Origin of the sequence: Microbispora rosea (assembly GCF_900156315.1) — a bacterium.
Classification (GTDB): domain Bacteria; phylum Actinomycetota; class Actinomycetes; order Streptosporangiales; family Streptosporangiaceae; genus Microbispora; species Microbispora rosea.
Genome location: NZ_FTNI01000035.1, coordinates 1 through 55,223, shown reverse-complemented (window position 1 = coordinate 55,223; position 55,223 = coordinate 1). Strand labels below are relative to the sequence as shown.

The window sequence follows — 55,223 nt, the reverse complement described above, 5'->3', positions numbered from 1 at the left end:
GACTCCCTGGCGCACGGCATAGCGGTGAAAACCGGCCCTTGAGTCTCCACCCGGTGGAGAGACCAGACTCGGAGTCATGGACGACGAGGGGCTGTTCACCATCGGATGGCTCTCCCGCCGCACCGGGATGCCGGTGCGCACGATCCGATACTGGTCGGACGTCGGCGCGCTGCCGCCTGCGGAGCGGAGCGAGGGAGGCTACCGGCTCTACGACGCCGGCGCCGTGGCCCGGCTGGAGCTCATCAGGACGCTGCGGGATCTCGGTCTCGGCCTGGACGACGTACGGCGGGTGCTGGAGCGGAAGGTCACCCTGGCCGACGTCGCCGCCGTCCATGTGGACGCACTGGACGCGCAGATCCGCACCCTGCGGCTCAGGCGCGCGGTGCTCAGCACCGTCGCGAGGCGGCGGTCCGGCACGGAGGAGACGAAGCTGTTGAACGAGCTGGCACGGCTGTCCGCCGAGGAGCGGCGGCGCATCATCGAGAACTTCGTGGACGAGGTCTTCGGCGGCCTGGACGCCGACCCGGAGCTCAGGAACCGGCTGCGGCACACCGAGATCGGCCTGCCCGACGACCCCACGCCCGAGCAGGTGGACGCCTGGGTGGAGCTCGCCGAGCTCGTGCAGGATCCCGGCTTCCGGCGGCGGATGCGCGACATGGTGCAGCACAACGCGCGCAACCGCGGGGAGCAGGGGCCGGGAGGCTTCATGTGGTTCGCGAAGAAGGTCGCCTGGCAGGTGGGTGAGGCGCGGGAGAACGGGGTGCGCCCCGACTCGCCTGAGGCCGTCGAGGTCGTCGGCCGCCTGCTCGGCGGCATGGACGCCGACGGCCGGGCGGCCGTCGTGCAGCGTCTGGAGGCGGGGCTGTTCGCCGAGGCCGAGCGCTATCGGCACCTCATGGCCGTGATCAACGGCCGGGAGCCGAAACCGTCCCACGCGGACGACTTCGCCTGGCTCCTCACCGCCCTGCGCGCCCACCCCTGACGTCCGGGGCGGGCGGCGCGGGAGCCAGCAGGCCGATCCGTTCGAGTACGGCCTGCTGGAAGTGCGCGCAGCCGGTGACGTCGTCGTGGTCGCAGCCCAGTGCGCACTCGACCACCTCCAGGGCCGCCCGGGCCTGTTCTATGCGTCGCAGGAGCTCGGCCCGCCGCTGCCGGAGGATCTCCCGCCGCTCGGACGCGGCGCGGGCGGCGATCATCTCGCGGATCTCGTCGAGGCCGAGCCCGGCCTCCTTCGCCCGCAGGATCACGGCCACCCGGAAGAGGTCGCCGGGGCCGTAACGGCGCCGGTCGCCCGCGACCCGGGCGGGCGTCAGCAGCCCCAGCGACTCCCAGTGCCGCAGGACGTGCGTCGCGAGGCCGAACCGGGCGGCCGCCTCGCCGATGCCGATGGTCGCGCTTGACTTCATGTCGACATTAAGTCCGACGCTGTCCTCCATCAGAACCTCGGCAGGGGACCGTCGTCTTCCGACGATGGGGGGATGCCGTCCCTGGCTGATTTTCTCTCTGGGCTTATCGCGGATTCCCTTCTCAGGAACATAGATGTACGGCGCTGTCAAGATGATCGTGTGACTCGTCAGGTGCGCACCTCCCCCGGCGTGGCGTATGACCTCGGATACCACGTGGTGTGGTGCCCGAAGAACCGCCGCCCGGTTCTGGGCGGTCGCGTCAAGACGCGCCTTGAGAAGCTGATCCGCGCCAAGGCCGGCGAACACGGGGAGGGAGATCGTGGCGCTTGAGGTGATGCCCGACCAGGTGCATCTGTTCGTCAAGCCCCACCCGAAGAACTCACCGTCGTACGTGGCCGACCAGTTCAGGGGCTTCACCTCCCACCACCTGCGCGCCGAGTTCGGTCACCTGCGCTCGCGGTTGCCCACGCTGTGGCCGCGACCCTACTTCGTGGCCACCGTTGGCGTGGTGTCGGACCAGATGGTGCAGCGTTACATCGAGACGCAGTACGAGCGCGCCCCCACAGGGGGTGGCCCTGCGTAGGTCGTACAAGTTCCTGATCCGCCCCACATCCAAGCAGGATGCCGCGCTGTCGGCCTGTTTGGAGGATCACCGGCAGCTCTACAACGCCGCTCTTGAGCACCGCCGCACCGCCTACGCCAAGGCCAGGGTGAGCATCCGCTACGGCGATCAGTCCGGTGAGTTGAAGCACGTCCGCGCCGATGACCCCGGTGGTCAGGGCCGGTGGTCGTTCTCCTCCCAGCAGGCCACCCTGCGCCGCCTCGATAAGGCGTTCCGCGCCTTCTTCGACCGCCTCAAGGCCGGGCGCACACCGGGGTTCCCCCGGTTCAAGGGGCGCGGCTGGTTCGACACGGTGACCTGGCCCAAGGACGGTGACGGCTGCCGGTGGGACTCCCAGCCCGAACACCCCACCGCCACCTACGTGCGGCTCCAGGGTGTCGGGCACGTACGCGTGCACCAGCACCGGGCCGTGCGCGGCCAGGTCAAGACGATCAGCGTCAAGCGCGAGGGCTCCCGCTGGTTCGTGGTGTTGTCGTGCGATGAGGTTCCCGCCGAACCGCTGCCCGCGACCAGTGCGGTCGTCGGTCTGGACGTGGGTGTGGCCTCGCTGGTCACCACCTCCGACGGGGAGCACCTGGCCAACCCGCGTCACCTGCAATCGTCGGCTGATCGTCTTAGGGCGGCACAGCAGGATCTCGCCCGGAAGAAGCGTGGGTCCAAGCGTCGCCGTAAGGCGGTCGCGCGGGTCGCAGCCCTGCATGCCAAGGTGCGGCGGCAGCGCTTGGACGGTGCGCACAAGACCGCCCTCGCCCTGGTCCGCGCCTACGACGTGATCGCGCACGAGGACCTGCGGATCGCGAACATGACCCGCAGCGCGTCCGGCACGATCGAGGCCCCCGGCCGGAACGTCGCCCAGAAGTGCGGGCTCAACCGTTCGATTCTCGACGCGGGTTGGGGGGTGTTCCTGACGGTCCTCGCGCACAAGGCTGAAAGCGCTGGTCGTGAGCTGATCGCAGTCGAGCCCCGCAACACTTCCCGCACGTGTGCCCGGTGCGGGCACTGCGCTGCGGACAACCGCCTCACCCGGGCCGAGTTCCGGTGTGTGTCGTGCGGGCACGCCGCACACGCTGATGTGAACGCGGCCAAGAACATTCTCAGGGCAGGGCTTGCCCTTCGCGACGCTGCGGAAGCGGCCTAGCGAGAAGCCGCTCCCTTCAGGGAGCGGAGGAGTCACGTCGAATCACACTCTCATCGCCCTTCTCGACCGCGTGGACAGGCATCCCGGCCAGGTGGCACTGCGTACGCGCTCCTACGAGCTTCTCGGTCCGGCCGCCGGGAGCCGCGTGGTGGACGTCGGCTGCGGCGCCGGACTGGCCGTCGCGGAGATGGCCGCCCTGGGCGCGGAACCGATCGGCCTGGACGTGGACGCCCAGATGATCGAGGTCGCCCGGTCCCGGCACCCGGGCCTGGAGTTCCGCCGGGCCGACGCCCGCGACCTGCCGTTCGGGGACGGCGAACTGACCGGTTATCGGGCCGACAAGGTCTACCACGCCCTGGATGATCCGGCGCGGGCGACGGCCGAGGCATGGCGGGTGCTCGCCCCGGGCGGGCGGATCGTGCTGGTGGGGCAGGACTGGGACACCTTCGTGATCGACTCGGACGACCCCGCTCTCACCCGGGTCATGGTGCACGCGAGGGCGGAGGCCGTGCCCAGCCCGCACGCGGCCCGCCGTCACCGCAACCTCCTGCTCGACGCGGGCTTCGCGGACGTCACCGCCGAGGTCCGTACGGGTGTCTTCACGGACGGGTCGTTCCTGCCGATCGCCACCGGCCTCGCCGAGGGGGCGTACGCGGCGGGCGCGGTCACCCGGCGGCAGGCCGACGACTGGATCGCGGAACAGCTCGGCCGCGCGCGGCGGGGCAGGCTGTTCCTCGCCGTGCCCATGTTCCTGGCCGCCGCCCGCCGTCCGTGAGTGAGCGCCGTCCGTGAGTGAGCGCTGTCCGTGAGCATCGTGCGTGAGCACCGCCGGGGAGGTAGCCCGTCCGCTGGGGGCACGACGGCGTCGGCCGGAATGTCGGTGGCCGGGGCTATGGTGCGTCCGTGACGACGTTCGATCTTTCATCGCCGGCCGCGGTGGGGGCCGTCCGAGCCGAGGACGGCCTCTGATGGTCACGGCCGACGACGTGCGGCGGGTCGCGCTGAGGCTGCCCCGCACCGAGGAAGCGCTGGTGCGCGACCACGTGAAGTTCCGGGTCAGGGGCATCGTGTACGTCTCCATCTCCCCGGACGAGACCCTGATGGGCTTCGCGTTCCCCAAGGAGGAGCGGGAAGCCCTCGTGGCCTCCGAGCCGGAGAAGTTCGTCATGCCCCTGCCCTCGGACGAGCGCTATCAATGGGTCCGGGTCAGGATGGCGGCCATCGACGAGACCGAGATGCGGGAGCTCGTCGTCGACGCCTGGCGCATGGTCGTGCCCAAACGAGTGGCCGCCGCCTACGACGCGACCTGATCTGCCGGGAACCGGCACGACGCCGCAGGCAGGCGGAATGAGCGGCGCGTGATCCATAAGCGCGGTCAATGGATCGCGGGAGCCGGACGCGGGGCCGGAACGCCGCGGCCGAATCCGGTGGCCGGATCCGGCCGGCAGGCCCTGGACACCGCAGGGGAGGCGTCGGCTGGCCCGGACATCGCATGGGTGGAGCCCGCTGGCAGGCCCGGCACCGCAGGGGAAGATCTCCGCCCCTGCTCAGACTCGGGCGCCGCCGTCGACCCGCAGGACGGCGCCGGTCACGAAGGAGGCACGGTCGCTCAGCAGCCAGGCGGCGGCCTCGGCGATCTCGGCCGGGTCGGCCCCGCGGCGCAGCGGTGTCCAGGCCGTGAGCCGCTCCTGGAGACCCGGGGACTCCGCCTCCCAGGCGCGGATCATCTCGGTGAGCGTGTTGCCGGGGGCGATGGCGTTGACCCGGATGCCTTCGGGGCCGTAGGTGACGGCGGCCGACTCGGTGAGGCTGTTGACCGCCCGTTTCATCGCACCGTAGGCCGGCAGCTCCGGGTTGCCTCCCCAGCTGCCGACGGACGAGTTGTTGACGATGGCGCCCGTGCCCGCGGTGGCCCGGATCGCCTCCACCTCGGCGACCATGGCCAGCCAGACGCCCTTGAGGTTCACGGTGTAGACGAGGTCGAAGTCGGCCTCCTGCATCCGGTCCAACGGGCCGGGCGGCTGGCCGATCGCCCCGTTGTTGAAAGCGACGTCGAGCCGGCCGTACAGGTCCACCACGCGGTTCACGGCGGCCCGCACGCTCTCCGTGTCGGCCAGGTCGCACACCACGTAGTCGGCGGTGCCGCCCGTCGCCCGGATCTCCTCGGTCACCGTCTTCAGCTGGGCCTCCGTGCGGGCCGCGAGCAGCACTCGTGCGCCCTCCCGGGCGAACAGCCGCGCCGCCGCGGCTCCGATGCCGCGTCCGGCGCCGCTGACGAAGGCGACCTTGCCGTCGAGCAGGCCGGGAGCGCCGGGCGGGGTGGGGATGGTCGTGCCTGTTGTCGGTGTGTTGTCCATGCCAGTGAGCCTGCGCCGACGGGCGCCGCTCCATCCAGGCATCGGCAGTACCTGGATCGCCCGCGCGCTGCGCGCACACTGGAGGTGTGAACCGACGAGAACTGGCCGACTTCCTGCGCAGCAGGCGCGAGCGGATCAGCCCTGCCGACGTGGGGCTGCCCGTGGGGCCCAGGCGCCGCACCCCGGGGCTGCGGCGTGAGGAGGCGGCGCAGCTGGCCTTCATCTCGACCGAGTACTACACGCGGCTGGAGCAGGCCCGCGGTCCGCACCCGTCGCGCGAGGTGCTGGCCGGGCTGGCCCGGGCCCTGCGCCTGTCGGACGCCGAGCGCGCCCACCTCCACAACCTCGCCGGCGTCTCGCCCGCCCCGCCGCCGGGGCCCCCGCGGGAGGTGCGGCAGAGCATCCTGGACCTGCTGGCGAGGCTGCCGCAGGCCGCCGCGTTCGTGACGTCCGCCACGCTCGAGGTGCTCGCCTGGAACGAGTTGGCGGCCGCCCTCATGGAGGACTTCTCGGCCCTGTCCCGGCGCGACCGCAACCTGGTGCGCCGCGTGTTCATCGGCCCGCACCGCGAGGGACGGCGGTTGTACGGGGTCTCCGACGCCGACGACTTCGCCCGGCACGCGGCCCGGCGCCTGCGTGCCGCCGCCGCCCGCTACCCGGACGCGCCGGAGGTCACCGGGCTGGTGGACGAACTCCTCGCGAAGAGCCCGGAGTTCGCACGCCTGTGGGCTTCCCACGACGTCACGGACGGGCCCACGCTGTGCAAGACCTTCCAGCACGCGATGGTCGGCCCGGTCACCGTCAACTGCGACGTCCTCGACATCGCCGACCGCGATCAGCAGGTGGTGATCTACACCGCCGTACCCGGTTCGCCGTCGGAAGAGGCGCTACGGCTGCTGTCGGTCATCGGCACGCAGCGCATGGACGCCCCCCGCTGACCAGCCCGGGTGACCTGCCGAACTGATCCATAAGCGTGCTCGATAGATCCGCCGGGGCGGGACGGGACGAGGAGAGGATGCGGGGCGTCCTGTTCGACGTATGAGGAGTGGTGATGACGTCGTCTTTCCCCGCATCGACCGTGCTGGGATATCCGCGGATCGGGCCGGATCGGGAGTTGAAGCGGGCGCTGGAGTCCTACTGGGAGGGGCGTTCCAGCCGGGCGGACCTGGAGGAGACCGCACGGCGGTTGCGGGAGGACACCTGGCGGCGGCTCGCCGCGCTCGGGCTGGAGGGCCTGCCGTCGAACACGTTCTCCTATTACGACCAGGTGCTCGACACGGCGGTGCTGCTGGGCGCGGTGCCCGCGCGCTACCGGCACGACGACGACCTGGAGACCTACTTCGCGATGGCCCGGGGCGCCGAGGGGATCGCCCCGCTGCGCATGACCAAGTGGTTCGACACCAACTACCACTACATCGTTCCCGAGATCGGCCCGGACACGGTCTTCTCGCTCGACGCCGCCAAGCCGCTGGCCGAGGTGCGCGAGGCCCTCGCTCTGGGACTGGAGACCCGGCCGGTGCTGGTGGGGCCGGTGACGTTCCTGCTGCTGTCGCAGGCCGCGCCGGACAGCCCAGAGGGCTTCGCCCCGCTCGACCGGCTGGACGACGTGGCCGAGGTGTACGCCCGCCTGCTGGCCGAACTGGCCGCGGAGGGCGTCGGCTGGGTGCAGCTGGACGAGCCCGCCCTGGTCGCCGACCGCACCCCCGCCGAGCTGGCCGCGGCCGAGGCGGCGTACGGCCGGCTGGGACGGCTGGAGAACCGGCCCGCGCTGCTGGTCGCCTCCTATTTCGGCGATCTCGGCGACGCGCTGCCCGTGCTGGCCGGAGCGCCGGTCGAGGCCGTCGGCCTGGACCTCGTCCGGGGCTCGGCCCACGGTGTGGACGCCCTGGGTGTGGAGGCGCTGGCCGGCAAGACCGTCGTCGCCGGCGTGGTCTCGGGACGCGACGTGTGGCGCACCGACCGCGACCGCGCGCTGGCCACGCTGCTCGCCGTGCGGGAGCGCGCCGGGCGGGTCGTGGTGAGCACGTCGTGCTCGCTCCTCCACGTGCCCTACGACGTGGGGCGCGAGACCGGCCTCGACCCCGCGCTGCGGGAGCGGCTGGCGTTCGCCGAGCAGAAGGTCGCCGAGGTGGCCGAGCTGGCGGCCCTGCTCGCGGTCACACCCGGGCATCACCTGCCCGGACAGCCCGCCGCACAGGAGCGCCCGCGCACCTTCCCGGCCCGGACGGCGGAGGGCCGCGCCCCCTACCCTGTACGGGCGGCGGCGCAGGCCGAGCACCTGAAGCTGCCGCTTCTCCCGGTCACCACGATCGGCTCCTTCCCCCAGACGGGCGAGCTGCGCCGGGCCCGGGCGGCTCTCGCGGCCGGGGAGATCGGGGAGGCGGCCTACGAGAACATGGTCCGCGCGGAGATCGAGCAGGTGATCGCGCTGCAGGAGCGGCTGGGGCTGGACGTCCTCGTGCACGGCGAGCCCGAGCGCAACGACATGGTGCAGTATTTCGCCGAGCACCTCGACGGCTTCGCCGTCACCCGGCACGGCTGGGTCCAGTCGTACGGCTCGCGCTGCACCCGCCCGCCCATCCTGCACGGCGACGTGCGGCGGCCGGGGCCGATCACGGTGAGGTGGGCGCAATACGCGCAGTCGCTGACGAGCACGCCGGTCAAGGGCATGCTCACCGGCCCGGTGACGATCGTGGCCTGGTCGTTCGTCCGCGACGACCTGCCGCTGCGCGAGGTGGTGTTCCAGGTCGCCGACGCCGTACGGGAGGAGGTGGGCGACCTGGAGGAGGCGGGCATCCGCGTCATCCAGGTCGACGAGCCCGCGCTGCGCGAGCTGGTGCCGCTGCGGCGTGCCGAGCAGGGCGCCTACCTGGAGTGGGCCGTCGCCGCCTACCGATGGGCCACCTCGGGCGTGAGTGAGCACACGCAGATCCACACGCATCTGTGCTACTCGGACGCCGACCAGATCCTCGCGGCGATCGACGCGCTCGACGCCGACGTCACGAGCATCGAGTCGGCCCGATCGCGGGGACGCGTGCTGGGCGTGGTCGGCGGCTTCTCCCGTGGGCTCGGACCCGGTGTGTACGACATCCACTCGCCGCGCGTGCCGGGCGCCGACGAGGTGGAGCACCTGCTCACGGAGGCGCTGCGGACGGTGCCCGCCGAACGGTTGTGGGTCAACCCCGACTGCGGGCTGAAGACCCGCTCGTACGAGCAGGTCGAGGCGGCGCTCGCCAACGTGGTCGAGGCGGCGGCCCGCCTGCGCGAGCGCCGCTCCTGAGCGGTGGGCCTGAGCACCGCCCCCGGGCGCGCCATGCCTGAGCGGTGGGAGGTGCAGGCCGCGAGCGAGAGCAGGGCGAGACCGCGGCCACGGGCGTACGCAGACGTGTGGAGGTTATCGGAGAGACCCCGCAGTCCGCGTCCCCGGGGCCGGACGGACGGTTCAGCGGGGCTTGGCGGACCCCCGGGGGACCACCAGGCCGGACTCGTAGGCGAAGACGACGAGCTGCGCCCGGTCCCGCGCGCCGAGCTTGGTCATCGCCCTGCTCACATGGGTCTTGGCGGTGAACGGGCTGATCACCATGTGCGCGGCGATCTCCTCGTTGGTGAGGCCGTGCGCGACCAGGGCGACGACCTCCCGTTCGCGGTTGGTGAGCTGCTCCAGGGCGGCCGTCGGCAGGGCGTCCGGCGGGCGGGAGACGTACTCGCTGATGAGCGTCCGGGTGACCGCCGGGGACAGCAGGGCGTCGCCGCGCGCCGCGACCCTGATCGCCTGGACGAGCTCCGCCGGGTCGGTGTCCTTGAGCAGGAAGCCGCTCGCGCCCGCCCGCAGCGCGTCGAACACGTAGCGGTCGAGCCCGTAGTTGGTCAGGATCACCACCCGGGTGGCGGCCAGACGGGGATCGGCGGCGATGCGGCGAGTGGCCTCGATGCCGTCCATGACCGGCATCTGGATGTCCACGAGCGCGACGTCGGGGAGGTGCCGCTCGGCCAGCGCCAGGCCCTGGCTGCCGTCGCCCGCCTCGCCGACCACCTCCACGCCGTCCTCGGCGTCGAGCAGCGCCTTGAAGCCGGCCCGGATGAGCGCCTGGTCGTCCACCAGCAGCACCCTGATCACGCCGCTCCCTCCGTGACCGGGAGGGGCAGCTCGGCGTGGACCGTGAAACCGCCGTCCGCTCCCGGACCGGTCCGGAGCCGCCCGCCCAGCCCGGACACCCGCTCGCGCATGCCGGTGAGCCCGACGCCCACCCGAACCGCTTCGGGCCCGATCTCGGTGCCCGTTCCGGACGGCTCGTCCGTTCCGCGCTCCTGTGTCTCGGCGCCCCTGCCGTCGTCCTCGACGAGTACGACGAGGGCGTCGGGCAGATAGCGGACGTACACGGACGCCGAGGCGGGGCCCGCGTGCCGCGCCACGTTGGTGAGCGCCTCCTGCACGATCCGGTAGGCGGTCAGGTCGACCTCGGGCGGCAGGGCGCGGGGCATGCCGCTGATCGCGAGCGTGGCCGGCACGCCCGCCGACCGCGCCCGATCGACCAGCTCGCCGATCCTGTCGGCCCGGGCCGCACCGGGCGCGTCGTCGGGGCCGGGTTCGCGCAGCACCTCCAGCGTCGCGCGCAGCTCCCGCATGGCGTCCGCACTCGCGTCCTGGATCGCCAGCAGCGCGGGCGGCACGTCGTCGCCCCGCTTGCGCGCGAGATGGACGGCCACTCCCGCCTGCACCTTGATGATCGAAATGCTGTGGGTGAGCGAGTCGTGCAGTTCCCTGGCGATGCGCAGCCGCTCCTCGCCGGCCCGGCGCAGCGCGACCTCCTCGCGGGTGCGCTCCGCCTCGACGGCGCGCTGCTCGGCCTGGCGCAGGTACGCCCGCCGTTGCCGGGTGACGACCCCCGCCACGTTGGCGGCGACGAACCAGCCGACCAGCAGGCCGACCCGGTCCACCACGTCGCGCGGGGTCCGTGCGCCGAGGTCCGACAGCTGCTCCAGCAGGACACCGGCGAGGTAGGCGGCGCTGACCGACGCCGCCCACACGCGCCGGCCCACGGTGGCCGCCGAGAACACCGTGAGCAGGAGGGGGAACGCGGTCGCGGTCTCGGGCTGCACCAGCAGGGCGTAGGCCAGCATGCAGGCCCCGGAGACGACGAGCGCCGTCACCGGCGCCGCCCGCCGGGCGGCGAGGGCGAAGGACCCGCCCACCAGGAGCAGGTAGCCCACCACCCCCAGCTGCGCGGGCCCGCTCGGCGCGCCGGGAACCAGGGTGCCGCCCGCGAGCAGCACCGCCACGACAGCCGCGAGCGCGGCGTCCGACCCGTAGAACCGGGGAAGGCGGCGACGGCCGGCCCCCGCCCGGTCGTCCCCGAGGGCCGGCTCGTCCGTGAGGGCTAATCGGTCCGGGAGGGCCGGTCCGTCCGGGAGGGCCGGTCCGTCCGTGAGGGCCGGTCCGTCCGGGAGGGGTGGTCCGTCCGAGCGGGCCGCTTCGTCCTTGAAGGGCGGTTTGCCGGGGAGTCCCGGCAGGTCCGCGAACGCCCGTGGGCCGGGCGACGCCGGCTCGTCCACGGTCACCGGTGAGCGAGACTCCCGTGGGCTGGGGGACGCCTGCCGTCCGCGATCGCCGTCCATGTCTGAAGGGTAAACCGAGGCCGATTCGGCCCGCCTCCTCCCGGCGGACCCATCCGGCGCTACTCCCGCGGGAGTACGGCCGCCATCCTGCAGCCGCGCCGGGAGCGGCCGGGAACGCATTCCGCCGTACGACGACGGGGGCGACGGCGCTCGGCAGGATCGGTTCGCATGACAGCACGACCGATGAGGAGGCGGAGATGCCGACGCCCTACCGCTATGTGACGCCGGTGCCCACGGAGGCGGCGGCCGGCCTGATCGCCCAGGTCTACGCGCAGATCGCCCGTGATTTCGGCATGGCCCGCATGCCGCTGTTCCTGACGTTGTCCCCGGCTCCCGAGGTGCTCGCCGCCACCTGGGCGATGCTGCGTGAGTCGCTGGTCGCCGGGCAGGCCCCGAGGGCGGCCAAGGAGGTCGTCGCCACCGGGGTCTCCCTCGCCAACAAGTGCCCCTTCTGCGTGGACGCCCACACTGTGCTCCTGCACGCGACGGGTGAGCACGAGCTGGCCGAGACCGTCGCACGCGGGGGGAAGCCGTCCGATCCTGAGCACGCCCGGCTGTTCGCCTGGGCCACCGGCACGGCCACGTCCGGGCAGGCGCCGCCGTGCCCGGAGGGTCACGCGGCCGAGCACATCGGCACGGCCCTCGCCTTCCATTTCATCAACAGGATGGTGTCGTCGCTGCTGACCGACGACCTCCTGCCGGCCGGGCTGCAACGCTCCCGGCTGGTACGCGGCCTGGGCGGCAGGGCCCTCGCCAAGACGGTACGCCGCAGGCTGCCGCAGGGCGAGGCGCTGCCCCTGCTGCACGGGCTGCCCTCGGGCCCCGCCCCGGCCTGGGCGGCGGGTGCCCCGGCCGGGACCGCGTTCGCCGCGCTGCGGGCCGTGGCGGGGGAGGGAGATCATCTGCTGGGCGACTCGGCCAGGGAGGCGGTCGTGGAGGCCGTCGCGGCCTGGGACGGCGAACACCCTCCGCTGTCCGGCTGGCCGTCCGGTCCGCTGGCGGACGTCGCGCCCGCACAGCGCCCGGCGGCCAAGCTCGCCCTGCTGGCCGCCCTCGCGCCGTATCGGGTGGCCGACGCGGACGTGGCCGCCTGGCGGGAGGCCGGGGGCGGCCGGTCCGACGCCGACCTCGTGCGGCTGCTGGCGTTCGGGGCGATCACCGCCGTCCGGCGGATCGAGGCCGCACTCGCGGTGCCCGCCTGAGGTCAGACCTCCAGTTCGCCGGACCAGATGGTCACGGCGTGCCCGGCGAGTTCGACGCGTTCGCCGCGCAGGGTCGTGCGCACGGTCCCGCCGCGCCGCGACACCTGCTCCCCGACGAGCGCGTCCCGGCCGAGCCTGGCCGACCAGTGCGGCGCGAGCACGCAGTGGGCCGACCCGGTGACCGGGTCCTCGGGCACGCCCACCCGGGGGCCGAAGAACCGGGAGACGTAGTCGGCGGAGGTGCCCTCGCCGGACGCCGTCACGATGACGCCGCGGGCCTCGACCTCGGCGAGCCGCGCCATGTCGGGCTCGGCGGCCCGGACCTCATCGGCCGACCCGACCTCGACCAGCAGGTCGAACTCGCTGCGGCCGGTCCACACCGGCGTGACGCCGAGTGCCTCGACGAGGCCGTCCGGCGGCGGGCACGGCGCGGCCTGCTTCGCCGGGAAGTCCATCGCGATCAGCCCGCCGTCCGCCTGCTCGGTCGCGAGCACGCCGCTCTTCGTGTCGAACTCCAGCCGCCCGGACTCCCCAAGGGAGTAGAGGACGTGCGCGGTGGCCAGGGTGGCGTGCCCGCACAGCGCGACCTCGACCGCGGGGGTGAACCAGCGCAGCGAGCACGGCCCCTCGGCCTGCCCGAGAACGAAGGCCGTCTCCGAATGGCGCATCTCGGCGGCCACCGCCTGCATCCACTCGTCCGGCACGGTGTCGTCGAGGAGGCAGACCGCGGCGGGATTGCCCCGGAACGGCCGGTCGGTGAAGGAGTCCACGGTGAAGATGCGCATGTCTGCGGATTCTACGGCCGCCCGCTTCCACCACCGGGCCGGCCGAGCGCGGCGAGGGTCTCCCGGGCGACCTGGAGCTCCTCGCGGGGCCGTACGACGAGGACCGGCAGGCGGGCGCCCGGCGGGCTGACGACGCCGTCCCGGTCCACGTCGGTCACGGCGGGCGGCTCGACGCCGAGCAGCGACAGCCGGCCGCACACCGCCTCGCGCACCTCGGGCTGGTCCCAGCCGATCTCGCCGGTGAACACGAGCGCGTCGAGCCGGTCGAGAGCGGCGGCCGAGGCGGCGATCTCCCGGCTCACCCGGTAGGCGAACACGTCGAGCGCCAAGGCGGCGGCCTCCTCGGGCGAGGCGACCAGGTCGCGGGTGTCGCCCGACAGGCCGTCGGACAGCCCCAGCAGGCCGGAGCCGTGCTCCAGCCCGTCGCTCAGCTCCTCCAGCGTGAGGCGCGAGCCGGACAGCAGCCACAGGAGCATGCCGGGATCGACGCTGCCGGAGCGCTTGCTCATGGGCACACCCTCCAACGGAGTGAACCCCATCGAGGTGTCCACGCTCCGGCCGTCCCGCACGGCGCAGACCGAGCATCCGCCGCCGAGATGGGTGAGGACCAGGCTGACCTCCCCGGCCGGGCGCCCGAGCAGCTCGGCCGCACGCCGGGTCGCCCACGCGTACGACAGCCCGTGGAAGCCGTAGCGGCGCAGGCCCCAGCGCCGCCGCCACTCGGCGGGCAGGGCGTAGGTCGCGGCGGCGGCGGGAAGCCCGGCGTGGAAGGCGGTGTCGGGACACAGCACGTGCGGCACGGACGGCAGCACCCGCCGGGCCGCCTCGACCAGCGCGAGCGCGGGCGGCACGTGCAGCGGCGCGAGGTCGGCGTATCCGCGTACGGCCTCCACCACGTCGTCGTCGGCGACCGTCGGAGCGCGCACGGCCTCGCCGCCGTGGACGAGCCGATGACCGACGGCGGTCACCTCGGTGTCCGCCCCGGACAGGAAGTCCGACAGCGTACGCTCCGCCGCGGCGGGGTCCGGGCTGTGCTCGCTGTGCTCGGTCCGCACCACGCGGCCGTCCCGCACCAGATGCAGCTGCAGGCTGCTGGAGCCCGCGTTGACGGTGAGCACGGTCGGTGTCATGGCGTTCGTCTATCCGGCGGCCCGGCGGGCAAACCCCGGCGGCCGCCGGAAAGAACGGCCGGAAGAACGGCTGGAAAGAACGGCCGGGGAGACTACGGACGCACGGCGCAGAGCAGGCGGTTGTCGCCGCGCTGCCACAGCGTCCCGATCTCGGCGAAGCCCGCCGCGCGGAGGGCCTCGACATGGGTGGACAGGTGGAGCGACTCCGAGCCGTGGTGCGCCGCGGTGGCCGGCCGGGGCGCCGCGACACCGGCGAGGTCGGGGTCGGCGGCGATCGCGTCCCACCACTGGCGCCAGTCCTCCGGACGGCCGCCGGCGAAGCGCCGCCGCTCCTCGCTCTCGTGCACGGCCCGCTCCAGCCGCGCCAGCTCGGGAGTGGTGTCCTCGGAGCTGAAGTGGTCGCCGTTGAGGAACAGCCCACCCGGGCGCAGCACGGTCGCGAGCTCGGCGTACACGGCGCGCAGATGGGGCTCGGCCAGCCAGTGCAACGCGGTCGTGCTCACCGCCACGTCCGCCGGGCGGTCGAGGCCGAGCGCCCGGCTCCACCCCGGCTCGCGCAGGTCCAGGTCGGCGAGGCGCAGGCCGTCACGGTCGCCGTACGCCGCCCGGGCGAGCGACAGCAGGAGGGGATCGGCGTCGACCGCCACGACCGTGGCCCCGGGAAGACGGTCCAGCAGGCGGGCCGAGAGCGAGCCGGGGCCGCAGCCGAGGTCGATCACCAGGGGGTCCGGACGGCCCACGCCCGCCTCGACGGCGTCGATCAGCGCGGTGAAGCGCTCCTCCCGGTCGGGGAGATAGCCCTCCTGCTGGCGGTCCCAACGGTCGATCCACCTGGTGGCCACGTCGATCGTGAGCATGCCGACTCCTTGTAACTGGCGTGTATGCTTTCGGCAGTTACAACGTAGAACGCAAGGGCGTAACTGGTCAAGTGAACTTCAACAGTCACACCGATGCTGTGGTGTCGATCGCGGTCGGCCTGGTCAACGCGCTGACCGAGGGTGAGGCTCGGGGCCGGCCGTACGCGCCGCCGACGGGTGAGGCGCGGGCCGCCGCGGTCGGCGACGTCCTCGCGGCCGGCGACAGCCGGGCGCCCGAGGTCGCCGAGGAGGAGGTGGACGCGCTCGCGGAGGTCGCGGGGCGGCTGCGCGGCGTGTTCGAGGCGGTGACGCGTGGCGACGTGGACGCGGCGGCGCTCGCCCTGAACGGACTGCTGGCCGAGACGGACGCCCGCCCGCACCTCGACCGGCACGACGGGGAGCCCTGGCACCTGCACTTCCACGGCGCGGGCGGCACCCTGGCCGGCAACTACGCGGCCGGTTGCGCGACCGGCCTCGCCGTGGTGCTCGGCAGCGAGTTGCACGACCGGCTCGGCGTGTGCACCGCGCCGCACTGCGACCGCGTGTACGTGGACACCTCCCGCAACGGCACCCGCCGCTTCTGCTCCACGGCCTGCCAGAACCGGGTCAAGACCGCCGCCTTCCGGGCGCGCGGCGCCTGACCGCTCTGTCGCCTGTCTCTCGGGCCCGACGGTCGGAACGCGAGGTCCGATCGCCGCCGGACCTCCCCGCGGCGCTGCCGCCATGCTCGACACCATGAACGAGATCGACGACATGAACGGCAAGACGGCCCTGGTCACCGGGGGTGGCCGGGGGATCGGCGCGGCGGTCGCACTCAAGCTGGCCGAGCGCGGCGCGGACGTGGCGCTGACCTACGAGCGCGACGGGGACAGCGCGGCCGCCGTGGCCGAGAAGGTGAAGGGGATGGGCCGGCGGGCGCTGGTCATCCGGGCCGACAACGGCGACGCGGCGGCGGTCACCGCCGCCGTGGACGAGGCGGCCGCGGAGTTCGGCCAGCTCGACGTCCTCGTGAACAACGCGGCGGTCTTCCACGTCGCGCCGATCGAGGACCTGGGGCCGGAGGAGGTCGACCGCACGCTCGCGGCCAACGTGCGCGGGCCGTTCCTGGCCGCGCGGGCGGCGGCGGCCCACATGACCGAGGGCGGCCGGATCATCACCATCGGAAGCAACATGGCCGAGCGGGCCGTCTTCCCGGGCTTCGCCCTGTACGCGATGAGCAAGACGGCCATGACCGGAATGACCAAGGGGCTCGCCCGCGACCTCGGGCCGCGCGGCATCACGGTCAACCTCGTCAACCCCGGCCCGACCGACACCGCCTCGAACCCGGCGGACAGCCCCATGGCGGACACGATCCGGGGGCTGACGGTCCTCGGCCGCTACGCGGAGCCGGGCGACATCGCCGAGACCGTGGCCCACCTGGCGGGTGACGGCGGGCGTTACGTCACCGGAGCGACGATCAACGTGGACGGCGGCTGGGCCGTCTGACGTCCGTCCGGGCACACCGCCCGGGCGCGGCCCCGGCCTCGGGCGCTGTCCGGCTGCGCCCCGCTGCCGGCTGCGGGGTCCTCCGACGGCCGTGGGACGGGGCGGGTCTCAGGCGTCGGCGGCTTCGACGTCGGCGACCACGCACGAGATGTTGTCGGGTCCGCCGCCCTCGTTGGCCAGCTCGATGAGCCGGCTGACCGCCTCCTGCGGATCGGCCACGGTGGTGAGCACGTGGTGCATCGCCTCGGGTTCGAGCACGGCGGAGAGCCCGTCGGAGCACAGCAGATAGCGGTCGCCCGGGTGCACCTCGCGCAGCGAGAGGTCCGGCTCGGCCAGGCCGCTCGTCTCCAGCGCCCGCAGCAGCAGGGACCGGCGCGGATGGCGGGCGGCCTGGTCGGGGCTCATGCGGCCGTCGTCCACCAGCGACTGCACCAGCGTGTGGTCGCGGGTGATCTGGTAGAGCGCGCCGTCACGCAGCATGTACGCCCGCGAGTCGCCCACGTGGGCCAGGGCGAACTTCCCCTGGCCGTCCCACAGCATCGCGGTGACCGTGGTGCCCATCCGCTCGAGTGCCGGGTCCTGGGCGGCGAGGTCGCCCAGGCACTGCCCCGCCTCCCGTACGGCGTCCGCGAGGGCGGCGGCGACGTCGGCGGGAGCCGGACCGTCCTCCAGCCTGGCCAGTGTGGAGATGACGGCCGCGCTTGCGACCTCGCCGTGTCCGTGTCCGCCCATCCCGTCGGCGATGGCGAGCAGGCGCTCGCCGGCGTGCACCGAATCCTCGTTGTTGGCACGCGAGCGCCCGACGTCCGACCCCGCGGCGTACCGAATACGGTTGTGCGTCATGGTTTTGAGTAAACCATTGGTTGAGTCACTTCACAAGCACAGTGCTAGGCTCGTGTTCATGAGCCACGACGCCCAGGCGGACAACTCGGCGGACACGACCGCGCGCCCGGCCGCCGCGAGCCCGCTCGAGGCCGCCGTCGAGGCGGCGGTCGAAGCGACCGTGAACGCGGGCGACATCGCCCGGCTCGCCGACGTCGGCAGGGCCGCGGTCAGCAACTGGCGCCGCCGCTACGAGGACTTCCCCCAGCCGGTCGGAGGTACCGCCTCCAGCCCCCTTTTCTCGCTTCCCGAAGTGGAGGCGTGGCTGCGCAGGAACGGCAAGTCGTTCGAGGTGTCCCAGGGCGACCGTGTCTGGCAGCGGCTGCGCGCGTCGGCGGACGACCTGCGCCTCGGCGAGGTGCTGGGGGAGGTGGGGGCGTTCCTGCTCTACACGCTCCGCGACCCCGACGGCTGGAAGCGGCTGTCCGCCGCCTCCGACCTCGCCGTACGGCTCCCGCGTGCGGTGGCGGAGGCGACCGCCGACCTGCCCCCGCGCGCGGGGGACGCGACGCAGGTCGAGCCCGGCCTGCTCCGGCTGGTCGCCGGGATGGCCGAGCGGAGCGGCGCGGCCGGCACGTTCGAGTTCCTCTGCGAGCGGTACGCCGAGGCGCACAGCCGCAGGCTGGCGCTGACCCGGCCCGACCTGGTCGCCCTGATGACCCGGCTGGCCTGTTCGGGGGCGCGGACGGTGCTCGACCCGGCGTGCGGCATGGGCACACTCCTGCTGGGCGCCGCCGGGGCCGCCGGGGCGGGGGACGACGTGCGACTGCTCGGCCAGGACGCCAACGAGACGGTCGCGATGCTCGCGGCGTTGCGGCTGCTGCTGCGCGGACGGGACGCCCGGGTCGTCCCGGGGGACGCGCTGCGGCACGACGCGTTCCCGCCGGACCGGCCGTCGGACGGCGCGCTCGCGGACGCGGTCGTGTGCGACCCGCCCTTCAACGAGCGGGCGTGGGGCCACGAGGACCTCGTCGGCGATCCGCGCTGGCAGTACGGCATGCCTCCGCGGGGCGAGTCGGAGCTGGCCTGGGTGCAGCACTGCCTCGCCCACGTGCGGCCCGGCGGGCTGGTGGCCATCCTGATGCCGGGTGTCGCGGCGAGCCGCCGCCCGGGACGCCGCATCCGGGCGAACCTGCTGCGGACGGGCGCGCTGCGCGCGGTCTTCACGCTGGTGCCCGGGGGCCCCGACCTGTGGCTGCTGCGCCGTCCCGAGCCCGGGGAACGGCAGCCCGGCGCGATCCTCGTGGCCGACGCGGGAGACGACCCGGCCTCCGTAGAAGCGGCCTGGCGGGCCCACCTCGCGAAGACCGAGCTTCCGCCCGGCGGCCGCACGGTCAGGATCATCGACATCCTCGACGACGAGGTGGATGTGAGCCCGGCGCGGCACCTGTCCCCCCGGGTCGACATGCGGGGTTTTCCCGCGGCCGGTGAGCGCTTCAGGGAGGCGCTCGCGGCGCTGGCCGGCGACATGCCCGACCTGGAGGTGCTCACCGGCGGCGCGGCGGGCTGGGACGTGTCGTGGGCGACCGTGGCCGAGATGGCGAGATCCGGGCTGGTCACCATCAGGCACTCGACGCTGCGGGCGCTGCCCGCCGATGTCCCCGGCAGCGAGATGTCCGAGAGCGAGGTTTCCGGCAGCGAGGTGGCCGAGGGGGGAGTGGCCGTGCTGACGGCCGACGACGTCGCGGCCGGAACGACGCCGTCGAGGTGGATCCCGCGCGCCCCCGGCCTGCTCGCCGTACGACGGGGAGACGTCGTCGCGTCGGCCGTGACCGCCCGGGTGGTCGCGGGGGAGGGGGCGGTCCTGGGCCCCCATCTCAGCCTTTTCCGCGTCGATCCCGGCAAGGTGGATCCCGAGTTCCTGGCCGGGTTCCTGCGCTACGCCGCGGGCGGCGGGCGGCCGCACCTGGGCAGCAGCCGCGTGGAGGCCCGCCGGGCCCGCGTGCCCCAGCTTCCCCTGGCCGTCCAGCGGACGTACGGCACGGCCTTCCGGCGGCTGCTCGCGCTGGAGGACGGCCTGCGCGAGGTGGCCGCGGCGGGTGAGGCGCTCGCGCGGCTCGGCGTCGAGGGGCTGATCGACGGACGCCTCCGCCCCCGTGGGTGACGCGGCCGGCGGCTCCCCAGCTGAGAGAGTCCTGTCCACCCTGCCGCCGAGCCCGAGCATCGCGGACGAATCCGGTAGCTTTTTCCCCGATAGGCCGACGGGAGGGGCGCATGGTCATCGGCGACCGGTATGACCTGGACGACCTCCCCCTGGGGCAGGGCGGCATGGGCGCCGTATACGGCGGGCACGACCGGCGGCTCGACCGCAAGGTGGCGGTGAAGTTCCTGCGGCTGCCCGACGGCCCGGACGAGGAGTTGCAGCGCCGCTTCATTCGCGAGGCGCGCATCCTCGCGAAGCTCGACCATCCGGGCGCGCCCGTGCTCTACGACTTCGGCACCTACGAGCAGCGGCTCTTCCAGGTCATGCAGTTCATCGAGGGCGTGACGGTCGCCGACCTGCTGAGCGAGCACGGCCCGCTGCCGGTGCCGTGGGCCGCGGCCATCGCCGCGCAGGCGTGCGCCGTGCTGACCGCCGCCCACGAGCTGTCGATCTGCCACCGGGACCTCAAGCCGACCAACCTCATGCTCTGCCCGGACGGCAGCGTGAAGCTGCTCGACTTCGGGCTCGCCATGCTGCGTGAGACGGACGTCGCGGGGAGGACGGCGCAGTTCACCCGGATCGGGCAGATTCTCGGCACCCCGGCGTACATGTCCCCCGAGCAGATCCAGCGGGGTGTCGCCGGGCCGAAGAGCGACCTGTACTCCCTCGGCTGCGTGCTGCACGAGATGCTGACCGGCAACCAGCTGTTCACCGGGCCCACGGAGTACGCCGTGTTCGACAAGCAGGTGAAGGAACAGCCGCCGCGGGTGCCGGGGGTCCCCGCCGCGCTCGACCGTCTCATCGCCGAACTGCTGGAGAAGGAGCCGGACAACCGGCCGCCCGACGCGCACACGCTGTTCGAGCGGCTGCAGCCGTTCGCGGTTGACCTGCCCCCGCTGCCCGGCTTCCTCAACCCGTCGTCGGTCCCCAGCCCCGGGCGCATGTACGCCCAGATGGTCGGCCGGGTCCGCTGACGGGGCCGCTGAAGGGGCACTGAAGGGCCGGCCGGAGGGTCCGCCGGAAGCGGGCGCTCACGCCCGCCAGGCCGTCAGGACCTCCTCGACCCGGGGGCGGATCCGCTCGCGGGCCGTCATCCGCGGCGCCCCGCCCATCAGCAGCGCGTCGTAGTCGGTGTCCAGATGGCGCACGCTCGCGATCACGGCGAGCGTGATGGCGTTCTCGTCCAGCACCCGGGCGGCGGCGGTGCGGCCCACCCGCCCGCTGCCGCGTACGGCGGCGTGCGCGGCGATGGCCTCGGCCCGCTCGGCCGGGCAGTGGGGGAACAGGCGGCGGATCTGCGCAGCCATCCTCGTCTGGAACTCGGCGTCCTCGCCGGCCCGGCGCTCGCGGTCGCGTTCGCGGCGGCGCAGCCGTGCCTCCTCGTCGGCCAGGCACTGCTCCTCGGCCCGCGTCAGCGCCTCCTCCTCGACCAGCACGCCGAGCCGCTCGTATCTCTTGCGCCGCCGGTTGAAGCGGACCACCACCGCAGACAGCCCGCTCTCCTTCTTGGCGCGGCGGCTCAGCGCCGCGTTCCCCGCCGGAAGGAAGCACAGGTGATCCATGTCGGCGCAGGTCAGGCAGTGCGGCCGATCGTCCTCCATGATCAGATAAGGCCCGGTGTCCCCGCACCCGGCACACGTCCACGCGTCCAGCGGCGCCACGGCCACGAGGTCGGGGGCCTTGCTGTGCCGTTCGGCGATCTGCCGCCGCCGTGTCTCGCTCAGCTCGGGCGACAGCCAGTGGACGCGGAAGGCACGCTCCAGGTCCTCGTCGCCCGCCGCCGTGAAGCGCAGCGGCCGCCGGTCGCGGGTGCCCGCCGTGTAGGCCGCCTCGCTCTCCAGCAGGTCGCGGGACATGGCCCACGCGCGCAGATGCGACAGGGCCTCGGCCATCCGGCCGGCGTCCACGGCGGCCAGCCGTTCCAGGCTGTCGGCGCGCCCCTGCCGCCAGGTCTCCACGTGGCGGTCGTGCAGCCACCGCAGGCCGGTGAGGACGTCGATCGGGGTCACGTACTTGCGGGTGGCCAGGGCGATCTCCGCCGCCTGGGCCACCCGTCCGCCGAGCTTGCTGCGCATTCCTCCAAGGGTGCCCTATGCCGGTGTGCGCGTAAGCCGGTTCACGGCGGCGAGCAGCCCCACGGCCGCCAGGCTGGAGATCGTGGCCGACCCGCCGTACGACACGAACGGCAGCGGCAGCCCCGCGACCGGCAGCAGGCCCATCGTCATCCCGACGTTCACGAACGTCTGGAACGCCAGCCAGCACACCACCCCGCCGGCCACCGCCGTGCCGAACGGCGAGGGGCTCTTGGCCGCGATCCACAGGCCGCGCCACAACAGGGCGAGCATCAGCAGGATCACGCAGGCCGCGCCGAGGAAGCCGAGCTCCTCGCCCGCGACGGTGAAGATGAAGTCGGTGTGCTGCTCGGGCACGAAATGACCCGCCGTCTGCTCGCCGTGGAACAGGCCCTTGCCGAGCAGGCCCCCGGAGCCGATCGCGATCCTGGCCTGGGTGGCGTTGTAGCCCATGCCCATGGGGTCGGCGTCCGGGTCGGCCAGCACCATCAGGCGCTGGAGCTGGTAGGGCCGGATCAGGTCGAGCCGCCACACCAGGAGAAGCCCGGCGGCCCCGGCGGCGGCGAACGCCGCGAACCACCTCTTGGGCGCTCCCGACACCACGATCATCCCGGTGGCCAGCACCAGGAAGACGATCGCGGTGCCGTAGTCGGGCTGCAGCGCGATCAGCCCGACCGGCACCGCGGCGAGGCCGAGGGCGAGCAGCACGGCCCCGGCGCCCGGCCTGCGCTCGCCGTCGCGCGGCTCGCCCAGCGCCGTCGCGATCGCGAGCACCGTGGCCGCCTTGGCGAACTCGGACGGCTGGAACTGCAGCCCGTCGCCGAGCACGATCCAGGCGTGCGAGCCGTTGATCGTGCGGCCCAGCGGGGTCAGCACGGCGACCAGCCCGGCCAGCCCGAGCAGGTACAGCACCGGGACGTAGGCCCGCAGCATCCGCAGGTCGATCCGCGAGACGGCCCACAGGAGCGCGAAGCCGATGCCCACGCTGAGCGCCTGCCGCTGCAGGAGCGTCGAGCCCGGCTCGTTGCGGGTGGCCGACCACACGAGCAGCAGCCCGATCGCCGACAACGCGGCCGCGGGCAGCACCAGGCCCCAGGCGGGGAAGAGGGCGAGGCGCGCCCACGGCCTGCGCCTGGTCGCCCGGCTCGCCGGCAGCCGTACGGACAGGGGACCGAGCGTCGTCATCGCGTGCCTCCAACCAGCCGAGCCCAGCCCGTTCCACCCCTGCCCGTCCGAGTCCTGCCCGTCCGAGCCATGCTCGCCCGGGTCCAGCCTGATCCACCGCTGCCCGTCCGAGTCCCGCCCGTCACCGCGTGCCACCCGGCTCGGAGAACGCGACCGGAGGCAGGGAGGCGGCCCGCGCCCCTCTGCCGTCCTTGTCGTGCTTCGTGCTCTTCTTGCCGTGCTTCTTCGCGTCGTGGGTGAGGGCGGCGATGCCCTCCCAGATCTCCCGCGCGGCGGGGGCCGCCGTGGTCGCGCCCGTGCCGCCCTGCGAGACGACGACCACCACGACATACTTCGGCTTCTTCACCGGGCCGAAGGAGGCGAACCACGAGGTGTCCTGCCTGCCGTACGCCTCGGCGGTGCCGGTCTTCCCCGCGACCGGCAGCCGCTTGAAGGAGTAGCCCTCGAACGCGCCGGCGGCCGTACCCGCGCGAGGCACGTCGGCGAGCGAGTCGCGGATGAACCGCAGCGTCGTGCGAGAAGCGTCGATCTTTCCCACGACGGGCGGGGTGATCGTGCGGACCACGGTGCCGTCGGGGCGCACGACCCGCTTGCCGATCCTGGGGCTGAAGACCGTGCCGCCGTTGGCGAGCGCGGCGTACCCCCGGGCGAGCTGGAGCGGCGTCACCAGCACGTCGCCCTGGCCGATCGAGAAGTTGGCCGCGTCGCCCGCCCACCAGACCCCGCCGGAACGGCAGTTGTCGGAGGCGAGCGCCTTGAGGTAGGCCGCCCGCTTTCGGTCGGACATCTCCGGATAGCCGGTCTTGGCGCGGCGGCAGGAGTCGGTCTTGGTCCGCTCCCAGTTGGCCTTCTTCCAGGCGCGGTCGGGCACCCGCCCCGACGCCTCGTGCGGCAGGTCGACGCCGGTGGGTGTGCCGAACCCGAACTCCGCGGCCATCTTCTGCATCGGGTCCTTGGGGTGTTTGACCGGCTTGAGCCCGCCGTCGCGCTGCCACATCTTCTCGGCGAACCGGTAGAAGATCGTGTCGCAGGACACCACCAGGGCCCGGTGCATGTCCATCCGGCCCAGCTCGGCGCTCTCGAAGTTGTGGAACACCCGGCCGCCGATCGTGTAGCCGCCCGGGCAGTCATAAGAGGCCCGCAGCGAGTAGCCCGCCTTCGCCGCCGCGGCCGTCGAGGTCACCTTCCAGGTGGAACCCGGCGGCCACTGCCCCTGCACGGCCGCGCTGACCAGCGGCAGGTCCTCGTAGTCGTGCTGTGAGATGCCCCCGGTCCACACGCCCGGGTCGTAGGTGGGATAGTCGGCGATCGCCGTCACCCGCCCGGTCTTCGCCTCCAGCACGACCGCCGCGCCGCTGTCCGCGGGCTCGCCCCGCTTGCGCGCGGCGGTCACGGCCCGGGCCAGCGCCCGCTCGGCCACCTCCTGGATGCGCGCGTCGATGCTGGTCACCAGCGTGTCTCCGGCGACGGCGGCCTCCTCGCGGATCAGGCCGGTGACCGTGCCCGTGCTGTCCACGGCCACCTGCCTGAGCCCGGTGCGCCCGGCCAGCTCGCGGTCGTACTGCGCTTCGAGGCCGTCGCGGCCGATCAGCTCCGGGCCTCCCTCGGGGTCGTCGGGGGAGGGCGGCTGCAGGTAGCCGAGCACGTGCGCCGCGGCCGAGCCGAGCGGATAGGTCCTGACCGGCCGCAGCGCGGTGCTGACGCCGGGGAACTCGTCCTGCCGCTCCGCGATCCACAGCGCCGTGCGCACGCTCACGCCGTCCGCGACCACGATCGGCTGGTACGGCGAGCCGGGCCAGCACGGCCGGGGCACGCCTCCGGCGCACAGCCGGGCCCGGTCGGCGATCTCCTGGTAGGGCCGGCCCAGGGCCCGGGCGAGCCGGGTCAGCACGTCCCGCCCGCCGTCGGGCTGGTGGATGAGGGCCATGTAGTCCACCGACACCTGCGGTTTGGTCTCGTTGGCGACCAGCGGCCGGCCGCGGACGTCGAGGATCGGCCCCCGCACGGGCGGCAGGACGACCGAGCGGACCCGTGACTCCGTGGCCGCCCTCACGTACGACGGGCCGGTGACGATCTGCAGATACCACAGGCGGCCGAGCAGGGTCAGCATGAGCGCGGTCACCACGACGAACACGAGCGTGAGGCGGCCCCGGTGGACGGTCCTACGCAAGCCGCCTCCCCCGGCCGTACCGATCGCGTGAACCGTCCCGCGACCTGGGCACCCGCCCGAACGACCGGCGGCGGGGCAGCAGGGCGAGCGCCGCCGCCACGAGCGCGGCCAGGCCGACGGTCCAGGCGACGGCGCCGGGCGCGAGTGCCGTGCCCCAGGGGGTGCCGTCGAGCAGGGCCGCGAGCACGCCCCCGGCGAGCGTCGCGCCCAGGGCCACGACGGCGGCGACGGCGGCGCGCCGCCCGGCCGCGCCGTCCGCGGTGACCCGTGCGCACACCCACCCGGCCAGGCACATGACCAGGGCGAGCCGCCCGATGGTGTGGTCGGCGGGCGGCGCGACGTCGGCGGCCAGGCCCGCGGCGAACCCCAGGAACGCCCCTGCTCCGGGGCGTAGCAGCGCCGCGAGCGCGATGACGGCGACCAGCACGACGTCGGGCCCGCCGCCGGGCAGGGACAGTCCGTTGACCACGGCGACCTGGAGCACCGGTGCGAGGAGGACGACGAGCACGGACAGGACGACCGCCTTCATCACGCCCCCTTCGCCTTCTTCTGGTTCTTCTCGCCGCTCTTCGCGGCGTCCGCATCCCCGCCCCCGGCCTCGCCCCCGGCCTCGCTCCCGGCCTCGCTTTCGGCGGCGGACGCGTCCACCGCCGCGGCGTCCGGCAGCGGTCCCAGCACCACGGTGACGAGGTCGAGCGCGGTGAAGCGGGCGAAGGGACGCACGAGCGCCGTCCTGGTCAGCGCGTCCGGCGCGGGTTCCACCGTGACCACCGTGCCGATCGGCACGTCCGGCACGTACGGCCGCATGTCCCGCGACCCCAGGGTCACCACCCGGTCGCCGGGCTTCACCTCGGCGGAGGCGTTGAGCAGGCTCAGCCGCAGCAGCCCGTGCTCGGGGACGCCGGTCACCAGGCCGACCTCACGCGAGCCCTCCAGCCGGGCCCCGATCGAGGCGCCGGAGGCCGTGGCGAGCTGCACGGTCGCCGTGCCGGGGCCGGAGCGCAGGATCCGGCCGACCAGCCCGTCGCCGTCGAACACGGTCATGTCGCGGGTCACGCCGGCGTCGGAGCCGGTGTCGACGGTGACCGTGCCGTCCCGGCCGAAGCCGATGACGTGGGCCGACACGACCCGGTAGCCGTCCGCCTGGGCGGGGGAGGGGATCGTGCGCCGGGCGGCCAGCAGGTCGGCGCGCAGGCGGGCGTTCTCGCGTTCGAGCTCCGCCACGCGATGCTCGCCCGACGCCCAGCGGACGCCGGCGGACGCCGCGTCCTCCAGCCCGCCGAAGACGGCCGACCCGAACGCCCGCAGGGGTTCGAGCGGGGTGACGGTGTCGGCCGCGATCAGGGCGGCGGAGGCGAGCGCAAGCAATACGGGCACCCGGCGACCGGAGGCCCTCATCGACGCGTTTCGGGGAGGAACACGTCCTGCATGTCGTCGAAACGCTCGACGCACCGGCCCGCGCCCAGCACCACGGACTGGAGCGGCTGGTCGACGAGGTGGATCGGCATGCCGACGGCCTTCTCGAGCCGTTCGGCCAGCCCGTCGAGCAGCGCGCCGCCGCCGGTCAGCACGATGCCGTTGTCGATCAGGTCGCCCGCCAGCTCGGCCGGGCACTGGTCCAGCGTGCTCTGCACGGCGTCGACGATCGTCTGGACCTGGTCCTCGATCGCCTCCCTGACCTGCGCCCGGTTGATCGTCGCGGTCTTCGGCAGGCCGGTCACCAGGTCACGGCCGCGGATCGGCAGCGGCGTGGTCTCGTCGCCGCCCGGCCGCGCATTGCCCAGCTTGATCTTGACGTGCTCGGCCGTGCGCTCGCCGAGCATCAGGGAGTGTTCCTTCTTGACGTAGTTGACGATCGCCTCGTCGAGCTCGTCGCCGCCGACCCGCACGGACTTCGACACGACCACCCCGCCGAGCGAGACGATCGCGACCTCCGTCGTGCCGCCGCCGATGTCCACGACCATGTTGCCGGTCGTGTCGCCCACGTTGAGCCCGGCGCCGATCGCCGCGGCCATCGGCTCCTCGATGATGTGGACGCGGCGGGCGCCCGCCTCGTACGCCGCCTCCCTGACCGCGCGCTGCTCGACGCTCGTGGTGCCGCTCGGCACGGCGACGACGACCCGGGGCCTGGCCAGGTAGCGGTTCTTGTGCGCCACCTGGATGAAGTGCCGCAGCATGCGCTCGGCCGCGTCGAGGTCGGCGATCACGCCGTCCTTGAGGGGGCGCAGCGTGGCGATGTGGGGCGGGGTCCGCCCGATCATCTCCTTCGCCGCGGTCCCGACCGCCACGATCCTGTCCGTGTGCAGGTTGACCGCCACCACCGACGGCTCGTCGAGGACCACGCCCTTCTTGCGTACGTACACGAGCGTGTTGGCCGTGCCGAGATCGACCGCCATGTCCCGGCCGAGCAATCCCCACGGGAAACCCATCGCCGACCAGCTTTCAGAAAGGAGGGAGAGCACGCGTGATCGCTGCCCGGCGGCCCTGCCTCTAAACAGAACGGTCCCTCCCGTACGAACCGGACCGCTAGGCGACGCTGAGATAGAGGTCTCTCGCCAGCTTCGTCACCCGCTGGGCCGACTGCGTGAAGGACGCCCCCGAGGGCTGCAGGGTGAGCACCACCATGATCAGCCGGTCGCCGATCACGCCAGTAGTGTGGAGCACCGGACGGCCGAAATCAACCGGGTTGCCGCTGATTGTGACCGCCCCGATACGGTATGACGTCGCCTTCGCCCGGGTGCATTTGACGGGAGGAACCGCACCATATCCGGACCAGCCCTGCTTGATCGCCCAGGGTCGGGGGACGGCGCGGGGGATGCCGAAGAACTGGTCGAAACCGTCGCGGGCGCACTGCGACGCCTTGCGTAGATTGCCGAGGACGAAGTCGCGGACGCGCGGCTCGGCCCGCCGCAACAGATACCGATAGACGAGCGCGATGTCGGCCGCGCTGATGGCCGTGTAGCCCCAGAAGCCGGGTTTGGCGGCGGGTGGCGGGCCGGTTTCGGTCAGGCCGATCCTGCGTGCCATCCGCCGCACGATCTCGCCCTGGCCGCCGTGCCGCCACAGGGCCGTCGCCGCGTCGTCGTCGCTGCCACGGAGCATGGGCGTCAGCAGCGCCATGTCCCGGGCCGGGATCGTCCCCCTGTGCCGCTCCAGATAGTCGGTGGCGATGAGGATCTTCACGACCGACGCCGACCGGAACCGATGGTGCGCCTGCCGTTGGGCGACCGTCTTGCCCGTGGTCACGTCGACCACGGCGTACCCCGCCGTCACCCCGGCAGGCACCCGCACGGGCTTCGCGGGGGACCGGACCGGGCGGGCGGCCGACGCGTCCCTGGTCGCCGGCCCGCTCGCTCCCGCCGTCGCCGGCTCGCTTGCTCTCGCGGTCGCGGCGTCGCCCGAGGGGCGTGTGTCCGGCGTGGCTCGTGACGCCGCCCGCGCCGAGCCCGTGCCGTCGCCGCCGGCCGCGCAGCCGGTCAGGAGCGCCGGAAGCACGGCGGCGACGGCCAGGACGGCGGCGGTTCTCGATCGCGTCATCCGACCATGCCTACCAGATCGGCTCCCGGCCGTGCGGGGAAACAGCCCGTACGCACCGGTTGTCCCGGAGCGGTCTCAGCGGCCGTCGAGGAGGGGCTGCCGCGGATTCCAGCGGGTGCCGTCGGCGGCGTCCCTGCGCCGCCGGGCGATCGCCGACAGCGCCTCCAGCACGACCCGGTTGCCCAGATACGCAGTGATGTCCGCATGGTCGTACGGCGGGGCCACCTCGACGATCTCCAGACCGACGACGGGCATCTCGTAACAGGTCCTGCGTACGGCGTCGAGGAGCTGGCGGGCCGACAGGCCGCCCGGCTCGGGCGTGCCGGTGCCCGGCGCGTGGCCGGGGTCGCAGACGTCCACGTCGACCGACAGGTAGACGCCGTCGCACTCGTCGAGCGCGATCGCGTACGCCTCGCTGAGGCACTCGTCGAGACCCCTGGCGACGATCTCGGTCATCTCGTACGACCGCATGCGCTGCCCGGCCATCCAGTCGAGGATCTCCGGCCCCGGCCAGTAGCCGCGCAGGCCGATCTGCAGGAAACGGTCGCCCCGGATGGCCCCCGACTCGATGAGCCGCCGCATCGGCTGCCCGTGGCCGTGCAGGTGGCCGAACTCGATGTCGCCGGTGTCGGCGTGCGCGTCGAAGTGGAGCATGGAGATCCGGCCGAAGCCGTGGTGGCGGGCCACGCCGGTCGCGTCGGGCAGGGCGATCGTGTGGTCGCCGCCGAGGACGACGGGGATCGCCCCGGAGGCCGCGATCTTGGCGACCGCGTCCTCGATCGCGCGCAGGCTGCCCTCGATGTCCCCGGCGTAGGTCTCCACGTCTCCGGCGTCAAGCACCCGCAGGTCCTTGAGGGCGTCCACGCGCAGCGCCAGGCTGGGGCGGGAGCCGTCGTGGGGGAGATAGCAGGTCTGCCGGATGGCGTTCGGGCCGAATCGCGCACCCGGGCGGTGGGAGGTGCCGCCGTCGAACGGCGCGCCCAGGATGACGACGTCGGCGTCCGCGTAGCCGGCCGGGTCGTCGAGGTCGCAGCGCTCGACGCCGAGGAACGTGATGTCGGGGCCGAACATCTGGCCGTAGCGGGACAATCCAACTCCTGGCAGCAAATCGGTCCTATCGGACAACACATGCTATTAGCCGACAGGGCTGATGTGCTGCTCCTCGACGAGGAAGGGGTCGAGCAGGCCCGAGGTGCCCGCGGCGGCCAGGCGCAGCGCCTCGGCGAGGTCCACGTCGCGCACCTGGTAGCCCTGCTTGCCGGCCGCCGTGGTCGCCGTCAGCGTCACCAGGCCGGCCCGGCGCTGGAAGAACGACCGCTCGACGTTCCAGCCGATGACGCCGTCGCACTCCAGCGCCACCCGGCGACGGGAGAACGAGCCCCAGCGGGTGACCAGATACCCGGACGTCAGAGCGTGGCCGAGAGAGCGGTAGCGGTCGGCGGCGAGCAGGGCGGTCAGCGGCAGCAGGGCGGCGGCGGTGAGCCACGTCCACGACGGCAGCCCGGCCCACAACCACAGCGCGACCAGCGCGGCCAGCACCAGCGCGTGCACGCCGTACGCCCGGGTGAACCTGCGGCGCAGTGCGGCGGGGCCGTGCGCGGTCAGACCCACGGTGACCGGCGAGGCGCCGGAGGCGGAGGAGTCGGACGCGGCGTCGGCGACACGGGGGAGCACGAGCCGGGCCACCGACACGGCGGCCGCGCGCGGCGCGGGCGGCAGCAGCAACGATCCGCCGCGCTGGGCGCCCTGCGCCGCCCGCAGCCCCGTCGTGACCGCGGACAGGCGGGCCCCGCGTACGGCGCGCAGCAGCAGCGGCTCGCTCACCTCGACCCCGCGCAGCCGCCGTTCCTCGATCGTGGTGGCCCGGGTGGTCAGCAGTCCCCGGGTCACGTGAAGGGTGCCCTCGGCGTGCCGGGTCAGCCGGAAATTGCCGAAGGCCAGGACGTAGCCGAGCGTGGAGGCGACGCTCACGAACACCACCAGCACGAGCACCACCGTCGCGATCTCCAGCAGGAGCGACATCGCGCTGAACCACCGCCAGGTCTCCTGGATCGGCCCGACCCTGCCGAGGTCGACGTTGCCCTCCGAGACCAGGCGGGACACGAAGCCGGCGACGACACCCACGGTGACGAGCCCGGACATCGTGAACGGCCCGAACCTCACCCACTCGGGACGCATCCGCGCGAGTTCGGTCTCCGCGGCCGGCATGCTCCCCGCGGGAGGTGTCACGCTGATCTCCGCGGCGGACGCGGCGGACGCGGTGGACGCGGTGGAGGCCGCTACGGGAGAGCGGTGCAGCAGCTCCACGCGCAGGCGGGCGGCCTCGGCGGCGGACAGCGCGTCGAGCTTGAGCCGGCCCTCGCGCCTGCGCTCCGACGTGCCCGTCCCCACCTCCACCCGGGCCAGGCCGAGCACCCGGTGCAGCACGTGGGAGGTGACGTCCACCGTGCGGACCCGGTCGCGCGGCACGGTCACCACCTTGCGGGTCAGCAGGCCGCGGCGGACCTGCACGTGCTCGGGGGTGATGCGATAGGTCGTGGTGAACCAGCGGAGCATGCCGAGCACCACCATGAGGCCGACGCCCCCGATGCTCCACCATTGGCCCTGCCCGCCGCTGCTCGTCCCCGCGACCAGCAGGCCGAGCAGCGCCGGGGCGGCCCGTACGACCTCCTGGAACGGGTGGATCACCAGCATGCGCGGGCTCAGCCGCCGCCAGGTCGAGGTCGTCTCGACGACGTCGATCACGTGGCGTCACCCGCCGTCGCCTGCGCGGTCGCGGTGAGGTCGGCGACCAGGCGCTGGGCCGTGTCCCGGTCGAGGCCGCTGACCTTGATCGGGCCGGCGGCGGAGGCGGTGGTGACGGTGACGTTGGCCAGGCGGAAGATCTGCTCCAGCGGGCCGCGCTCGCTGTCCACGGTCTGGATGCGGGAGACGGGGGCGATGCGCCACTCCTGCTTGAACCAGCCCGACTGGGTGAACACGGCCGCGGACGTGGCCTCCCAGCGGTGCACCCGATAACGCCACTGCGGCATGACCGTGACGTGCGCCACCGCGACGACGGCGGTGACGACGAGAGCGGTCACGTGGGTGGCGACGGGCCAGGCGTCACCGTCGCCGTCGGCCACGAGCCAGACGACCTGGGCCGCGAGGAGGACCAGCCAGCCGAGGGCGGCCCGTGCGGCCCAATACCAGACGGCGGTGCGGCTCACGCGGTGCTGAGGAGACCGGAGGGTCGGGGTGTCCACGTCTCAACTCTGCCCGATCGCGCGCGTTCTGGCGTAGTGGCGCATATCCCGTCCTGATCGGGACAAATGTCGTGTCCGCGATCGGCGGTGGATCGGACGGTTCTGCCGACGGGGACGGTCGCGTTGGCGAGGTGGTTCCGGTACGAGGCCGCTTGGCGAAAAGCGTAACCTGTAGGTTACGCTTTTCTTCGTGGACGTGGTGGTGCAAGCGATCGCGGACCCGGTGCGCCGGGAGATCCTGGTCATGTTGCGCGGAGGCAGGCTCTCGGCGGGACGGATCGCCGGGCACTTCCGGATCAGCCGGCCGGCCGTGAGCCGCCACCTGCGCGTGCTCCGGCAAAGCGGGCTGGTGCGCGACGAGCTCGTCGGCAGGCAACGGCTCTACGAGCTCGACGCCGGGCAGCTCACCGAGCTCGCCGTATGGCTCGGCCAGTTCGTCCGGCCTCGCGGCTGGGAGCACCGCCTCGACGCGCTGGAGACGGAGGTCTACCGGACCCGGCGCGAACGCCGTACGCGCAGTGCGGCCGACCAAGCGAAGGAGAACACCGCGTGAACCATCCCCCCACCGGCGAGCTGTTCCGCACCGGCGCCGGCAGTGATCTCGTCCTGACGCGCTCGTTCCGCGCCTCCGCCGAGGACGTCTGGGCCAGCATCACCGAGCCCGAGTCCACGGCTCGCTGGTTCGGGCCGTGGGAGGGCGACGCCGCGCCCGGCCGCACGATCAAGGTGCGAATGGCGTTCGAGGACGAGGCGCCGTGGCTCGACATGCGCATCGACGCGTGCGATCCGCCACGGCGGCTGGCGCTGTCGGCGACCGACGAATCCGGCACCTGGCGCGTCGAGATGCTGCTGTCGGAAGCCGCCGGTGCGACGCGCCTGCGGTTCGTGCAGCACCTCGACACCGAGGAGCAGCTCGGCGAGATCGGCCCGGGTTGGGAGTACTACCTGGACATGCTCGTGGCCGCGCGTGACGGCTCACCCATGCCGGACTTCGCCGCCTACTACCCCGCGATGCGGCCCTACTACGCCGAACTGCCCGCCCAGGCATGAGGACCCCGGCCCTTGACGGAGGGCCTCAGAGGGCGGACAGCAGCGTGTGGACGTGGGAAAGCGGGTCGGCGCCCACCGGGCGTACGGCGACCGTGGAGACGCCCGCCTCCCACAATGCCCTGACGTGCGCGGCCGCCTCCTCCGGCGAACCGGCCGCCATGGCGACCTCCTCCGGCGCGACCTGCAGGAACCCGGCCTGCTCCTCGGCCGCCTTCCGCATGGCCTCGCGCGCGCCGTCGCCGACGTAGAGGTGGACGAACGCCACCACTTCGTGGTCTCCGGTCGCGCCGATCCCCTCGATCATCGACCGCAGCCGCTCCGGGGGGAGGCCCTCGGGGAGGATGGTGCCCTGGGCGATCCGTCCCGACAGGGCCAGCGAGCGCGGGCTCACCACTCCGGCGAGGACGGGCGGGGGCTCGGCCGGCGGGTGGACGAGGCGGACGCCGTCCAGGTTCACCTCGCGTCCGTGCAGGGTGACGGTCTCGCCGCGCAGCAGCGCCCGTACGGACGTGATCGTCTCCTCCAGCAGCGACAGCGGCGACGCGGCGGCGGCGCCCACCTGACGCATCCACGCCTGCACGCCGTGCCCGATCCCGGCGGCCAGCCGCCCGGGGTGGAGGCGGGCCAGGTTGGCCAGCTCCATCGCCAGCAGCATCGGATTGCGCAGGGGCGCCGGAGTGATGCCGATGCCCACGCGCAGGCGCGAGGTCGCGGCCAGCGCCGTGGCGGCCGAGGAGATCGCGCCCGTCCAGCCGAGGTCCTCCACCACCCACAGGTCGGAGACCGCCGTGCCGTCGAGCTCCCCGGCGAACGGCGTGAGCGACTCCGGCGGGAGGTCGCGGTCGAAGACGACTCCAAGCCTCACGGGCGGCCCTCCAGAGCAGGCGAGATCGGCTCTACGGCCTTCGAGTATCCAGGACGGAGGGAAGCGGCGCATACCGGGCGACGCCGCAGGGGGGCGGATGGATTGCTCAGCGGGGGCGGGGAATTCAGCGGGGGCGGGGAATGAGGAGGGCCGGGCCACGGTGGGCCCGGCCCGGATCATGGTGGCACCGGCCGTACGGCCGTCACTCGCTCGCGCCCTCGGCGGGACGGTTGGCCTTCTTCGCCTGCTTCGCCGAGCGGGCTTCCTTGATGGCCGTCCTCTTCGCCTTGCCGGTGGACTTCGCGGGCTTCTTCTTCTGAGCGTCGTCAGCCATGATTCCCCCGAATGTACGAGGATGCGCCTTATGTGCGCATCTGAGGGGGTTGATACCCAAGAGAGCGGTGAGACACCCAGCCGGTACGGCTCGCGCTTCCCTGGTGCGAGCCGTACCGGTGCGTCCGGTCAGACCATCTGGTGCTGCTCGGCGCTGAGCGGCGCGGCGATGTCCTCCAGGGAGCGCCGTGCGGCCTCCACGCCCATGAACCACTGCACCAGTCCGGCCGCCATCATCAGGACGGCGCCGATTAGGTAACCGACCACGACGTTGCCGACGACCCCGCTCTCCACCAGGCGGCCGAACAGCACCGGCCCGATGATGCCGCCGAGCCCGGTGCCCACGGCGTAGAACAGCGCGATCGCCAGGGCCCTGGTCTCCATCGGGAAGATCTCCGAGACCGTCAGGTAGGCGCTGCTCGCCCCCGCCGAGGCGAAGAAGAACACCACCATCCAGCAGGCCGTGAGGGTCACCGGGGTCAGCACCTGCGCGTCGAACAGCGCGGCGGTGCCCAGCAGGAGCAGGCCGGACAGCACGTAGCTGCCCGCGATCATCGTCCGGCGGCCGATCGTGTCGAAGAACCGGCCGAGCAGGACCGGGCCGAGGAAGTTCCCGATCGCGATCGGGACGAGATACCACGGCGTGCTGCCGTCCGGCACCTTGAAGAACGTCGACAGCACCAGCGCGTACGTGAAGAAGATCGAGTTGTAGAGGAATGCCTGGCCGATGAACAGCGACAGGCCGACGGTCGTGCGCTTGGGGTAGCGCCGCAGCAGTGTGGCCGCCACCTCCGTCAGCGGGGTGTGCGTCCGCTGGTTGATCCTGATCTCCCCGTGCGCGGGTTCGAGCGTCTTGCCGCTCTCCTCGCGGACCTTCGTCTCGATGTCCCGCACGATCTCCTCGGCCTCTTCGCCGCGCCCGTGGATGAACAGCCAGCGTGGGCTCTCCGGCACGGTCCTGCGGACCAGCAGGATCGCCACACCGAGGACGGCGCCCAGGCCGAACAGCAGGCGCCAGCCGAGATCGGCCGGCAGCAGGCTCGTGTCGAGCGCCGGGATCGCGATGAGCGCGCCGAGCGCGGTGCCGAGCCAGAAGGAGCCGTTCACCACCAGGTCGACCGTGCCGCGCACCCGGGCCGGGATGAGCTCGTCGATCGCCGAGTTGATCGCGGCGTACTCGCCTCCGATGCCGGCGCCGGTGAAGAACCGGCACAGGTAGAAGTACCAGGCGTCGTGCGAGAAGGCCGTGGCCACGGTGGCGGCGAGGTAGACGGCGAGCGTCACCAGGAAGAGCTTCTTGCGCCCGAATCTATCCGTCAGGTGGCCGAAGAAGAGAGCGCCGAGACAGGCTCCCGCGACGTACACCCCGGCGGCGATCCCGACCTCGCTGTCGGTGAGTCCAAGCCCGCTGCTCGGGTCGGTGATCCGGGGGCCGATGACCCCGACGATGGTCACTTCGAGCCCGTCGAGGATCCAGACGGTGCCGAGTCCGATGAGCACGAGCCAGTGCCAACGGGCCCAGGGGAGCCGATCCAGCCGCGCGGGAATATCGGTGCTTATTTGCGCCATATCGTCCCCTTCTCCGGAAGATATGGCGCCCGTCTACCCCGGATCCGGCCAGAAATTCATTCTGCTTCGCACCGGTCCCGGTCCCGGCCGGTGCGCGCCGGCGGTCAGGCCGTCCTCGTGCTCTCGCTCTCCACGCCCCTGGGGGGCGGCACGGCGGCGTCGTGCCCGAGCTCGAACCACACGCAGACCCCGGTGCGGCTGGCCGACACGCCCCACCGGCGGGTGAACAGATCCACGAGGTGGACGCCGCGGCCCGGCGTGAGCTCGGGAGACGTCCAGCACCCACAGCCCTGTGTCGACAGCGTGACGCGGGCCGCGGCGGGCGTGGCCAGGACCGACACGCCGTACCCCGGCGGGCGTCCACAGGAGGCGGCGTGGCGCAGGGACTCGGCGACCAGCTCGCCGATCAGTTGCACGGCGTCGTCGCGGTAGGGATGGCCGTCGCCGAGACGGTTCGCCACGAACCGCCGGGCGGCCCGCACCCGGGACGGGTTTCCTGAGAAGGGGCGTGAGATCGCGATTCTCCCCGAGAGGTTGAGAATTGTCATCCCCTGATAACTCCCTGTGCACCCGTCTGTGGATGGCGATTCGAGGTCCGTGCAAGACTGCGTTCATCCTGCACTTTGCAATACGGCTACGCAATATGGCGAATGCACGATTGCATAGTTTCCTTTTGCGGCGAAAGGGAGAGTTCGACCTATGAGGGGAGTTGGCGGCCCTACTGTCCGGCTCCGTCGGCTTTCCGGTGAGCTGACGCGTCTACGGCGTGAAGCCGGGTTCGTTCGCGAGGAGGTCGCGCGACGGCTCGGCATGGCGGCCTCCACCGTCTATCGCATCGAGACCGGCCACACCCGCCCGCACGCCCGGACCATCCGCGACCTGCTCGATCTCTACGGCGTCGAGGGCTCGGAACGGGACGCGCTGATCGCGCTGGCCAGGGACGCCGCCCGGCGGGGATGGTGGCGCGCCTACGACGACGTCCTGCCCGGGCCGTACGTCGGGCTGGAGTCCGAGGCGTCGTCGGTGCGCAACTACGAGCCGCTGCTGGTCCCCGGGCTGCTCCAGACGGAGGACTACGCCCGCGCGGTCATCGGCGCCGCCCTCGTGAAGGACCCGGCGGAGATCGAGCGGCGGGCGGCGGCCCGGATGGAGCGCCAGCGGCGCCTGACCGGGCCCGCCCCGCTGGAACTGTGGGCCGTCCTCGACGAAGCGGCGCTGCGCCGGCCTGTGGGCGGGCCGCCCGTGATGGCCGAGCAACTGCGCAGGTTGCAGGAGATGGCCGTCCAGCCGAACGTCACCGTGCAGGTGCTGCCGTTCGACGCGGGCGCCTACCTCGGCATGGGCAACTCGACGGCGATCCTGGCCTTCCCCGATCCCGGCGATGCCGACGTCGTGCTGCTGGAGAACATGAGCGGCGAGCTCTACCTGGAGGATCCGGCGGAGATCCGCGGATACGTCCAGGTCTTCGATCATCTTCGTGCCGCCGCGCTCGGCCCGGAGAAGTCCATGGAAATGATCATTTCGGTCGAGAAGGAGATGGCAGGACGATGAGGGGACTCGTACCGGCGGACGACCTGGCCTGCGCGGTCTGGCGTAAGGCGGCGCGCTCGAACACCGTCGGCAACCAGTGTGTGGAGGTCGCGCGCCTGCGCGACGGCGTCGCCGTGCGCGACTCGAAGGATCCCCAGGGCCCGCGGCTGATGTTCACTCCCGGGGAGTGGGAGGCGTTCATCGAGGGGGTCAAGGGCGGGGAGTTCGACCTGTCCTGAGCACTCCCGTCCCCGTAGGGCCCGTCTCCGTCCTGGACGGAGCGGGCCGTACGGCATTCCGGGGGCGATGCGGTGCGGCCGGTCCGGAATGGCGGGCGCTTCACCGGGCAGGAGACCTGGCATGCGAAGGGAAGACGACCGATACATCGATACCGAGGATGAGCCGGACATCGCCGGTGAGTGGACTCCGTCCGCCACGGACCCGCCGAACGCGGAGCCGGACGACAAGAACCCCGACGAGCGCTGGGACAAGCCGACAGAGGTGTGAGGGAGGATCGCCATGACCATGGGAGTCGACCCGCGGGACCTGGGCGACGAGGACCTGATCCGCGAGTTGCGCCACCTGCACGAGACCCGCACGGAGACGTTGTTCCACGGGTCGGACGACGCGCTGGAGCGCCACACCTCGCGGACGCAGGAGCTGGAAGGCGAGTACCTCGCACGCTACCCGGACCGGCAGGTCGATCCGGAGCGGCTGCGTGAGGGGGCGAGACAGCGCAGTGCCTGACGAGGAGCGCCTGGAAGACGTCCAGGAGATGACGACGGCGGACATGACGGTCTACGAGGCCGTCGCCGCATTGAACACGAAGGGACGGCCCGCGACCGTCGCCGACGTCGCCGCGATGACCGGGCTTCCGGAGGACGACGTACGGCGGTGCCTCGACAGCCTTGCCGAGGGCGGCAGGCTGGTGCCCAAGGGAGACGCCTACACCCTCGGCACCCACGACTGGGGGCTCGAATACTGACGGGCGGGCCTTGCTCCACCACCCAGGCGGACGCGCTCACGAGCGGGCGGGTGCTCCGGCCGGCCGTGATAGTTGCGCTCTGGTGAGCCTCGGGAGCGGCCATCGCGGGCGCGGCGGTACAGGGCACGGTCTTACGCCGGCCTCCGCACCCGCCCGCCCCCGGCGCAGGCGCCGGCGGCGGGGCGGGCCGCGAAGGTCAGGAGCAGGCGGAGGCGAGCTGCTGGGTCGCCTGGGTGGCCTTCTGCCCGAACTCGGTGAGCTTGGTCGCGGCGGCCGGGTCCGACAGGTCGATCTTGAAGGATGCCCACGAGTCGGCCATGCCGGCGAGCGCCACCTTCAGGTCGCCGTCGGCCTTGCCCGACAGCTCCTTGAGCTGCGCCGCGAGGTCGCCGGTGGCGGCGTTGAGGCCCTTGATGTCGCCGGCCGCGCCCGCGGCCTTGGAGCTGTAGTCGGTGAACGCCTTGGTCGCCTCCTCGCAGACGGCCGTCTGGCTCCCGCTGCAGGCGGCGGTCAGGCCGAGAAGGGCGGACGCCGCGACGACGGCGAGGCTGTTCCTGAGGATGTTCATGGTGCCTTCCTGGGAGATCTGCAACACGGTGGACACTAGGAATCACCCCTTTCACAGTGCTTTCAGCCCGCTTGCATCCGTGTCGTCGAAGATCCTTGGCGCGGCCGTTCCGCGTCGTATGCTTGCCGCCATGACGCGACGGCTTGCGGAGGTTGCGAAGAAGGTCGGGGTCAGTGAGGCCACGGTGAGTCGCGTCCTCAACGGCAAGGCCGGGGTCTCCGAGGCCACCCGGGAGGCCGTGCTGACGGCTCTCGACGTGCTCGGGTATGAGCGGCCCACGCAGTTGCGCGGCGAGCGCGCCCGCCTGGTCGGGCTCGTCCTGCCCGAGCTGCAGAACCCCATCTTCCCGGCGTTCGCCGAGGTCGTCGGCGGGGCGCTGGCCCAGCAGGGGTTCACCCCCGTGCTGTGCACGCGTACGGTCGGCGGGATCTCCGAGGCCGACTACGTGGACCTGCTGTTGCAGCAGCAGGTGTCCGGCGTGGTCTTCGCCGGGGGGCTCTACACGCAGACCGGCATGGTCCACGAGCACTACCTGCGGCTGGTCGAGCGGCGGCTGCCCACCGTGCTGGTGAACGCGGCCGCCGATCACTGGGACTTCCCCCGCGTCTCCTGCGACGACACGATCGCGGTGGAGCAGGCGCTGGGCCACCTGCGCGCGCTCGGTCACCAGCGGATCGGCCTCGTCGTCGGTCCCGCCGACCACATGCCGTCCATACGCAAGCTGGAGGCGTTCCGCGCGGCGGGCGGCGAGTTGGTCGAGCATACGATGCACTCGCTGGAGGGCGGTCACGCGGCGGCGTTGAAGCTCGTGCGGCAGGACGTCACCGGGATCATCTGCGGCAGCGACCCGCTGGCCCTCGGGGCGATCCGCGCGGCGCGGCGGGCCGGTAGACGCGTGCCCCAGGACGTGTCCGTCGTCGGATACGACGACTCCGCGCTCATGACGTGCGTGGACCCGCCGCTCACGACGGTGCGTCAGCCGATCGAGGCGATGGGCCGGGCCGCGGTGGAGCTACTGGTCAGCCAGATCGAGGGCGCCGCCGTCGCCACCGGCGAGCTGTTGTTCGAGCCGGAGCTCGTGGTCCGCTCCTCCACCGGCCGCGTCGGCGTCCCCGTCACCTGACGGCCTGCCGAGGGGGTCATGCTGTGTGGGGGAGCCCGGAGGAGGAGGCGTCCACTCCTCCTCCGGGCGTCCCGTTCCGGGTTACGAGGCGTACGCCTCGAACTCGGAGATCTGCGCGGCAGGCCAGCCGGTGTTACCGGTGACGTTCAGCCGCAGGTAGCGCCGGGCGGCGGCGGGCACGGCGACGGTGACGCTGTTGCCGGTCGCCGGGTCGAACGTGTAGCCCGCGGGCCCGGCGATCGTCGTGTAGTTCGTGCCGTCCGTGCTGCCGAGGACCGACAGCGTCTGGGTGCGGGTGCCCCAGGCGGCGCTCGGCGGCAGCTTGAGCACCACCCTGCCGACGGTGACGGACGCGCCGAGATCCACGGTCAGGGTCTGCGGGAAGGCGTTGTTGGCCGACTCCCAGTAGGTGCCCGCGTTCCCGTCGGTCGTGTTGCTTGCGACGTACACGTCGGCGTGACTGCTCGCGCTGACCGCCTTGCCCCGGGCGAGGTTCCCCGTGGGCAGCGGGCTGGGCGACGGGCTGGGGGAGGCACTGGGCGAGGGGCTGGGTGAGGGGCTGGGGGTGCCGCCGCCGGTGCCGTACACCTCGAAGGCCGACAGCTGCCCGGCGGGCCAGCCGGTGTTGCCGGTGACCGTCACCCGGACGTGACGGACGTTCGCCGTGCTGAAGGAGATGCTCGCCGTGTTGCCGGTGGCCGGGTCGAAGGTGCGGCCCGCCGAGGGGGACAACGTGGTGTAGTTCGTGCCGTCCGTGCTGCCCAGGACCGACAGCGTCTGGGTCCGGGTGCCCCAGGCCGCGCTCGGCGGCAGCTTGAGCACCACCCGCTGGACCGCGGTCACCGCGCACAGGTCCACGGTGATCGACTGCGGGAAGGCGTTGTTGGCCGACTCCCAGTAGGTGTTCGCGTCGCCGTCCACGGTGTTGGCCGGGACGTACGCCTGGGTGCTGCTCGTCGCCGTGACCGCCTTGCCCCGGGCGAGGTCGCCGCTGCCGGGAGCGCACGCCGTCGGGCTGGGCGAGGGAGAGGGGGAGGGTGAAGAGGAGGGCGAGGTGGACGGTGACGGGCTCGGGCTGGGGTCGCCGCCGTCGTAGATGTAGTTCGGCGTGGGCCACTGGCCGGTGCAGACGGTGGACGTCGGGCTCCAGCCGGAGTTGCCGCTGCCGTACGCGGGGGCGAATCCGGTGCCGACGCAGTTGTGGATCGCGACGCCCGCGCCGATGTGGGCCGCCCTCACGTTGGTGAAGCTCGCCTTCGCCGCCGCCTGCGCCTGGATCATGTACGTCCCGGTGCCGTCCACGTTCACGTTCGAGAAGTTGACGGTCTGGGTGCTGCCCTCGATGAACTGGATGGCCTCGTAGGAGCTGTCGACGACGTCGGTGTCGGTGACGTTGATCGTCGCGTTGACCGGCTCGTTGAGGGCGTCGAACCAGATCGCGCCGACGCCGAAGTTCCAGTTGTAGTCGCTGTTGCCGGCCCTGATGAGGGTGTCGCGGGCGACGGTGATCGTGCCGGCCACCGCCGTGCCCTGGCCGGAGTTCACCCCGGGATAGCGGTTCGCGACGTGGATGCCGCCGCCGTTGGTGACCGTGTCGCTCACCACGTTGTCGGTGATCTTTATGTCCCGGCCGCCGTACGTCACGATGTTGTTGGCCAGGACCGGCGCGACCACCGTGTTGAACGTGAACGCGTTGTTCACGTTGGCCATCCGGTCGGGCCACATCGCCAGGCCGTCGTCGCCGGTGTTGCGTACGAAGGTGTTGGTCACCGTGGAGTCGGTGACCCCGGTGTGGAAGTTCACGCCGTCGGCCGTCTGGTCGAGGATGCGGCTGTTCTTCAGCGTGAAGTTGTCCATCGGGCCGTCCATCCAGGCCCCGACCTTGGTGTGCTGGAGCCACACGTTGTCGACCACCGAATCGGTCATCGCGCCCCCGAGGGCGTTGACCTGGTCCTCGTCCACGCGTTCAGTGATGTCGCCGATGATCGCGAAGTCCCGCAGGGTGACGTTGCGGCTCGGCCCACCCGCCTCGTGGGACCGGATCGGCCCGGTGTAGCCGCCGCCGCTCACGTACTTGCCGTAGACGCCGACGGCCCGGTTGCGCTGAGTGGGGTGCCGGCCGGTGAGCACGCTGTACCAGGGTCCGGCGCCGCGCAGCGTGACTCCGTCCACGACCACGTGGTCCCACAAGGTGTACGTCCCGGCCGGGATGTAGACCTCCTTGCCCTGGGCCTTTCCCGCGTCGACGGCGGCCTGGAAGGCGGCGGTGGAGTCGTTCGTGCCGTTGCGGTCGGCGCCGAAGTCGTCGACGGACAGCGACCCGGCGGGCCGGGGGATCGCGTCCGGCACGAGTTCGAAGTCGGCGAGGTCCACGACGACCCACGGCGCGACCGAGGTGGAGGCCACCTGGATCCTGACCTTCGTCCCCGCGGCCAGGGTGGATCCGAACATCGTCCGGGTCTCGTCGTAGAAGTGGTGCGGCTTGTCGCCGGGCGTGTTGCCGAACGGGTAGCCGCCGTAGAACCAGCCGTACCGGGAGGTGAACTGCAGGTCCTTGAGCTTCGTCCCGTTGACCCGCAGGTCGACCGGCGCCGTGATGCCCGTTCCGGTGGCGTTGTCCGGCACGCTGTAGCGCACGGTCATCGCGTTGGCGGGCTTGGGCAGGGTGAACTCGACGTACTCTCCCGGCGCGTCGAGGCGTACGGCCCGGCGGCCCGACGCCTCGGACGGCAGGTGGGTGTAGACGCGGTCCGGGCCGATCTGCTCGCCGTTGGTCGTGGCGGCCTCGGCCTCGATCTCGGTGAACGGCACGGTCGCGCCTCGTCCAGGGACGGAGAAGGGCGACGGCGAGGTCGCGGCCGACGAGGTGCCGGGGAACGCCACCACACTCCCCACGGCGATCAGCGCCCCTGCCACCGCGACGGCGGCTCCGGATCTTCTCATGAGGTTCCTTTCTGCATGCGAGACCCGTGAGATGCGGCGTGGACGCTGAACCGCCACACCTCCGAAGAAGGTGAGTGGCCCACACGATAAGTTGACAAACATCCTTCTGCAATATTGCGACGAGAAGTCGCAAGATGACATGCGCGTTACGGCATTACGTAACCCCAGCCCTGAGCCCCCTGGAACGATCCGCACTTCGCCCCCAAGAGTGGCGGGGTCGCCCCCGCCCACCACGATCGGCGGGGGAGACCCCCAACCGCGAAAATGCGGCCCGACCTGCTGCTCGTGTGCGCATGCGCAAGTGGATGAAAGTCTTTGCGCTCACTGTCGTATAGTTGCGTCCATGACACGACGGCTTGCGGAAGTGGCCAAGAAGGTGGGCGTGAGCGAGGCGACGGTGAGTCGCGTGCTCAACGGCAAGCCGGGGGTCTCCGACGCCACCAGAGAGGCGGTGCTCACCGCGCTCGACGTGCTGGGATACGAACGGCCCACCCAGCTGCGCGGCGACCGCGGCCGGCTCGTCGGCCTGGTCCTCCCGGAACTGCAGAACCCGATCTTCCCGGCGTTCGCCGAGGTCGTCGGCGGCGCGCTGGCCCAGCAGGGGTTCACGTCCGTCCTGTGCACCCGGACCGTGGGCGGTGTCTCGGAGTCCGACTACGTGGACCTGCTCCTCCAGCAGCACGTGTCCGGCATGGTCTTCGCCGGCGGCCTGTACGCCCAGGGGGACGCCTCCCACAGCCACTACCGCAGGGTCCTCGAACGCAAACTGCCGACCGTGCTCGTCAACGCCGCGGTCGAGCATCTCGGGTTCCCGCAGGTCTCCTGCGACGACGTCGCCGCCGCCGAGATCGCGCTCGCCCACCTCATGGCGCTCGGGCACCGCCAGGTCGCGATGCTGCTCGGCCCGCCCGACCACGTGCCGTCCCAGCGCAAGCTCGCCGCGTTCCGCGCGTACGCCGCCGCCAACGGCCTGGAGCTCGGCCCCGACCACGTCGAGCACACGATGTTCTCGCTGGAAGGCGGGCACGCCGCCGCCACGCGCATGGTCGCCGCCGGCGTCACCGGCATCATCTGCGCCAGCGACGTGCTCGCCCTCGGCGCCATCAGGGCGGCCCGCCGGGCGGGGCTTTCGGTGCCCGAGGACGTCTCCGTCATCGGCTACGACGACTCGGCGCTGATGAACTGCGTGGACCCGCCGCTGACCACGGTCCGCCAGCCCATCGACGCCATGGGCAGGGCCGCCGTCGAGCTGCTCGTGGCCCAGATCGACGCGGCCGTGGTGCCCGGTGACGAGCTGCTGTTCGAGCCAGAACTCGTCGTGCGCGCCTCGACCGCCCCCGCCCCCCGCCCCTGACAGGCCCTGTCCCCGTCACCCCCACAAACCGCGCCCGCGCTGGTCAGCGAACCAGGTCATCTGCCCCGTCAATCAGCGCGCGGAGCGCCGGGGGCGGGCGGGTGCGGAGGCCGGCGTAAGACCGTGCCCTGTACCGCCGCGCCCGCGATGGCCGCTCCCGAGGCTCACCAGAGCGCAACTATCACGGCCGGCCGGAGCACCCGCCCGCTCGTGAGCGCGTCCCCGTCCTCAAAGACCAGCTCTTGGGCGCGTCCCGGTCCTCAAAGCTCGCACGCTCGGCCCACCACCCCGCTCGTGACCGCGTCTCCGCCTTAAAAGCCCGCTCGTGAACGCGGCCCGACCGTGGCACGCCAATGACAGACCGATCACTGTCACTTTTTTGCAGAGTTATTGACGAACTATTGCTCAGTCCTGCATGCCTCTGTATGTTTCTCGCAACCGAGCGGATCGGGGCGCTCCAGTCGGCCCCGAGCCGTGTGCTTCGACGGGTCGTGGTGCGCGGTTCCAGAAGGGAACGAGGATGAAATCCCACAAGCTCTCGATACTGCTGGTCTCGGGACTTGCCATTGCAGCGGCCGCGGCGTGCGGCACCGACGACAGCGGTAACGGTGGCGAGAAGGCCGGCGCGGCGGCCGGTAGCGCCGGGCCGGTGTCGATCTCGGTCAACTGCGAGCCGCCGAAGACGAACAAGGCGGAGCGGGCGACCTTCGAGGAGGACCTGGCGGCCTTCCAGCAGCTGAACCCCAACATCAAGGTCTCGAAGGTCACCGACGCCTTCCCCTGCTACGACCCGCGCACCTTCGAGCCCAAGCTGGCCAGCGGCGAGCTGGAGACGGTCTTCTACGTCAACTTCCCCAACGTGGGCCGCCTCATCGAAAGCGGGCAGGCCGCCGACATCACGTCGTACGTCAACGAGATCAAGACGTTCCAGGACTACAACAGCTCGATCGACCTGTTCAAGAAGGACGGCAAGATCTACGGCCTGCCGACCGACGGCTACGGCATGGGCCTCGTCTACAACAAGGCGGTCTTCACCAAGGCCGGCCTCGACCCGAACAACCCGCCCAAGACCTGGGCCGATGTGCAGGCCGCCGCGAAGAAGATCGCGGGGCTCGGTCCCGGTTACGTCGGGTACGGCGAGTACAGCGGCAACAACGTCGGCGGCTGGCACTTCACCGCCTCCATCTACGGCCGGGGCGGATCGGTCATCACCGACGACGGCAAGAAGGCCGCCTTCAACACCCCCGAGGGCAAGGCCGTGCTGGAGAACCTCCACCAGATGCGGTGGGCCGACAACAGCATGGGCTCCCAGCTCTACATCGACTGGCCGGCCCTGATGAAGGCCATGGCCGGCGGCAAGATGGGCATGATGCTGGGCGCGCCCGACGTGCTCATCTCGCTGCGCAACGACTTCGGCGGCAAGTTCGAGAACTACGCCATCACCGCCCAGCCGGAGGCCAAGGCCCTGTTCAACGGCGGCGCCGGCTACATGATCAACCCGAAGGCCACCCCGGAGCAGATCAAGGCCGGCCTCAAGTGGATCGAGTACAAGTTCCTCACCCCCGGTAAGGGCCAGTTCGACTACGTGCGGGCCAAGGGCGCGAACCTGACGGTCGGCCAGCCGTACCCCGACCTGTACGGCGCGGACACGCCGTCCGGCCAGGCCGTGAACGACCTGCGGCAGCAGAACGCGAACATCGACGCCGCCCAGTTCGCCGGCTGGGTGGAGGGCTCCAAGGGCATCCCGCCCAAGGCCGAGCCCGGGCCGTACGCACAGGAGATCTACAAGATCCTCGACACTCCGATGTCGGCCGTGCTGACCCGCAAGGACGCGAACATCGACCAGCTTCTGTCCGATGCCGAGTCGAAGGTCAACTCCCTGCTGGCTTCGAAGGGCTGATCGCCCGGATAATCCGGGCCTAATCCGGGGCGCCGCCCGCCGCCGTCGTACGCGCGTGGCCGGCGCCCCGGCAATCACGTCGAGATCGGATTCACAACGATGACCACAGCGAGCATCCCGGCAGCGGGCGGCGGGCGGCGGCAGCCGACGAAACTAGGGCGTGCCGTGCGGCGCAACGTGACCGCCTACGGCTTCCTGTGCGGCGCTCTGATCTGTTTCGCGTTCTTCTCCTGGTATCCGATGGTCCGGGAGGTCATCCTCAGCTTCCAGAAGACCAACTTCGTGGACCCGCCCACATGGGTGGGGCTGGACAACTTCCGCACCGTCGTCAGCGACCCGGCGTTCGGGCCGGCCTGGGTCAACACCGCGCTGTTCACGGTGCTCGCCCTGCTGTGCGGCTACGGGATCCCGTTCGTCACCGCGATTGTCCTCAACGAGCTGCGGCACGCGCGCGCCTACCTGCGCTTCGTGGTCTACCTGCCGGTCATGCTGCCGCCCGCGGTGAGCGTGCTGCTGTTCCAGTGGTTCTACAACCCCGACTACGGGCTGTTCAACCAGGTCCTGGACCTGTTCCACCTGCCCGGCCTGCAGTGGCTCAACTCGACGAGCACCGCGCTGATCTCGCTGGTCATCGTCTCCACCTGGATGAACATGGGCAGCGGCACGCTCATCTATCTCGCCGCCCTGCAGACGATCCCGAGCGAGCTGTACGAGGCCGCCGAACTCGACGGCGCCGGCCTGTTCAAGCGCATCTGGCACGTCACGATCCCGCAGACCAAGCTGATCCTGCTGGTGATGCTGCTTCTGCAGATCGTGGCGACCATGCAGGTGTTCATCGAGCCCTACCTGCTCACCGGCGGCGGTCCGGAGAACGCCACGGTCAGCGTCGTCTACCTCATGTACCAGTACGCCTTCAACTTCGGCAATCTCAACGCGGGCAACGCGCTCGGCCTGATGCTCATGATCGTGCTCATGGTGTTCTCCGCGATCTACCTGCGCGTCTCGCGCGACAACACGGTGTGAGGGGAGCGACCATGTCGAACATCACCGTCATGCCCGACCGCTCGGCCGGGACGCCGGCCACCCCCGCCGGGCGGGAGCGCCGCAGGCAGCGGCGGCCCCGCAAGCCGATCAACACGCAGTTCCGCACCGCCGTCTCGCCGCACCAGCTCAACACGACGCGTGGCCGGATCATCTACTGGATCGTGCTGGTGATCGTGGTGGTGAGCTTCACCGCCGCGTTCGTCTTCCCGCTCTACTGGATGGTCACCGGTGCGATGAAGTCCACCGAGGAACTCAACGCGATCCCGCCGACCTTCCTGCCGTCGCACTTCTCCCTGGACGGCTACCTGGAGGCGTGGGACCTGCTGGGCCTGGGCACGCTGCTCGGCAACACCGCCCTGTACGCGGGGGGCGCCTGGCTGCTGACGCTCGCGGTGGACGTCTCGGCGGCCTACGCCCTGTCGAAGCTCCGCCCGGCGCTCGGCAAGGTCGTGCTGGCCCTGATGCTCTCGACGCTGATGATCCCGCCCATGGTCATCATGCTCCCGGCGTACCTGACGGTGAAGGAAGTGCCGATCTTCGGCTGGAACCTGCTCAACACGCCGTGGGCGATCTGGCTGCCGGCCGCGGCCAACGGCTTCAACGTCTTCCTGCTCAAGCGGTTCTTCGACTCGATCCCCAGGGAGCTGCTCGAAGCCGCCGAGATCGACGGCGCGTCGCCGGGCCGCATCCTGTGGTCGGTGGTGATACCGATCTCCCGGCCCATCCTCGGCGTGGTCTCCATCCTCACCGTCGTCAACGTCTGGCGTGACTTCGTCTGGCCCCTGCTGGTCCTGCCGGACAGCGACAAGATGTCGGTGAGCATCGGCATCGCCTCGCTCTCCTCGCAGATGCCGCAGAACGTGCTGGTCGCCTCCCTGGTGATCGCGAGCATCCCGACCATCGTCGTGTTCTTCCTGTTCCAGCGGCACATCATGGCCGGCCTCACCGCCGGCAGTCTCAAGGGCTGACACCCCTCCCCGTCGCTTTTCCCTCGTCATCCGTAAGGAGTTGTATTCAGCATGCCCGGCAACACCTCGACCCCCGATTGGTGGCGCGGGGCCGCGATCTACCAGGTCTACCTGCGCAGCTTCGCCGACGGGAACGGCGACGGGACGGGTGACCTGGCGGGGCTGCGGTCACGCCTGCCGTACCTGGCGGAGCTCGGCGTCGACGCCATCTGGCTGAACCCGTGGTATCCCTCGCCCATGGCCGACGGCGGCTACGACGTCGCCGACTACCGCAGCATCGAGCCGGTCTTCGGCACCCTGGCGGAGGCGGAGAAGCTGATCGAGGAAGCCCACGAGCTGGGCATCCGTACGATCATCGACGTCGTCCCCAACCACGCGTCCGACCAGAACGCCTGGTTCCAGGAGGCCCTGGCGGCCGGTCCCGGTTCGGAGGCCCGGGAGCGGTTCTGGTTCCGCCCCGGCGTCGGCGACGGCCCGCCCAACGGATGGCAGTCGATCTTCGGCGGCCCGGCCTGGACACAGGTGCCGGACGGCGAGTGGTACCTGCACCTGTTCGCTCCCGAACAGCCCGACTTCAACTGGAACAACCCGGCCGTACGTCAGGAGTTCCTGGACGTGCTGCGGTTCTGGTTCGACCGGGGCGTGGACGGCGTGCGCATCGACTCGGCCGCCGTGCTCGTCAAGGACCTCGACAGCGTCGAGGAGTCGTACACCGACCACGACGGAGTCCACGAGATCTACCGCGAGTGGCGGCGGGTGTCCGACTCCTACGGCGGGCGGATCCTCATCGGCGAGGTGTGGCTGCCCGACCAGGAGCGGTTCGCCAACTACCTGCGCCCCGACGAGCTCCACACCGCGTTCAACTTCGACTTCCTGTCGAGCGCGTGGGAGCCGGCGGCGCTGCGTGCCAGCATCGACCTGACCCTCGCCACCCACGTGCCGATCGGCGCGCCCGCGACCTGGGTGCTGTCCAACCACGACGTCGCCCGTCCGGTCACCCGCTATGGCCGGGCCGTCACGTCGTGGGACAACGCGGAACGCCGGGACCGCATGCCGTCCGACCTGGAGCTCGGCCGCCGCCGGGCGCGCGCGGCGGCGCTGCTCGCGATGGCGCTCCCCGGGAGCGTCTACGTCTACCAGGGGGAGGAGCTCGGCCTCAACGAGGTCGAGGACATCCCCGAGGAGCTCATCGACGACCCGATGTGGGAGCGCTCCGGCCACACGGTCCGCGGCCGTGACGGCTGCCGGGTGCCGCTGCCGTGGTCGGGCGCCGAGCCGCCCTTCGGCTACAGCACGGGCGAGCCCTGGCTGCCGCAGCCGGCCGGCTGGCGCGACCTCACCGTGGAGGCTCAGGAGGCCGATGAGAGCTCGATGCTCTGCCTCTACCGCTCGGCCCTGCGTCTGCGCCGTGAGCTGCTCGGCGACGGCGCGCTGACCTGGCTGCCGTACGGGGACGAGGCGATCGCGTTCCGCCGCGACTCCGGTCTGGTCTGCCTGGTCAACCTCGGCGCCGAGCCGGTCGCGCTGCCGGAGACGGGTTCGGTGCTGCTGGCCAGCGGCCCCCTCGACGGCGGGCTGCTCCAGTCCGACACCGCGGTCTGGATCATGGAGGCCCGATGAGAATCCTGCTGGCGGCGGCCCTGGCCGCCACCGGGCTCGCGGTCTTGGCGACGCCCGCGTCCGCCACGGTGAAGCCCTCCGTCGTGACGCGGGCCGCCCTCGACCCGGCGCTCGTCGCCGGACGCGGAGCCGACGTCGACTTCGCCGAACAGGAGGCGGAGAACGGCACGACGAACGGCACGGTCATCGGCCCCGGCCGCGACGCGTACACGCTGCCCGCGGAGGCGTCCGGCCGCAAGGCGGTCAAGCTGACCCCCGGGCAGTACGTCGAGTTCACGCTGCCCGAGGCGGCCAACGCGATCACCGTGCGGTACAGCGTCCCGGACGCTCCCGGGGGCGGCGGCATCACCGCGCCGCTCGACGTCGCGGTCAACGGCCACAAGCGGGCCACCATGACCCTCACGTCGCAGTACGCGTGGCTCTACAACCAATATCCGTTCTCCAACGACCCGAACGCCGGGCTGCTGCACCCCGACTGGTGGATCACCGAGTGCTCCTGCGTGCCGGACGCCACCACGCCGGCGCCGGAGATCGCCAAGCCGTTCCGCCCGAACCACTTCTATGACGAGCAGCGCCTCCTGCTCGGCCGTACGTACCGGGCGGGCGACACGGTGCGGCTGACGGTCCCGGCGGGGAGCAAGGCGGCGTGGACGGTCGTCGACCTGCTCGACTCGCACCTCGTCGGACTGCCGCACGTCGAGGCCCTGGCGGCGAACGTGCTGCTCTTCGGCGCCGACCCGACGGGTAAGCGCGACTCCGCAGAGGCGATCGACAAGGCGATCGCGTTCGCGAAGCGCACGCACCTGAAGGTCTACATCCCGCCGGGCACCTACCAGGTGAACCGTCACATCGTCGTGGACGACGTGACGATCACCGGTGCCGGAAGCTGGTACACGATCATGAAGGGCCGTCAGGTGGACCTGGACACCCCGGCCCCGGACGGCTCGGTGCACACCGGTGTCGGGTTCTACGGCAAGGACGCCGCGGCGGGCGGCAGCCGCAACGTGCACCTGTCCGGCTTCGCCATCGAGGGCGACGTACGGGAGCGCATCGACACCGACCAGGTCAACGGCGTCGGCGGCGCGATGAGCGACTCGACGATCGACGGGCTCTACATCCACCACACGAAGGTCGGCATGTGGTTCGACGGCCCGATGCGCAACATCAAGATCACCAACAACGTGATCGTCGACCAGATCGCGGACGGGCTCAACTTCCACACCGGCGTGACGGGCTCCGTCGTGTCGAACAACTTCTTCCGCAACACCGGTGACGACGCGCTCGCCCTGTGGTCGGAGAAGACCGCCGACGCGAGCAACACGATCGACCACAACACGATCCAGACGCCCGTGCTGGCCAACGGCATCGCGATCTACGGTGGCAGGGACAACACGGTCTCGAACAACCTGATCGCCGACCCGATCAGGGAGGGCAGCGCCATCCAGGTCGGCTCCCGGTTCGGCGCCGAGCCGTTCGCCGGCAGGCTCCGCATCACCGGCAACACCACTGCCCGCGCGGGCACGTACGAGCTGAACTGGAACATCGGCCTGGGGGCCATCTGGTTCTACGCGCTGGAGAAGGACATCGACGCCGACATCGAGGTCAGCGGCGACCACTACCTGGACAGCACCTACAACGCGATCATGCTGGTCAGCGAGTGGTCGGTGAAGGACCGGTACGCGATCCCGAAGGTCCGCTTCAAGGACATCCGGGTCGACGGCACGGGCACCTCCGTGGTCAGCGCCCGCGTGAAGGGCTCGGCGTCCTTCGGGAACGTGGACGCCCGCAACGTGGGCGCGGTGGGCGTCAACAACTGCGGGTCCTTCAACTTCCCGCCCACGGGGTCGGAGTTCTCCCTGACCGACCTCGGCGGCAACGACGGTGGCTGGCTCGCTCCCTGGATGCTGCCCAACACCATCACCTGCGACGACCGCCCCCCGGTCGTCCCCCCACCCGCCCCGGCCCCCTGGTGACGCCGGGCCACTGACGGAAATACGAGGGCCCTCCCCGGCCGCCGGCCGGGGAGGGCCGTTTCGTCGTCCGCCGTCTCAGGCCGGGTCGAAACGCCCGCCCTTGACGCCCTCGACAAAGGCCTTCCATTCCTCCAAGGTGAAGGTCAGGATCGGACTCTCATCACCGCGTTTTCCATCGCGCACACTGACATGACGGCCCTCGAAAGTCACTTCGACGCAGTTGCCGCCGCTGCAAGCACTCCTCCATCTCAGGTCCCGGAACGGAGGCTCGTCGGCCATACACCCTCCTGCGTGTCGCCTGGCCGGGAAAGAAGTCCTACGTCGCGGCTGGGCGTTTACCACTAATTTACAGCGGTTTGCGCCCTCTGGATAGTGGGCGCGGCCAGGCCGGAAGGGCCCTCCGGCCTGGCCGTCTGCATATCACTTACGCAGGTCGTGGCGTCCTGTCTTCACATCTGCAACAAAATCACGCCAAGCGTCGGTCGAGTAGAGCAAGATCCCCTGCTCTCGATTCTTCGAGTCACGAACAGCGACCCCGCCTCCGGTGAATGCCACTTCCACGCATTCCCCTCCGGTGCAACGAGAAGAGGTGTGCCACTCCGATATCGGGGTGGTCACACCTTGCGGCGTTTCCATTGAATCTCCTCATCTGTATCGCCATAATGCCGAGGTGATGTGAGGCCTCTGGGGTGCATGATGCCGACGATGCAGATGTTCTTATTGTCGGGAATTGTCTCCTATGATCCTTGGTTAGGCATTCAAAAGCGGTACCTCTCGCTCGCTTCAGCGACGACATCCAGTGACGCCTGGGGGTTGAGGGCGGCGGCCCGCAACCGATCGACGGCCTCCCGATAGCCTTCCAGGTCTTCCTGCTTTTCCAGGTATTCGGCACGCCCCAGGAGTTCGATGAAGACGACGGCCGGCATCGTCGCATCCCCGATCTCGAAGTAGACGAAGGGGTTGTCGGCGCACATGTACGCGCCCAGGTCGAGTGGGATGACCTGAACTGTCACGTTGGGTAGCTGCGCGGCTTCCAAGACGGCCTGCATCTGAGCATGCATGGTCGCTGCGCCTCCCACCCGACGCAGCAGGGCGGCTTCATCGAGCAGCGCCCAGTAACGAGGCGCGTCGGGCTCGCGGAGACGGGCTTTCCGCTTCATGCGGACTTCCACCCGGTGCTCCAGAACGTCTGGCGCGATTCGTGGCAACATGCCACGAATGAGGGCGCGGGCGTACTCCTCCGTCTGCAGGAGGGAGGGCACATAGGTGATCTGGAACTCGGAGACGGCGACGGCGCTGGACTCCAGGTCGACGAAGGTCGCGAGTGCGTCGCTAAGTTCGCCCCACTCTTGCTTGAAGCCGGGTTGCCGTGCTTCCCTGGCCAGGTTCATGAGCTGTGCGGCGACGTTTTGATTCTCAATGCCATAGATCCGGCAGAGTTCGCGCACGTCTCGCAGGCTCACCCCACGTTGGCCCGTCTCCATCCGGCTGATCTTGGCGGGGCTGCACAGCATCTTCTCGGCGACCTGCTCGACGGTCATGCCGGAACCGTGTCGCAACTCTCGCAGTCGTCTCGCCAACTGACGCTGGCGAAGTGTCAGATACGTGCCGGCCACCTGGCGCCACCCTCTCCGAAAGTGGCAGCCTAGCACGACTGGCACTATGCCATTGGCAAATTGCCATCGGCAAGATTGCCAATGGCAAAGGACGGGTAGGAATCTGACATAAGCCTCAACGTGGCGGCTGGACCGGCCGGTTCCCGAAGGGAGGCGATGCGAATCAGGGGCCCGTCTTCCGGCCCTTTTCTTCTGAAACGCGCTGCTGGGCCGATGGTGGCACATCGACCCAGCGCAGACGACCATCCAACCTGCCTGCTCAGCAAAGGGATGATCCCATGCACTTTAACAGCAAGAACATGCGCGCTCCTTCCCTCGCGGGGTTACGGATGCGCATCGTCGCCCTCCTGTGGAGGGTGGGCGAGGAGGCGTTCGCGGAGATCGACGCGTTCGCCTGGGTGCAGCGCTGGGAGATCCGGCGTACATGGCACACGCACACCTACCGTGACACGCGGTTCGACGCGCTCGCCGCCTGCACGGTCTGCTCCGCGAAAGGACGGTGCCCTACGGGGTTGCCGTGCCGCCGATGCCGGGGCACCGGGCGGGTGAACCTGCTCGAATCACCGGCCTCCCGCAGGCCGGGGCGCCCCTCGGGCGGCCGGGCATGAGGCACTCCGTCAGGCGGAATCCCCACCTGGTCCTGCGTTTCATCGAGCGGGAGACCTCTCCCGTCGCGCGGCCGGGACCGCTGGTGGTGCTGTGGAGGTGGCGTTACGAGGCGATGCTGCTGGTGGGAGGGCCGGCGGTCGTGGGCGTCGCGGTGCGGGCGGCGGGTCCGGCCGTCACGATCGTCGCCGGATCTCTGGTCGGCCTGCTCGTCCTGCTGTGGCCGCAGGCCCGCAGGGAGGTGGCAGGCCGCTTCTGGTGCGTGGTGACCCCCCACCGCGTACGGAAGGCCTGCGCCGAGGCGTTGATCGTCAGCCGGCGGGGCAAGCTGCCCGTGATCCTCCGTACGAGGCCGGAACCGTTCGGCGAGCGCCTGTGGGTGTGGTGCAGAGCGGGGACCAGCCCGGGCGACCTCGAACGGGCCCGGGACCTGATCGCCGCCGCGTGCTGGCTGGCCCACGGCGTGCGGATCGCCAGGGACCCGCACCGGACGTCAGTCGTCATCGTCGACGTGCTGCGGCGCGCCGGCCGCCCCGTTCCCGGGGAGCCGGCGGAAACCGGGGAACGGGCGCTCACCCGGTTCCGGCCCTGACGAGGAGGACGGCTCGCGGAAGGGTGGTCAGGGCACGCGCCAGCATCAGGGGCGGCTGCCACAGGCCGTTCAGGGTGCTCGTGCCGAGGCGGACCCGGTTGGTGTACGCGGCGGCGAGAGCCTGGGAGGCCAGATTGCGAACGTAATCACAGATGCGGCCGGGCGGACAACCTGATCAAGTCGCGCCGCTGGGAGGCCGGCAGGGGCTTTCCCTTGCGGCAGGGTGGCTCGCCCCCGCCTCATAGATAATGGGTGACATCTATCACGTGGACGCTGTGAGGCGGGGGCCTGCATGATGGGCCCGCACATCGTGCCCAACGCATCACCTGCCCTATGAGGTTCGAATGCCCCTGCCGTCGCTGTTGCTGGTGCCCGGAGCGTGGCACAAGCCCGAGCATCTGCAATTCCTCATCGATGACCTGCCCGGCATCGATGTCCACACCGTGGCTCTCACCTCGTGTGGCGACGATCCCAAGGCGCTGGGCGACATGTACTCCGACGCGGCCGCCATCAGGGCCGCGGTCGAGGCGATCGGCGGCCCCGTGGTCGTCGTCGCGCACTCCTACGGCGGCGTCCCCACCACGCAGGCACTCGCCGATGCGTCCAACGTCAAGAGCATCGTCTACCTCGCCGCGTTCCAGCTCGACGCAGGAGACTCCCTGCTGTCGAGCGCGGGCGGCGACCCGGCACTTTGGTGGGAGTTTCACCGGCAGGAGGGTGTCGGCGACTTCCTGACCGTCGCGAACCCGGTC

57 protein-coding genes are annotated in these 55,223 nt (G+C 71.6%); 30 read left to right on the top strand and 27 right to left on the bottom strand.

What is annotated here, in order from left to right; translation table 11 throughout:
- Window positions 1–76 precede the first annotated feature (76 nt).
- Window positions 77–982 (top strand): helix-turn-helix domain-containing protein, encoded by a 906-nt coding sequence (locus BXA11_RS35340; RefSeq protein ID WP_076441612.1) that lies wholly within the window; start codon window positions 77–79, stop codon window positions 980–982.
- Here BXA11_RS35340 and BXA11_RS35335 read toward each other — a convergent pair.
- A complete protein-coding gene (locus tag BXA11_RS35335; protein WP_076441610.1) occupies window positions 957–1,406 on the bottom strand; it encodes a MerR family transcriptional regulator in 450 nt (149 codons plus the stop codon). The two genes, BXA11_RS35340 and BXA11_RS35335, sit on opposite strands and share 26 nt — an antisense overlap.
- Before the next feature lie 72 nt (window positions 1,407–1,478).
- Here BXA11_RS35335 and BXA11_RS45865 point away from each other — a divergent pair, with 72 nt between their 5' ends.
- From BXA11_RS45865 to BXA11_RS35315, 5 genes are all read left to right on the top strand, one after another.
- Entirely contained in the window at window positions 1,479–1,736 is a 258-nt protein-coding gene (locus BXA11_RS45865; RefSeq protein WP_373320578.1) for a transposase, read from the top strand.
- A complete protein-coding gene (gene tnpA / locus BXA11_RS45860) occupies window positions 1,726–1,989 on the top strand; it encodes an IS200/IS605 family transposase (protein ID WP_373320577.1) in 264 nt (87 codons plus the stop codon). Before BXA11_RS45865 ends, tnpA begins: the two co-directional genes overlap by 11 nt.
- Window positions 1,976–3,166, top strand: coding sequence for an RNA-guided endonuclease InsQ/TnpB family protein (locus BXA11_RS35325; RefSeq protein ID WP_076441608.1), 1,191 nt, complete (start codon window positions 1,976–1,978; stop codon window positions 3,164–3,166). The genes tnpA and BXA11_RS35325 overlap by 14 nt, the downstream gene beginning before the upstream one ends.
- A gap of 70 nt (window positions 3,167–3,236) precedes the next feature.
- The gene (locus BXA11_RS35320) at window positions 3,237–3,941 is read left to right on the top strand and encodes a methyltransferase domain-containing protein (RefSeq protein WP_204053679.1); all 705 of its coding nucleotides are present in this window, start codon (window positions 3,237–3,239) and stop codon (window positions 3,939–3,941) included.
- 193 nt (window positions 3,942–4,134) lie between these two features.
- Window positions 4,135–4,476, top strand: coding sequence for an MmcQ/YjbR family DNA-binding protein (locus tag BXA11_RS35315; RefSeq protein WP_076441606.1), 342 nt, complete (start codon window positions 4,135–4,137; stop codon window positions 4,474–4,476).
- A 237-nt stretch (window positions 4,477–4,713) separates the two neighbouring features.
- Here the strand turns inward: BXA11_RS35315 and BXA11_RS35310 are convergent, their stop codons facing one another.
- Window positions 4,714–5,523, bottom strand: coding sequence for an SDR family NAD(P)-dependent oxidoreductase (locus tag BXA11_RS35310; protein WP_076441604.1), 810 nt, complete (start codon window positions 5,521–5,523; stop codon window positions 4,714–4,716).
- Between the two features lie 86 nt (window positions 5,524–5,609).
- Here BXA11_RS35310 and BXA11_RS35305 point away from each other — a divergent pair, with 86 nt between their 5' ends.
- On the top strand, window positions 5,610–6,461 hold the full coding sequence (locus BXA11_RS35305) for a helix-turn-helix transcriptional regulator (protein WP_076441602.1): 852 nt from the start codon (window positions 5,610–5,612) through the stop codon (window positions 6,459–6,461).
- 113 nt (window positions 6,462–6,574) lie between these two features.
- Entirely contained in the window at window positions 6,575–8,803 is a 2,229-nt protein-coding gene (metE, locus tag BXA11_RS35300) for a 5-methyltetrahydropteroyltriglutamate--homocysteine S-methyltransferase (RefSeq protein WP_076441600.1), read from the top strand.
- A gap of 162 nt (window positions 8,804–8,965) precedes the next feature.
- Here metE and BXA11_RS35295 read toward each other — a convergent pair whose 3' ends face one another.
- Window positions 8,966–9,640, bottom strand: coding sequence for a response regulator (locus BXA11_RS35295; RefSeq protein ID WP_030510602.1), 675 nt, complete (start codon window positions 9,638–9,640; stop codon window positions 8,966–8,968).
- Complete coding sequence (locus BXA11_RS35290; RefSeq protein WP_239105012.1) at window positions 9,637–11,139, bottom strand: histidine kinase; 1,503 nt, start codon at window positions 11,137–11,139, stop codon at window positions 9,637–9,639. Before BXA11_RS35290 ends, BXA11_RS35295 begins: the two co-directional genes overlap by 4 nt.
- A 197-nt stretch (window positions 11,140–11,336) precedes the next feature.
- Between BXA11_RS35290 and BXA11_RS35285 the strand changes: the two genes are divergently transcribed.
- Window positions 11,337–12,341 carry a carboxymuconolactone decarboxylase family protein gene (locus BXA11_RS35285; RefSeq protein ID WP_076441598.1) on the top strand — a complete coding sequence of 335 codons (1,005 nt, stop codon included), beginning with the start codon at window positions 11,337–11,339 and terminating at the stop codon, window positions 12,339–12,341.
- A gap of 2 nt (window positions 12,342–12,343) precedes the next feature.
- Here BXA11_RS35285 and BXA11_RS35280 read toward each other — a convergent pair whose 3' ends face one another.
- From BXA11_RS35280 to BXA11_RS35270, 3 genes are all read right to left on the bottom strand, one after another.
- Complete coding sequence (locus BXA11_RS35280) at window positions 12,344–13,126, bottom strand: PhzF family phenazine biosynthesis protein (protein ID WP_076441596.1); 783 nt, start codon at window positions 13,124–13,126, stop codon at window positions 12,344–12,346.
- Window positions 13,127–13,137: 11 nt separating this feature from the next.
- Entirely contained in the window at window positions 13,138–14,256 is a 1,119-nt protein-coding gene (locus BXA11_RS35275) for an acetate/propionate family kinase (protein WP_076441593.1), read from the bottom strand.
- A gap of 92 nt (window positions 14,257–14,348) precedes the next feature.
- Window positions 14,349–15,113 (bottom strand): class I SAM-dependent methyltransferase, encoded by a 765-nt coding sequence (locus BXA11_RS35270; RefSeq protein WP_030510597.1) that lies wholly within the window; start codon window positions 15,111–15,113, stop codon window positions 14,349–14,351.
- Between the two features lie 71 nt (window positions 15,114–15,184).
- Between BXA11_RS35270 and BXA11_RS35265 the strand changes: the two genes are divergently transcribed.
- Both BXA11_RS35265 and BXA11_RS35260 read left to right on the top strand, forming a co-directional pair.
- On the top strand, window positions 15,185–15,754 hold the full coding sequence (locus BXA11_RS35265; protein WP_076441591.1) for a CGNR zinc finger domain-containing protein: 570 nt from the start codon (window positions 15,185–15,187) through the stop codon (window positions 15,752–15,754).
- Between the two features lie 94 nt (window positions 15,755–15,848).
- Window positions 15,849–16,598 carry an SDR family NAD(P)-dependent oxidoreductase gene (locus BXA11_RS35260; protein WP_076441685.1) on the top strand — a complete coding sequence of 250 codons (750 nt, stop codon included), beginning with the start codon at window positions 15,849–15,851 and terminating at the stop codon, window positions 16,596–16,598.
- Between the two features lie 108 nt (window positions 16,599–16,706).
- Here the strand turns inward: BXA11_RS35260 and BXA11_RS35255 are convergent, their stop codons facing one another.
- Window positions 16,707–17,441, bottom strand: coding sequence for a PP2C family protein-serine/threonine phosphatase (locus BXA11_RS35255; protein WP_076441589.1), 735 nt, complete (start codon window positions 17,439–17,441; stop codon window positions 16,707–16,709).
- 58 nt (window positions 17,442–17,499) lie between these two features.
- On the opposite strand from BXA11_RS35255, the gene BXA11_RS35250 reads away from it, so the two are divergent.
- Window positions 17,500–19,584, top strand: coding sequence for an N-6 DNA methylase (locus BXA11_RS35250; RefSeq protein ID WP_083744812.1), 2,085 nt, complete (start codon window positions 17,500–17,502; stop codon window positions 19,582–19,584).
- A gap of 110 nt (window positions 19,585–19,694) precedes the next feature.
- Window positions 19,695–20,597: a serine/threonine-protein kinase gene (locus BXA11_RS35245; RefSeq protein WP_030510592.1), complete on the top strand. Its 903-nt coding sequence runs from the start codon at window positions 19,695–19,697 to the stop codon at window positions 20,595–20,597.
- A gap of 57 nt (window positions 20,598–20,654) precedes the next feature.
- Here BXA11_RS35245 and BXA11_RS35240 read toward each other — a convergent pair whose 3' ends face one another.
- The 10 genes from BXA11_RS35240 to BXA11_RS35195 all read right to left on the bottom strand — a co-directional run bounded on the left by BXA11_RS35240 (window position 20,655) and on the right by BXA11_RS35195 (window position 31,832).
- Window positions 20,655–21,698 carry a DUF2293 domain-containing protein gene (locus tag BXA11_RS35240; protein WP_076441587.1) on the bottom strand — a complete coding sequence of 348 codons (1,044 nt, stop codon included), beginning with the start codon at window positions 21,696–21,698 and terminating at the stop codon, window positions 20,655–20,657.
- Between the two features lie 15 nt (window positions 21,699–21,713).
- Window positions 21,714–22,880 (bottom strand): rod shape-determining protein RodA, encoded by a 1,167-nt coding sequence (gene rodA, locus BXA11_RS35235; RefSeq protein ID WP_076441585.1) that lies wholly within the window; start codon window positions 22,878–22,880, stop codon window positions 21,714–21,716.
- Window positions 22,881–23,001: 121 nt separating this feature from the next.
- Window positions 23,002–25,050, bottom strand: coding sequence for a penicillin-binding protein 2 (gene mrdA, locus BXA11_RS35230; protein WP_204053678.1), 2,049 nt, complete (start codon window positions 25,048–25,050; stop codon window positions 23,002–23,004).
- The gene (mreD, locus tag BXA11_RS35225; RefSeq protein ID WP_076441583.1) at window positions 25,043–25,579 is read right to left on the bottom strand and encodes a rod shape-determining protein MreD; all 537 of its coding nucleotides are present in this window, start codon (window positions 25,577–25,579) and stop codon (window positions 25,043–25,045) included. Before mreD ends, mrdA begins: the two co-directional genes overlap by 8 nt.
- Window positions 25,579–26,427 carry a rod shape-determining protein MreC gene (gene mreC / locus BXA11_RS35220; protein ID WP_143734706.1) on the bottom strand — a complete coding sequence of 283 codons (849 nt, stop codon included), beginning with the start codon at window positions 26,425–26,427 and terminating at the stop codon, window positions 25,579–25,581. Before mreC ends, mreD begins: the two co-directional genes overlap by 1 nt.
- A gap of 17 nt (window positions 26,428–26,444) precedes the next feature.
- The gene (gene mreB, locus BXA11_RS35215) at window positions 26,445–27,479 is read right to left on the bottom strand and encodes a rod shape-determining protein (protein ID WP_076441579.1); all 1,035 of its coding nucleotides are present in this window, start codon (window positions 27,477–27,479) and stop codon (window positions 26,445–26,447) included.
- 97 nt (window positions 27,480–27,576) lie between these two features.
- Window positions 27,577–28,587 carry a D-alanyl-D-alanine carboxypeptidase family protein gene (locus BXA11_RS35210; RefSeq protein WP_204053677.1) on the bottom strand — a complete coding sequence of 337 codons (1,011 nt, stop codon included), beginning with the start codon at window positions 28,585–28,587 and terminating at the stop codon, window positions 27,577–27,579.
- Window positions 28,588–28,662: 75 nt separating this feature from the next.
- On the bottom strand, window positions 28,663–29,676 hold the full coding sequence (speB, locus tag BXA11_RS35205; protein ID WP_076441577.1) for an agmatinase: 1,014 nt from the start codon (window positions 29,674–29,676) through the stop codon (window positions 28,663–28,665).
- 45 nt (window positions 29,677–29,721) lie between these two features.
- Window positions 29,722–31,332, bottom strand: coding sequence for a PH domain-containing protein (locus BXA11_RS35200; protein WP_204053676.1), 1,611 nt, complete (start codon window positions 31,330–31,332; stop codon window positions 29,722–29,724).
- Window positions 31,329–31,832 (bottom strand): PH domain-containing protein, encoded by a 504-nt coding sequence (locus BXA11_RS35195; RefSeq protein WP_076441575.1) that lies wholly within the window; start codon window positions 31,830–31,832, stop codon window positions 31,329–31,331. Before BXA11_RS35195 ends, BXA11_RS35200 begins: the two co-directional genes overlap by 4 nt.
- A 190-nt stretch (window positions 31,833–32,022) precedes the next feature.
- Here BXA11_RS35195 and BXA11_RS35190 point away from each other — a divergent pair, with 190 nt between their 5' ends.
- Window positions 32,023–32,385: a metalloregulator ArsR/SmtB family transcription factor gene (locus tag BXA11_RS35190; RefSeq protein ID WP_076441573.1), complete on the top strand. Its 363-nt coding sequence runs from the start codon at window positions 32,023–32,025 to the stop codon at window positions 32,383–32,385.
- A complete protein-coding gene (locus BXA11_RS35185) occupies window positions 32,382–32,882 on the top strand; it encodes an SRPBCC family protein (protein ID WP_076441571.1) in 501 nt (166 codons plus the stop codon). Before BXA11_RS35190 ends, BXA11_RS35185 begins: the two co-directional genes overlap by 4 nt.
- A 25-nt stretch (window positions 32,883–32,907) precedes the next feature.
- On the opposite strand, the gene BXA11_RS35180 is transcribed toward BXA11_RS35185, so the two are convergent.
- From BXA11_RS35180 to BXA11_RS35170, 4 genes are all read right to left on the bottom strand, one after another.
- Window positions 32,908–33,747, bottom strand: coding sequence for an LLM class flavin-dependent oxidoreductase (locus BXA11_RS35180; protein WP_076441568.1), 840 nt, complete (start codon window positions 33,745–33,747; stop codon window positions 32,908–32,910).
- 202 nt (window positions 33,748–33,949) lie between these two features.
- Entirely contained in the window at window positions 33,950–34,081 is a 132-nt protein-coding gene (locus BXA11_RS45550; RefSeq protein ID WP_256863183.1) for a hypothetical protein, read from the bottom strand.
- A gap of 128 nt (window positions 34,082–34,209) precedes the next feature.
- Window positions 34,210–35,649: an MFS transporter gene (locus BXA11_RS35175; protein ID WP_204053675.1), complete on the bottom strand. Its 1,440-nt coding sequence runs from the start codon at window positions 35,647–35,649 to the stop codon at window positions 34,210–34,212.
- Window positions 35,650–35,753: 104 nt separating this feature from the next.
- Entirely contained in the window at window positions 35,754–36,197 is a 444-nt protein-coding gene (locus BXA11_RS35170) for an ATP-binding protein (RefSeq protein ID WP_143734705.1), read from the bottom strand.
- A gap of 151 nt (window positions 36,198–36,348) precedes the next feature.
- Here BXA11_RS35170 and BXA11_RS35165 point away from each other — a divergent pair, with 151 nt between their 5' ends.
- The 5 genes from BXA11_RS35165 (at window position 36,349) to BXA11_RS35150 (ending at window position 38,164) form a co-directional block, all read left to right on the top strand.
- On the top strand, window positions 36,349–37,200 hold the full coding sequence (locus BXA11_RS35165; protein WP_030510576.1) for a helix-turn-helix domain-containing protein: 852 nt from the start codon (window positions 36,349–36,351) through the stop codon (window positions 37,198–37,200).
- Window positions 37,197–37,418 (top strand): DUF397 domain-containing protein, encoded by a 222-nt coding sequence (locus BXA11_RS35160; RefSeq protein ID WP_030510575.1) that lies wholly within the window; start codon window positions 37,197–37,199, stop codon window positions 37,416–37,418. The genes BXA11_RS35165 and BXA11_RS35160 overlap by 4 nt, the downstream gene beginning before the upstream one ends.
- Before the next feature lie 121 nt (window positions 37,419–37,539).
- Window positions 37,540–37,686, top strand: a complete 147-nt coding sequence (locus BXA11_RS43485) for a hypothetical protein (RefSeq protein ID WP_159454895.1) — start codon at window positions 37,540–37,542, stop codon at window positions 37,684–37,686.
- Between the two features lie 12 nt (window positions 37,687–37,698).
- Window positions 37,699–37,926 carry a DUF6158 family protein gene (locus BXA11_RS35155; protein WP_030510574.1) on the top strand — a complete coding sequence of 76 codons (228 nt, stop codon included), beginning with the start codon at window positions 37,699–37,701 and terminating at the stop codon, window positions 37,924–37,926.
- Window positions 37,919–38,164 (top strand): helix-turn-helix domain-containing protein, encoded by a 246-nt coding sequence (locus BXA11_RS35150; protein WP_076441562.1) that lies wholly within the window; start codon window positions 37,919–37,921, stop codon window positions 38,162–38,164. The genes BXA11_RS35155 and BXA11_RS35150 overlap by 8 nt, the downstream gene beginning before the upstream one ends.
- A gap of 196 nt (window positions 38,165–38,360) precedes the next feature.
- Here BXA11_RS35150 and BXA11_RS35145 read toward each other — a convergent pair whose 3' ends face one another.
- The gene (locus BXA11_RS35145) at window positions 38,361–38,732 is read right to left on the bottom strand and encodes a hypothetical protein (protein ID WP_143734704.1); all 372 of its coding nucleotides are present in this window, start codon (window positions 38,730–38,732) and stop codon (window positions 38,361–38,363) included.
- 130 nt (window positions 38,733–38,862) lie between these two features.
- On the opposite strand from BXA11_RS35145, the gene BXA11_RS35140 reads away from it, so the two are divergent.
- Window positions 38,863–39,855: a LacI family DNA-binding transcriptional regulator gene (locus BXA11_RS35140; RefSeq protein ID WP_030510572.1), complete on the top strand. Its 993-nt coding sequence runs from the start codon at window positions 38,863–38,865 to the stop codon at window positions 39,853–39,855.
- A gap of 81 nt (window positions 39,856–39,936) precedes the next feature.
- On the opposite strand, the gene BXA11_RS35135 is transcribed toward BXA11_RS35140, so the two are convergent.
- Window positions 39,937–42,798 (bottom strand): discoidin domain-containing protein, encoded by a 2,862-nt coding sequence (locus BXA11_RS35135; protein ID WP_076441560.1) that lies wholly within the window; start codon window positions 42,796–42,798, stop codon window positions 39,937–39,939.
- A 343-nt stretch (window positions 42,799–43,141) separates the two neighbouring features.
- Here BXA11_RS35135 and BXA11_RS35130 point away from each other — a divergent pair, with 343 nt between their 5' ends.
- The 6 genes from BXA11_RS35130 to BXA11_RS35105 all read left to right on the top strand — a co-directional run bounded on the left by BXA11_RS35130 (window position 43,142) and on the right by BXA11_RS35105 (window position 51,657).
- Window positions 43,142–44,152, top strand: coding sequence for a LacI family DNA-binding transcriptional regulator (locus BXA11_RS35130; RefSeq protein WP_076441558.1), 1,011 nt, complete (start codon window positions 43,142–43,144; stop codon window positions 44,150–44,152).
- A 520-nt stretch (window positions 44,153–44,672) separates the two neighbouring features.
- Window positions 44,673–46,052 carry an extracellular solute-binding protein gene (locus BXA11_RS35125; protein ID WP_076441556.1) on the top strand — a complete coding sequence of 460 codons (1,380 nt, stop codon included), beginning with the start codon at window positions 44,673–44,675 and terminating at the stop codon, window positions 46,050–46,052.
- Between the two features lie 99 nt (window positions 46,053–46,151).
- Window positions 46,152–47,075, top strand: coding sequence for a carbohydrate ABC transporter permease (locus BXA11_RS35120; RefSeq protein WP_030510568.1), 924 nt, complete (start codon window positions 46,152–46,154; stop codon window positions 47,073–47,075).
- A gap of 11 nt (window positions 47,076–47,086) precedes the next feature.
- The gene (locus BXA11_RS35115) at window positions 47,087–48,064 is read left to right on the top strand and encodes a carbohydrate ABC transporter permease (RefSeq protein WP_083744806.1); all 978 of its coding nucleotides are present in this window, start codon (window positions 47,087–47,089) and stop codon (window positions 48,062–48,064) included.
- Window positions 48,065–48,115: 51 nt separating this feature from the next.
- Window positions 48,116–49,684 (top strand): glycoside hydrolase family 13 protein, encoded by a 1,569-nt coding sequence (locus BXA11_RS35110; RefSeq protein WP_076441553.1) that lies wholly within the window; start codon window positions 48,116–48,118, stop codon window positions 49,682–49,684.
- Complete coding sequence (locus BXA11_RS35105) at window positions 49,681–51,657, top strand: glycosyl hydrolase family 28-related protein (protein WP_083744805.1); 1,977 nt, start codon at window positions 49,681–49,683, stop codon at window positions 51,655–51,657. Before BXA11_RS35110 ends, BXA11_RS35105 begins: the two co-directional genes overlap by 4 nt.
- Before the next feature lie 75 nt (window positions 51,658–51,732).
- On the opposite strand, the gene BXA11_RS35100 is transcribed toward BXA11_RS35105, so the two are convergent.
- The 3 genes from BXA11_RS35100 to BXA11_RS35090 all read right to left on the bottom strand — a co-directional run bounded on the left by BXA11_RS35100 (window position 51,733) and on the right by BXA11_RS35090 (window position 53,273).
- On the bottom strand, window positions 51,733–51,936 hold the full coding sequence (locus tag BXA11_RS35100; protein WP_076441549.1) for a DUF397 domain-containing protein: 204 nt from the start codon (window positions 51,934–51,936) through the stop codon (window positions 51,733–51,735).
- Between the two features lie 141 nt (window positions 51,937–52,077).
- Window positions 52,078–52,293, bottom strand: a complete 216-nt coding sequence (locus tag BXA11_RS35095; RefSeq protein WP_076441547.1) for a DUF397 domain-containing protein — start codon at window positions 52,291–52,293, stop codon at window positions 52,078–52,080.
- A gap of 122 nt (window positions 52,294–52,415) precedes the next feature.
- Window positions 52,416–53,273 (bottom strand): helix-turn-helix domain-containing protein, encoded by an 858-nt coding sequence (locus tag BXA11_RS35090; protein WP_076441545.1) that lies wholly within the window; start codon window positions 53,271–53,273, stop codon window positions 52,416–52,418.
- A gap of 278 nt (window positions 53,274–53,551) precedes the next feature.
- On the opposite strand from BXA11_RS35090, the gene BXA11_RS35085 reads away from it, so the two are divergent.
- From BXA11_RS35085 to BXA11_RS35075, 3 genes are all read left to right on the top strand, one after another.
- Complete coding sequence (locus BXA11_RS35085) at window positions 53,552–53,881, top strand: hypothetical protein (protein ID WP_143734703.1); 330 nt, start codon at window positions 53,552–53,554, stop codon at window positions 53,879–53,881.
- The gene (locus tag BXA11_RS35080; RefSeq protein WP_076441541.1) at window positions 53,878–54,471 is read left to right on the top strand and encodes a hypothetical protein; all 594 of its coding nucleotides are present in this window, start codon (window positions 53,878–53,880) and stop codon (window positions 54,469–54,471) included. Before BXA11_RS35085 ends, BXA11_RS35080 begins: the two co-directional genes overlap by 4 nt.
- Window positions 54,472–54,815: 344 nt before the next feature.
- Window positions 54,816–55,223: alpha/beta hydrolase (locus BXA11_RS35075; protein ID WP_143734702.1), on the top strand; the 408-nt coding region annotated here is incomplete at its 3' end.

Coding starts and splice junctions, on each gene's coding strand:
- BXA11_RS35160 (WP_030510575.1), top strand. CDS start 37,197: ATGAGGGGACTCGTACCGGCGGACGACCTGGCCTGCGCGGTCTGGCGT.
- BXA11_RS35140 (WP_030510572.1), top strand. CDS start 38,863: ATGACGCGACGGCTTGCGGAGGTTGCGAAGAAGGTCGGGGTCAGTGAG.
- BXA11_RS35310 (WP_076441604.1), bottom strand. CDS start 5,523: ATGGACAACACACCGACAACAGGCACGACCATCCCCACCCCGCCCGGC.
- BXA11_RS35155 (WP_030510574.1), top strand. CDS start 37,699: ATGACCATGGGAGTCGACCCGCGGGACCTGGGCGACGAGGACCTGATC.
- BXA11_RS35280 (WP_076441596.1), bottom strand. CDS start 13,126: ATGCGCATCTTCACCGTGGACTCCTTCACCGACCGGCCGTTCCGGGGC.
- rodA (WP_076441585.1), bottom strand. CDS start 22,880: ATGACGACGCTCGGTCCCCTGTCCGTACGGCTGCCGGCGAGCCGGGCG.
- BXA11_RS45550 (WP_256863183.1), bottom strand. CDS start 34,081: ATGGCTGACGACGCTCAGAAGAAGAAGCCCGCGAAGTCCACCGGCAAG.
- BXA11_RS35115 (WP_083744806.1), top strand. CDS start 47,087: ATGTCGAACATCACCGTCATGCCCGACCGCTCGGCCGGGACGCCGGCC.
- BXA11_RS35145 (WP_143734704.1), bottom strand. CDS start 38,732: ATGAACATCCTCAGGAACAGCCTCGCCGTCGTCGCGGCGTCCGCCCTT.
- BXA11_RS35080 (WP_076441541.1), top strand. CDS start 53,878: ATGAGGCACTCCGTCAGGCGGAATCCCCACCTGGTCCTGCGTTTCATC.
- BXA11_RS35315 (WP_076441606.1), top strand. CDS start 4,135: ATGGTCACGGCCGACGACGTGCGGCGGGTCGCGCTGAGGCTGCCCCGC.
- metE (WP_076441600.1), top strand. CDS start 6,575: ATGACGTCGTCTTTCCCCGCATCGACCGTGCTGGGATATCCGCGGATC.
- mreD (WP_076441583.1), bottom strand. CDS start 25,579: ATGAAGGCGGTCGTCCTGTCCGTGCTCGTCGTCCTCCTCGCACCGGTG.
- BXA11_RS43485 (WP_159454895.1), top strand. CDS start 37,540: ATGCGAAGGGAAGACGACCGATACATCGATACCGAGGATGAGCCGGAC.
- BXA11_RS35340 (WP_076441612.1), top strand. CDS start 77: ATGGACGACGAGGGGCTGTTCACCATCGGATGGCTCTCCCGCCGCACC.
- BXA11_RS35135 (WP_076441560.1), bottom strand. CDS start 42,798: ATGAGAAGATCCGGAGCCGCCGTCGCGGTGGCAGGGGCGCTGATCGCC.
- BXA11_RS35175 (WP_204053675.1), bottom strand. CDS start 35,649: ATGGCGCAAATAAGCACCGATATTCCCGCGCGGCTGGATCGGCTCCCC.
- BXA11_RS35095 (WP_076441547.1), bottom strand. CDS start 52,293: ATGGAAACGCCGCAAGGTGTGACCACCCCGATATCGGAGTGGCACACC.
- BXA11_RS35125 (WP_076441556.1), top strand. CDS start 44,673: ATGAAATCCCACAAGCTCTCGATACTGCTGGTCTCGGGACTTGCCATT.
- BXA11_RS35245 (WP_030510592.1), top strand. CDS start 19,695: ATGGTCATCGGCGACCGGTATGACCTGGACGACCTCCCCCTGGGGCAG.
- BXA11_RS35210 (WP_204053677.1), bottom strand. CDS start 28,587: ATGACGCGATCGAGAACCGCCGCCGTCCTGGCCGTCGCCGCCGTGCTT.
- BXA11_RS45865 (WP_373320578.1), top strand. CDS start 1,479: ATGCCGTCCCTGGCTGATTTTCTCTCTGGGCTTATCGCGGATTCCCTT.
- BXA11_RS35290 (WP_239105012.1), bottom strand. CDS start 11,139: ATGGACGGCGATCGCGGACGGCAGGCGTCCCCCAGCCCACGGGAGTCT.
- BXA11_RS35130 (WP_076441558.1), top strand. CDS start 43,142: ATGACACGACGGCTTGCGGAAGTGGCCAAGAAGGTGGGCGTGAGCGAG.
- BXA11_RS35110 (WP_076441553.1), top strand. CDS start 48,116: ATGCCCGGCAACACCTCGACCCCCGATTGGTGGCGCGGGGCCGCGATC.
- BXA11_RS35240 (WP_076441587.1), bottom strand. CDS start 21,698: ATGCGCAGCAAGCTCGGCGGACGGGTGGCCCAGGCGGCGGAGATCGCC.
- BXA11_RS35335 (WP_076441610.1), bottom strand. CDS start 1,406: ATGAAGTCAAGCGCGACCATCGGCATCGGCGAGGCGGCCGCCCGGTTC.
- BXA11_RS35275 (WP_076441593.1), bottom strand. CDS start 14,256: ATGACACCGACCGTGCTCACCGTCAACGCGGGCTCCAGCAGCCTGCAG.
- BXA11_RS35260 (WP_076441685.1), top strand. CDS start 15,849: ATGAACGAGATCGACGACATGAACGGCAAGACGGCCCTGGTCACCGGG.
- BXA11_RS35105 (WP_083744805.1), top strand. CDS start 49,681: ATGAGAATCCTGCTGGCGGCGGCCCTGGCCGCCACCGGGCTCGCGGTC.
- BXA11_RS35085 (WP_143734703.1), top strand. CDS start 53,552: ATGCACTTTAACAGCAAGAACATGCGCGCTCCTTCCCTCGCGGGGTTA.
- BXA11_RS35170 (WP_143734705.1), bottom strand. CDS start 36,197: ATGACAATTCTCAACCTCTCGGGGAGAATCGCGATCTCACGCCCCTTC.
- BXA11_RS35255 (WP_076441589.1), bottom strand. CDS start 17,441: ATGACGCACAACCGTATTCGGTACGCCGCGGGGTCGGACGTCGGGCGC.
- mreB (WP_076441579.1), bottom strand. CDS start 27,479: ATGGGTTTCCCGTGGGGATTGCTCGGCCGGGACATGGCGGTCGATCTC.
- BXA11_RS35285 (WP_076441598.1), top strand. CDS start 11,337: ATGCCGACGCCCTACCGCTATGTGACGCCGGTGCCCACGGAGGCGGCG.
- BXA11_RS35100 (WP_076441549.1), bottom strand. CDS start 51,936: ATGGCCGACGAGCCTCCGTTCCGGGACCTGAGATGGAGGAGTGCTTGC.
- BXA11_RS35165 (WP_030510576.1), top strand. CDS start 36,349: ATGAGGGGAGTTGGCGGCCCTACTGTCCGGCTCCGTCGGCTTTCCGGT.
- BXA11_RS35250 (WP_083744812.1), top strand. CDS start 17,500: ATGAGCCACGACGCCCAGGCGGACAACTCGGCGGACACGACCGCGCGC.
- BXA11_RS35270 (WP_030510597.1), bottom strand. CDS start 15,113: ATGCTCACGATCGACGTGGCCACCAGGTGGATCGACCGTTGGGACCGC.
- BXA11_RS35120 (WP_030510568.1), top strand. CDS start 46,152: ATGACCACAGCGAGCATCCCGGCAGCGGGCGGCGGGCGGCGGCAGCCG.